Below are 55591 nucleotides of genomic sequence, written 5' to 3'. Positions count from 1 at the left end.
GCTGCCATTTTACGGCCTTCATCACAGATTCCTTTGCTGGGTGACGACGGGGAAGCACCTCCGCGCAATCTTCACGGGTTGGATACTCTTGGGGCGTATCAAACTGGTTACTGAATTGTCGCGCATTCGCGTGATGCCGTGCCCCGCCGCGCATCCGGCCACCCGGCCGGGATGCGACGCCTAGCCCGGAGTTTCCTCAATGGATCTCACTCGCCGTTCTCTTCTGGCCGGTGCGGTTGTCTCGGCCACTCTTGGACTGAGCAGCCTGCCGGTCCTGGCGCAGAGCCAGAATCCGCAGCCCTTTTCCCAGACCGAGCTCGTCAGCTCCGGTCATCAGTTCTTTGGCAATGTCTCGCGCGGACTTGCGCTGACGATCGAGGAGGCGGTCCGGCGCTGGGGCGAACCCAATGGCTATGTTCTCGGCCAGGAGGCGTCCGGTGCCTTCGTCGGTGGCCTCCGCTTCGGCGAAGGCACGCTGTTCACGCGTAATGCCGGCGATCGGAAAGTGTTCTGGCAGGGCCCGTCCGTCGGCTTCGACTTCGGCGGAGAAGGCGCTCGCACCATGATGCTGGTCTACAACCTGCCGGTCGTCGATGCGCTCTACCAGCGTTTCGTCGGCATTGACGGCTCGGTCTACTTTGTCGGCGGCTTCGGCTTCACTGCAATGGCAGCCGAGGGCGTGACGCTGGTGCCGATCCGGACCGGCGTCGGCTGGCGGCTCGGCGTCAATCTCGGCTATCTCAAGTTCACGCCGCAGGCGACCTGGAACCCGTTCTGACCGGGAGGGCTCGTTTTGCTGGCCATGGCGCTGTTGTCATGGCAGGGTTTCGTTCTTGGAATCGTTCCTGATCGGAGCCCGGTGAATTGATCGAAGCCGTCATGCTCGTCACGCTCGGCTTCCTGACAGCCATTCTGCTGGCGCTGGCGGCATTGCCGGCGCTTGCCCGACGGGCCGACCGCCTGGCTCGCAAGCGGGCAGAGGCGGCGTTCCCGCTCTCGCTGGCGGAGATCGCAGCCGATCGAGACCATCTGCGGGCGGAACTGGCGATGCAGGCGCGGGCTCTCGAGCAACGGGCGGAAAGCGGGTTCGCTGCAAGGGCTGGGGCAATGGAAGAGCTCGGCCGCCGCGACATGGCGATCGGGCGGCTCGAACGGGAGCTCGGTGCCCGCGAAGAACGCATCAGCGGGCTCGAGGGCGATCTGGCGGCCACGCGCACCGATCTCTCCGAAACCCGCGACGCGCTGGCCAGGGAAATCGCAGCGGCGGCGCTGGCCAGTGGTACGATCGAACAGCGGATCCATGATCTAGGTGCATTGGAGCACAGCCTGAACGAGGCCAGGCTTGCGTTACGTGGCACTGGCTCCGATCTCGATGCACGCACCGGAGAGCTGGCAGAATTGCGCGCGACGCTCGAGCAGACCCAGGCACTGCTTGCGGAGCGTGAGGCCGAGCTCGCGCAATCCCGCCAGGAAGGCGATGCTCATCGCGTTGCGCAGGTCGAAGGCCGCACGCGCATCATGGTGATCGAGGGAGAGCGCGGCGAGCTCGCAGCCCAATTGGCGGCGAGCCGGCGCGCCGTCGATCAGGCGACGGCCGCGCTCAAGGCGATGACGACCGATCGGGATAGCGAAAGACTGCGCGCCGACGCCCTGGCCGCACGCGCGGTACAAGCAGAGGCAGGCCTTGCGGCGGCGGATTCCGGAGCAGTTGAGGTGGCTGCGGAGGCTGGTCGTCTCGCGGCGCTCGCCCGCAAGGTCGAGGAGGAGCGCGACCAGCAGGTGCGGATGAAGCAGGAACTCGAAGCGGAGTTGGCGCAGGAGAAATCCATGAACGCGTCCAGAAAACAGCGGGCCGCCGAAGAGGTCGCGCAGGCCCAGAACGAGTTGCGGGCTCGGGATGCCCGGTTTGAAACCGAGCATGCGGAAGCGCAGACCCTGCACGGGGCACTGGCTCAGGTGCGAGCCGAGCTTGCGCGCACCAAGCAGGAACTGTCCCAGTTGCGACGCGAGGCGAAGCCCGTCAATGATCCGGCTGCGCGGAGCGACAATGCCGCCCTGCGGCAGGAGATCGTGCGGATCGCCGATCAGCTCCTGGCGCCGCCGACGAGCCGGGAAGCGGCGGAATAGCGCGCAATCCCGCGGAAAACCGTTTCCACCTTGGGCGCTTGATGCTTTAGGAAGGCGCGCAGGCTTTTCGCCGCGTCCAACAGCTCTGGCCTGAGACGGTGCCGTGACGGATAAGACACTCGATATTCTCTGCATCGGCGAGCCGCTGGGCGAGTTCAATGCGACCCGCGGCGAGGCCGGTTCGTTCCGCTTCGGACATGGCGGGGACACCTCGAATTGCGCGATCGCCGCGGCGCGGCAGGGTGCCAGCGTCGCCTATGCCGGCGCTTTGGGGGATGACAGCGCAGGCCGCTCCTTCCGTGAGCTCTGGGCCAGGGAAAACGTCGATGACAGCCATGTCACGACCCATCCGACCGCGCCGACCGGGCTCTATTTCGTCGATCACGGACCGAACGGGCACGTGTTCTCGTATCTGCGTGCGGGGTCGGCCGCGAGCCTCTGCGGACCGCGCGACCTGCCGCTCGACTTGGTTCGGTCGGCCAAGGTGGTGCAGGCATCGGGGATCAGCCAGGCGATTTCGGCAAGTGCCTGCGATGCGGTATTCGAGGCCTTTGCCGCGGCTCGTGCGAGCGGCGTCACCACGGCCTACGATACCAACCTGAGGCTGAAGCTCTGGCCGCTGACCCGGGCGCGAGCGATCATCCATGCGGCCTGCGCCATGGCCGATATCGTGCTGCCAGGCTTTGACGACGCGACCCAGTTGACCGGCCTGAGCGAGCCGGATGCGATCGCGGATTTCTATCTCGGCCTTGGCGCAAGGATTGTCGCGCTCACGCTGGGCCACGAGGGCTCGCTGGTTGCGACGCCGGAGCGGCGTCAGCGCTTCGTGCCGATCAAGGTCGACGCCATCGATGCGACCGGAGCCGGCGACTGCTATGACGGGGCCTTCCTCGCAGAATATGTGCGCACGGGCGATCCCTTTGTCGCTGCCGCCTACGCCAATGTCGCGGCGGCACTTTCCACGCTGGGTTATGGCGCAGTCGCGCCGCTGCCAAGGCGCGCCGATGTCGAGGCGCGGATGGCCGTTGAGGCAAGGGCTTGATTGAGATGAACGTTCCGATCCTGAGCCAGGCCGGCGATCTGCTCGCCGGCTATGACGTGCTCATCAGCGATGTCTGGGGCGTCGTGCATGACGGTGTCTGGGCCCTCGAACCCGCTTGCGATGCGTTGATCAAGTTCCGGCAGCGTGGCGGGGCAGTCGTGCTGCTCTCGAATGCGCCCGGTCCCTCGGAGCAGATTGCCGGCGTTCTCGACGACAAGCGCGTTCCGCGCGAGGCCTGGGATCGGCTGGTGACCTCCGGCGATGTGACCAAGGCGCTCATCGCAGCGAGCCCGACGCGGCAAATCTATCATATCGGCTGGCAGGCGGACCGGGCCGTGTTTGCGGGCCTCGATGTCAGTCTCGTCGACGAAGCGCAGGCGGAGCTCGTCGTTGCGACGGAGCTGAACGACTATCGGCGCGAGACACCAGAGGATTACCGTCCGCTGCTGACGCGCTTGGCGGCGCGCAAGCTTCCCTTCATTTGCGGCAATCCCGATCTCGTCGTGCATGTCGGCGAGGATCTGCTGCCCTGCGCCGGAGCGCTTGCGACGATTTACGAGGAACTTGGCGGTTCGGTCGCCTGGGCCGGCAAGCCGCATCGTCCGGCCTATGACCTGGCGCTTGCTGCGGCCCGGGAGGCTCGGGGCGGCCGAGCGATCGAAACCGACAAGGTTCTGGTGATCGGCGATGCGGTGCGGACCGATCTCGCTGGGGCTCGCATGATGGGCTTCGACAGCCTCTTCGTCGCCGGCGGCATCCATCGCGAAGAGACGATCCTGGATGGAGAGGTCGACCCGGCCGGTGTCACCCGCGTCCTGGCCGGGCAACCGGCCATGCCTGTCGCGGCCATGGCCGCGCTCGCCTGAGCGCGCTTCAGACCGGAGGCGCCCGCTGCGCCTTCAGCCAGGCTCCGATATCGGCGTAGAGCCCCTCGAAGGGGCGGAAGACGAAGCGGATCTTCGATCGGCCTGGCGGCACAGCGACCGCCCGGAACAGGACATTGGCGCGAAGCAACTGAGCTGGCTTGCCATCGACTTCGACCTGCCACCAGTGATGCCAGACATCATTGAGCACGACATAGCCGCCGCGCGGTGAATCCGCCTCGAGAGCGACTTCGGTGGTGCCGTAATCGACGATGCGGACCGAGCCGGGCTGAACCGGCCCGGCGGGCACGGGCGGCGGGGCCCTCTCCAGCAGGACCGTGGTTCTCGGGTCGAAACCTGCCGGCCATTGGCCGCTTGCCAGGATCGCGCCGAAATCGGCCCGCTCGGCCTTCTCGACAAGCAGCACGCGCGGCAAGGCGCGCGGGTTCTCGTAGACATAGGCATCACGCGTCCTGGCGATCTGAACGAGGTCGCCAGGCTTCAGGGTCTTGTCGATCTGTTCGACGGGGACGCCGGTCGCGATGAAACGCAGGCCGAGCATGTCGGCGAGCAGTGAGCGGTAACCCGGCATCAGCGGCGAGAACGTGCGTTGGTCCGGCAAGGCGACATGGTCGCCCGCGCCCGTGGCCTTGCTGTAGAGACCGAGCCTGAGGGGATTGTAGCCGAGCGTATTGTCGAGTTGATGGACGAGACTGGCGTTGGGCCAGTGGAAATCGATGCCCGCGAGCTCGATGCGGTCGCGGCGGTCCGGCGCGGCGGTGCGGGCCGTCTCACGCTTGAGCAGAGCAATCGTCTCGTTCGTGCTGTCGGCGCGCAGGACGTCATAATTCTGCGAGGGTAGGGCGGTGGATTCGCTCGGACCGTTGTTGACGGAGAGATCCACCGTCAGCGTCGCCGCCAGCAAGGCAGCGGCCGCCAGCGTTGCCCCTCTCAGCGCGAGCCCGCGTGCTGCAACCAACGCGCCCGTGCTCAAGAGGGCGCAGAGCAGCGCCGTGACGAGCGGGATCGTCGCGACACCGACACGTCCGACGGTCCAGGCGAGCCAGAGGGCAAGCCCAAGGGCGCCGGCCAGGAGCGCGGCCTCGACGAGCACCTGCCAGAGCCGCGTCCGTGGCGCCGTGTCGGTCATGACGAGATGGGTCAGATAGCCGCCGAGGATCGCAAGCAGCGCCCCCAGGATGAAGAGCGCGTCGGCAGGCCGCCGGTAGAAGCTCACGCCGGGCAGCGCCTCGAAGATCAGCCGGAAACCGGGTGTGTAGCGACCGAGTGCGTAGACCAGCACCAGCAGCGTTGCGATGGCGAGCGCGATGATCTCACGCCGCAGCAGCGCGCCACGCACCAGTCCGACGGTCAGGATCAGCAGCATCGGCAGGAAGCCGAGATAGAGCTCGCCCATGTTGCGGGCGAGATAGAGATCGAGCGGTCCGAACCGCTGTTCCCAGGCAGGACTCGGCGGCCCCCAGAAGTTCTCGAGCGGCCCTGCCGCGCCATAAAGATTGGCGATCAGCCCGGTGAGCAGGGATGCAGGGTGCAACGAACCCTTTCCGGCACCGATGAGATCGATGGCGGGACGGTTCGATTCCTGGGCCAGGAAGGCGGTGAGCAGGATCGGAACGGTCGCGACGAGGATGGCGCCGAGCGACCCGGCGAGGAGCGGGAGGATGCTTGCGCGCAAGGCCCGCAGCGGTCTGTCGGCCATGGCAATGGCGGCGATCACCAGCCCGGCCAGGACATAGACGCCGAGCAATGCGACCTGATCGCGGCCAAGCACCATGAAGCCGGCCACGATGCCCGCTGCCAAGCCGTAGATCAGCGAGCTGCGTTCAAGCGCACGCGACAGCAGCAATAGCGTTATGGCGAAGTAGCCGAGACTGAGCACCTGCCCGATATGTTGGATGCGCCAGGCTGCCGAGGCGCCGAAGGCGAAGGCGAGAGCTGCAACGACGGCACCGGCCGGATGCCAGTTGCGATCTCGAAACAGCAGCACAACCGCGAGGGCGCCCGCCAGCAAGGTGCCGAGCACTGCGCCGTCGCTCCAGCGAAAGCTCGGGGCCGGATTGAAGATCGCGATCAGCGCGAAGGGGGGTGAAAAGATCAGGGATTGCGGGTCGGCGACCTGCGGCGATCCGGCAAAGACATAGGGCGTCCAAAACGGAGAAAGGCCGCGGTTCAGCGCCGTCGCCAGGAATTGCAGCTGTGGGTGAAAATGCGCTTTTGCATCCCAGGGAATGGTGACGATTCCCGAAAGCCAGGGCCAGGACAGAGCCAGCCAGGCGCAGAATACGATGCAGAACACGCTGGCCAGCGGCCAGCGTGTCGAGGGAACCGGAGGGGGGGCGGTGCCGGGCTCGGACATCAGTGAGCTCTGCCCGAAGCTGCAGCCTCGATCAATCCGTCGGGGCGGCGCGAGCCATCAACGCGTCCATGTCGATGAAGTGACCGGCACGGTCCCGCTTGGAGGCGAGATAGCGGACGTTGTGGACGTTCGGCCGGCCGAGCACGCGCTGGGTTGCGGCGACCTCGAGGCCTGCAGCCTTGATCGCGCCGATCTTGAGCGGGTTGTTGGTCAAGGCGGTGACGCTCGTCACGCCAAGCTGCTTCAGCATCGTGGCGGCAAAATCGAAATGGCGCTGGTCGAGGTCGAAGCCGAGCACCTCGTCTGCGTCATAGGTATCCCAGCCCTGACTCTGCAGGCGGTAGGCGCGCATCTTGTTGGAGATGCCGTTGCCGCGGCCTTCCTGGTCCAGATAGAGCAGAATGCCACCCTCGTTCTCTGCCATCCACTGCACGGTCTCGCGCAGCTGGTCGCCGCAGTCGCATTTCAGCGAACCGAAGAGATCACCCGTCAGGCAAGCTGAATGCAGGCGCACGGGCACGGCCGTGTCGAGATTCGGCTTGCCGACGATGATCGCAACCTGATCGCGCAGGCCCTCGCCGCCGCGGAAGACGACGAACTCGGTCTCCGGCGCACCTTCCAGCGGCACCGGCGCCCGCCCAACGATCGCCAGCGATGCGACCTGTTCGCCCCGGTAGGCGTTGATCGCTTGAATGGTGACCTCGACCAGCGGCTCTCCGGCGATCTCGTCAGCTGCGACCGGAACAAGGATCGTCGCTGGCAAAACCAGCGAAAGCCTGGCGAGCTCGATCGCGGCTTCGTCGAGCGAACCGGCTGGCGCAACGGGCGCATCGACCTTGGCGTCGATCTTCAAGGCAAGGGTTTCGATCCGGGCAAGATCGAGCGTCGGCATCGCCAGGATGCCGGTCTCGCTCCGGCCCTTGGCTCCGAGCCTGCGCAAACGCGCTGCGCTGAGAATGAGGTGCGCTCGGCCGCGGGCAAGTTCGTCTAGACGCTGAGCCAGATCAGCGTCCGCGAGCTCCGCGGACAGAGCCAGAGCCAGATTGACGCCATCGCGCAAGAGCACCGGTCGGGCGGCGCGGAATTCGGCGATCGCACGATCGACCGTCACGAGGCTGGTTTCTTGCGAGCGGCCGAAGAGCGTACGCGACCTAGACATCGGCGACTTGGGCATCGAACTGTCCGTCAGATTGCACCGGCGAGCGGCGGAGGAATGTTTATTCTACGATCAGGAAATCGCTAGGGATGCGCGACTGACCCCGGTTTCGAAACGTTCCCGGGGGCAGACGGTTCCCGTTGCCAAAACCCTCACGTCGGCTGAACTTAGCAGCCATCCAATCTGTTGCCGCCAGCTGTATAGGAAGGTGAGATTGAACGCGAGATGAATGGGCGAAGGTAGCAGCATACCCAATCACAGGAAGCCATGGGAGAGCAGGGTGATCAGTCACGACGCCAAGGCCGCCAAATCGGGCATGGGAGAGATCTACAGCCCGGTCGCGCGGGGGTTCCACTGGCTGATCGTTGCGCTCGTCCTCGTGATGATCCCGCTTGGCCTGGCGATGACCTATCGCGRCAAGACGCTGGATATCTGGGATGCACTGACCAATTCTCTCTACAGCGCGCATAAGCTGATCGGCTTCACGCTGCTCTGGCTGATGGCCGGGCGACTGGCTTATCGCCTGCTGCATGGCGCCCCGTCCGACGAGCCGACCCTGCTGTGGTGGCACAAGGCCGGTTCGCATCTGGTGCATTGGCTGCTCTACGGCCTGCTGCTCATCGTGCCGATCCTGGGCTGGATCGGTGTGTCGCTCTTTCCAGCGCTGACGATCTTCGATCTGTTCGATCTACCGGCACTCGCTGCGCCGAACGAGGATATGGCGAAGAGGGTGCTCAATATCCACGGGTGGCTGGCGCTCGGCATGGCCCTGCTGATCGCAGCGCATATCGCAGCCGTGATCTATCACCGTTTCATCCGTAAAGACGGTGTGCTGCGGCGGATGTGGCCGGGATCGCGCTAGCCGACCCGCTTCAGACGGGCCGGGCCCAGAGGTCCTGATGGCCGACGAGCCCGGACACGGTCGCGCGCTTGGCCTCCAGCCAGTCTGCGACCGTGGCGGGGTCGACATGGCCGGTTTCGGTGACCGCCTCGGCGATGCCCTTGGTCAGGGCCTCCGCCAATTCGCGCTGGCTCTCGTCGATCAACCACGGACTTTCGCCGGTGGAAACCGCGAAGCCGGATTTGCGGAAAGCCTCGGCCATCGCCTCCGTAGCATCCGGTCCAGCGGCTGGACCAAAGCCTTTGTCGCTGTGCTGATGATGGTGGAAGGCCGCCAGGACCCTGGCGTCGGCGTCATGTTTCGGCTGCCACTGCTCGCGACCGTCATAGGTCAGCACCGTGTAAAGCGGGACGTTCTGGCTCACGAGTGCGGCGACGAAGCGTTCGAGCCATCGCTTCGAGGTGAGGTCGAACAGGGCTGCGGCGGTCACCAGATCGGGCTGCCAGCCCAGGACCCATTCGAGATCCTTGTTCAGGTCCGCCTTGCGGGTATCGACGGTGATCGTCTTGCCGCCCTTGCTCAGAACGAGCTCCTCGCCCTGCTCGCGGACGTCATCGGCCCAGGCCGCGAGGCGCTCGCGAGCGACGCCAAGCAGGCGCTCATCGAAATCGACGAGCGTCCAGTGCTGCCGGGCGGGTAGCGCGGAATAGGTACCGCGTAGGTTGGAGCCTGCGCCACAGCCGAGATCGACGATGGTGAGCGATGGACGGCTGGAGAAATGGGCGCCAACGGCTGCAAGCAATTGCGGGTTGCGTGCCGAGTGATCGGCCGGCTCGCGCAGGGCCAGCCAGTCTGGAGAAAAGCCGCTCATGCAAACACCTTTCGGCAGGTCTCGGCGACGATCGTCGCGGTGTCTTGCCAGCGAGGCAATGTCTCGGCCGCGGCCCAGGAGGCATCGGCGAGGCGCTTTCTGCCAGTCGGTTGAGCCAGAAGCTCCCTCAACGCCCTGGTCAATGCGCCGGCATCGCCGGGAGCAACCTTGATGGCGGCGGCATCCGGCACTGTTTCAGCTGCTGCGCCGCCGGTGGTGCACAGGATCGGCAGGCCTCGCGCCATCGCTTCGGTCAGCACCATGCCATATCCCTCGAAGAGGGAGGGCATCACGAAAGTGTCGGCCTTGTCATAAGCCTGCGCCAGCTCGGCCTCGCCGACGGCCCCCGCCAGCGTGATCCGGTCTTGAAGCCCGGAAGACGCGATCTGTGCCTTGAGCGCGAGCGTTGTCGCGGGTGCACGGTCGGCTGCGCCGATGATCGTGAGCCGCCAGGCAAGGCCCTGCAGCGGGCGCAAGGCCTCAACCAGGATGTCGTAGCCTTTGCGCGGGACGAGGGACCCGACCGCGAGCAGTTGCAGCGGCTCGTCCGGGCGCCCGCCGGCAGCACGCGGTGCCCGATCGACGCCGGGTTCCGCCACTGCGATGCGCCCGGCGGGGACTCCGAAATCGGAGACCAGAAGGCGCTTGGTCGCCGGACTCGTGACGATGATGGCGCTCGCATGACGCAGGGCGGCGGTTTCGCGCGCAATCAGCGCTCGGGCCTGCTCCGTTTCAAGTCCGGTTTCGAAGCCGAGGGGGTGGTGCACCAGCGCGACCACGCGACCGGCCAGGCCGGCTGCGATGTTTTCCGGAAAGGCTCCATAGGCCAATCCGTCGATCAGCAGGACGTGATCGGAAGGCTGTGACAGAAACAGCCGCCGGGTCTCGTCGAGATCCTGCGGCGTCGGGTTTGGGAAGGAACCGGGGAGGGGGAGATGCCGCGCCGCGACGCCGTTCGCGCGCCATTCCCGCAGGAGGCGACGATCATAGCCGTAGCCGCCCGTAGGCAGGTCGATCTCGCCGGGGATCGCGAAGACGATCTCGCTCACGCGAGGGCGCCCTCATAGCTGGCGCGGGCGAGGTCGGTCTCATGTAAGGTGACGCGGATGCGGGACAGCCCGGCGCCGTCCTCGCCGAGGGCCCCCGACTTCGCGGCTCCAGCGATCGCGTCGAAGATGTATTTGCAGAGGAATTCGGTGGTGGTGAGCACGCCGGAAAACTGCGGCAGCGTATCGAGGTTCTGATAGTTCAACGGCTTCAGCGTCTTGTTCAGCACGTCGAGCGCGGCGCCGATATCGACCACGACATTCTGGCGCGTAAGCCGCTCGCGGAAGAAGGCGACATCGACCACGAAAGTTGCGCCGTGCATGTTCTGCGCCGGGCCGAAGAACGGATCGGGCAGCGAGTGGCCGATCATGATGCGGTCGCGGACTTCGACGGAAAACATTTGCAACTCCCTTGAGCCGGCGCGTCGGCAGGCTCCTGTCTTGGCCAACGCGCCTGTGTCAGGTCAATAGCGCAGCACTGCCGCAAGCCCGCGCCAATCTGCTGACAGCACGCCGGGAAGCTGCGCCGGAGCGTCGGCGAAGAGGATTTCCTGCGTGATCAGCCCGTCCAGACGTTCGTCGGCGAGGAGGGCCATCGCGGCCTGGGCGCGCCTGGCGTAGTCCCATCGGGAACGGCGCGAAGGTGAGACCTGCCCAACCTGCGAGGAGACGATCTGCAATCGCTTGGAATGGAAGGCGCCGCCGAGCGCGGCGGGCACAACGCCCTCGCCATACCAGCTCAGCTCGACGATGCGGGCCTCGAAACCGGCCGCTGCTATCGCCGTGGCAAGCCCTGGCGCCGAGGCGCTGGCATGGAAGACGAGATCGGCGTTCTCGGGGGTGGCGCCGGGCCGGGCGAAACCGAAGCCGAGCTGTTCCGCCAGCGTCGCGCGGCCGGGGTCGATATCGACCAGGGTCACATCGGCACCGGGCATCCGCGCCGCAATCCAGGCAACCAGCAGGCCGAGCACGCCGCCGCCGACGACGACGATGCGGTCGCCGGGACCTGATGCGGCATCCCAATGCGCGTTCAGCGCTGTTTCCATATTGGCGGCGAGCACCGCGCGGCGAGCAGGAACGGCATCGGGCACAACCGTTAGGCGTTCGCGCGGCGCCACGAAATGGCTCTGATGCGGATGGAGGCAGAACACCGTCTTGCCAATGATATCGGCCGGCCCGTCTTCAACCAGCCCGACGGCACAATAGCCATATCTGACCGGGAACGGGAACGCTCCTTCCTGGAAGGGCGCGCGCATGCGCTCGTGCTCGGACGGCGGCACGCGCCCCTCGAATACCAGGCGCTCGGTGCCACGGCTGATGCCGCTCCAGAGCGTGCGAACAAGGCAATCACCCGGTCCCACCGGGGGCACCGTAACGGTGTTCAGGGCGCATTCACGCGGCGCCACATACCAGAGGCCCATCGCCGTCGAACTTGCGCCGGCTGCGAATGCCGGCTTTAGCTCCTGCGCCATGTTGAGCAGACCCTCGCCTTGCACCATCGCATGACGGAAACCGCCATGAACCAGCGCCCCGCTCCGACCACGTTCCAGCCGGCGGCGCAAGAGGCAGGCGATGCGCTGCCGGGGCTGACCCCCGCCGGGCTGCAGACGATCGGCGTGCTGCGGGCCCGCCGACTGCTGGTTCTCGTGCTCAATCTCGTCACGCTCGCCGGCCTTCTCTTCGGGGTGTCGCGGGTGCTGGGAGCGGGCGGCTGGACGCTTGCCGATATGGTGATCTTCGTCGCCTTCCTGTTCGGCGCTCCCTGGACCGTGCTCGGCTTCTGGAATGCTGCAATCGGGCTCTGGCTGCTGCATGGGGTCGAGGACGGGCGCGAGCAGGTTGCGCCGTTCGCCGCTGACGGCGATGTCGCGACACCGTTGGCGGTTCGCACTGCAGTCTTGATGACCCTTCGCAACGAGGACCCCGCGCGGGCCTTCCGTCGCCTGCGCGTGGTCAAGCAAAGCCTTGACGCGACAGGGCAGGGCGGCTGGTACGACTATTTCGTGCTCTCCGACAGCAATGATCCTCGTGTCGCCGCTGCGGAGGAGGCGCTCGCCGAGGGGTGGGCGAGCGAGCTCGGCGAGAGCGGCCGGGTGACCTATCGCCGCCGGACCGACAATGCCGGCTTCAAGGCCGGCAATGTCCGTGAATTCTGCGAGCGCTGGGGCGATCGCTACGAGCTGATGCTGCCGCTCGACGCCGACAGCGTGATGTCGGGCGAGGCGATCGTCAGGCTGACCCGCATGATGCAGGCCCATCCGCGGCTCGGCATCCTGCAGAGCCTTGTCGTCGGCATGCCGAGCAGGTCGGCCTTCGCTCGGATCTTCCAATTCGGCATGCGTCACGGCATGCGCCCTTACACGATGGGCTCGGCCTGGTGGATCGGCGAGTGCGGGCCGTTCTGGGGGCACAACGCCATGGTGCGGATCGCGCCCTTCCGCGATGAATGCCATCTGCCCGTGCTGCCTGGCGGCCCGCCGCTGGGCGGGGCGGTGATGAGCCATGATCAGGTCGAGGCGACCCTGATGCGCCGCGCCGGCTATGAGGTGCGCGTGCTGCCGGAGGAGATGGGAAGCTGGGAGGAGAACCCCCCGACCATGCTCGAATTCGCCAAGCGCGATCTGCGCTGGTGCCTGGGCAACCTGCAATATCTCAAGCTGCTCGATCTGCCGGGCCTGAAGCCGATGAGCCGCTTCCAGCTCGTCTGGGCGATCCTGATGTTCCTCGGCCTGCCCGCCTGGACGCTGATGATCGCGTTACTGCCCTGGAAGGTGCTCGAGGATGGCAATATCGCCGGATACCCGGCGGGGCTCGCGGCTTTCCTCTACGTGATGTTCTTCACGATGTATCTCTCGCCCAAGCTGGCGGGCTTTGCCGATATCCTGCTGACCAGAGGAGGCACGAAGCGTTACGGCGGCACGGGCCGTTTCATCGCCTCGTCGCTGATCGAGATCGTCTTTGCCTTCCTGCAGGGAGCGGTCTCGACCTTCCGCACGACGCTGTTCATGATCGGCCTAGCCTTCGGGCGAGCGAAGATCGGCTGGAACGGCCAGTCGCGCGACGCACACGCGTTGTCCTTTGCGACGGCATTCGCAGGTTTGTGGCCGCATCTGCTTTTCGGGCTCTATATCTTCGTTACGCTCGCCATCTTGTCGCCAGCGGTGCTGCTCTGGTCGCTGCCGCTGACTGCCGGCTATGTGCTGGCGATTCCCTTTGCCATGCTGACCGCCGCACCGGCGCTGGGCGAATGGTTCGTCGCCCGCGGTCTCTGCGGTATCCCTGAGGATTTCGATGCTCCGGCCGAACTTGTCGCCATCCAGGCGGAGACGCACGCGTGACGGGGGTGACCTATCCCAAGGGTACGGCCAAGGCGATTGCGCGCTCGCTCAGGGTCTATCATCGTGATCGCGAACGCCACGCGGCAATGGATGCGCTCTATGCAAGTTTCCTGAAGCCCGGCGATCTCGCTTTCGATATCGGAGCCCATGTCGGCGACCGGATTTCCTCCTTCCGTCGGCTCGGTGCGCGGGTTGTTGCGCTGGAGCCGCAACCCGGCCCGGCGCGCGCCATTCGCCTCATTCACGGTCGGGATCCGAATGTCACTCTGGTACAGGCCGCCTGCGGCGACCGGGCCGGTACTGTGACGCTCAGGATCAACAGTGCGAATCCGACCGTCTCGACCGTCTCCGAGCAGTTCGTCGGTGCCGCCCGCGGCGCCGAGGGCTGGGCAGACCAGGTCTGGGATCGCCAGATCACGGTGCCTTGCACGACGCTCGATGCTCTGATCTCGCGCTATGGCGAGCCCGCCTTCATCAAGATCGATGTCGAGGGTTTCGAGGCCAATGTCCTTGCCGGGCTCTCGCGGCGGGTGCCGGTGATCTCGTTCGAGTTCACCACGATCCAGCGCGATGTCGCTGAGGGCTGCCTCGCGCTGCTCGAGACTATGGGGCCGTACCGTTTCAACGTTGCACTCGGTGAAAGCCAGTTCCTTGAACTCTCCGAGGAGGCCAGCGCCGAAGCAATGGGCGGCTACCTGCGTGATTTGCCGCATTCGGCGAACTCTGGCGATGTCTACGCTATCCTGCAGGGCTGAGCAGCGGGCATCGTCGCATTGCTCAAACTGCCGGCCCCCCGCCGGACCAGCACCGCTGCCGCAAGGAGACGAGCCGGCCCCGATGCCTGCCCTTCGTCGCCGCCAGGACGCCGAGGACGGAGTGGACCAGCCCGATGAGGAGCATCAGGGCTCCGGCCAGCAGAAGTTGTATTTGCACGCGTTCCCCGATGGCGCGAGTCAGCCGTGAACCACTGCCTGTCATCGGTTGAAACGACCGCCTGCTGAGCCTCCGTCTCTGCAGGCGCATGCTTTCATCGGCTGCCCGCACGCCCTAAGAGGGAACCAGCCAGCTTGCATTCATCAGGCCTTCGCCATGCTGGCGTCGAAAGCCGTTTTCGAAGGATGGTCATGTTCAGCCTCGCCCGCCCAATCGCTCTCTCGCTCTCTCTCCTGCTTCTCGCCGCGCCGGTGCACGCTGCGGGCGATGTCGCTGTCGAGGTGAAGAACGAGTCGGAGCCGGTGCTTTGCGCCGAGAAGGACAACGTCACGATCAAGGCGATCTCGCCTGAAGTGCGGCGGTTCCAGATCGAGGCGGCACATCCGGCCTATATCGCCGGGCTGGTCCGCGATAACTGGGACGCAGACTGGACCGCCTGCGATATGACCGGCGACCCCGTCTTCACCGCGCCGACACCGCCGCGCCGGGTCACCTTCTACGAGAGCATCGATTATTGGCTCGTCGGTTACACCTTCCCGACCTTCTGGCGGCCGTCGGACACCACTTTCAAGGTTGGAGACCGGGTCGAGAAGGGCCTGCATCTCGTGCAGCTCTGGAAGCTCGGCAAGGACAAATCCTATGAAGTCCTCGTGGTCTACCCGCAGGACGGCTACTGGCGCGCCCGGCCGATGCCGCCGCAACATCTCGGCTTCTCCTCCTACGGCTCATCCTTCCTGTTCGGACCGATCGAACAGGATGGCGCACGGCCGGTGGTGAACATCAAGGAGATCGAGTTCGACCCGAAGACGACCTCCTTCAAGATGAACTTCAAGGATGGCTCGGCTGCGACGCTCAAGCTCGACAGTGTCGACGAGAACCGCATGGTGCTGGATGCCGTGCTCGACAAGCCGGTTACCGGCGGCAAGGCCTTTGTGGCGCTGCGGTCGATGTACGTCACCGAGTTCAACAACGACGTCGCCCGCATCGCCATACGCGAGCCCGGAGCCAAGGGCTGGCGCGAGGAACTGCTGATGCCCTTCAGCGGCGGCAAGGCGAGCGATATCTGGATGGGCCGCACGACCCACTCGCGTCACAATACCTCTTCGCCGGACATGGTCTTCCGCAATTTCTCCAGGGATCCGAACCCGCCGGCGGCGCCTGCCAAGAAATAGCAGCGCTCCCGAGTTCCCTCGCGATGTCCCCGGGCCCGCTGGTCATCCGGGATGACTTCGCGACGAGGAGGCTGATCTCCCATCGGAACGCAAAGCTCCTCTGTTGCGTTCTCACATGACGCAGGGCGTGCAGCCCGATAGGTTGGCACGCGTTTCGTTTGCCTGAGGATGCCATGCCGCGTTTTGCCGCCAATCTGTCGATGATGTTCAACGAGTGGGAGTTCCTCGACCGCTTCAAGGCGGCCGCGGAGGCTGGCTTCGAGGCCGTGGAGTTCCTGTTCCCCTATGAACACCCTGTCGAGCAGGTGAGCCTTGCGCTGGCGGGGGCTGAACTCGAGCAGGCGCTGTTCAATCTGCCGCCGGGCGACTGGGCCAAGGGCGAGCGCGGCATGGCCGCCATTCCGGGCCGGGAGGCGGAGTTCCGCGCCTCCGTCGAAACCGCGTTGACCTATGCGCATGCCACCGGGGTCAAGCGCCTGCACATGATGGCGGGACATGCCGATCCCGTGGATCCGGCCGCCCAGGCGGCCTATCGTGCTTCGCTCGCCTATGCCGCTGACAAGCTCGCCGAGCATGGCATCGATCTCCTGCTCGAGCCGATCAACGGCAAGGATATGCCGGGCTATTTTCTCAATGATTTCGATGTGGCCGCGGCTTATGTCCGCGAATCCGGGCGGCCTAATGTCAGGCTGCAGTTCGATATGTATCACTGCGAGCTGATCCACGGCGACGTTTCGGGCAAGCTCAAGGCGCTCTATCCGCTGGTCGGCCACGTCCAGATCGCCAGCGCCAATGGCCGCCATGAACCGGACGCGCTTGGCCCGGATTATCCGCGTCTGTTCGCTGAACTCGACGGTCTCGGCTATACTGGCTTTGTCGGCTGCGAGTACCGGCCAAGGGCCGGGACGCTCGAGGGGTTAGGCTGGTTCTCCGACTGGAAAAAGCAGGCCTGAGCGATGCGCGCCGAGCCCTTTGCCTACCCGGTCCTCGTTGCTGATATTGGTGGGACCAATTCCCGCCTTTCGCTCGTGCAGCACGCCGGTGCACGGCCTGAGCCGCTGGCGCGTATCCAGACCGGCAGTTATCCGACACCAGATGCAGCGCTGGCCTCAGTTCTGGCATCTCTCGATCCACGCCCTCGCTCGGCGGTTCTTGCGGTAGCAGGGCCGCTCGATGGACGTACTGCCCAGCTGACCAATGCCAATTGGCATTTCGACGGGCCTGGCATGGCCGCCGAGCTTGGGCTGGTGCAGGGGCTGCTGGTGAATGATTTCGAGGCGCTCGCCGCCTCGCTCGCTGTCTTGAAGCCGCAGGACATGGTCACCTTGGTGCCGGGGCAGCCCGAGGCGGAGGGAGTGCGTCTCGTGCTCGGACCCGGGACCGGCTTTGGTGCGGCAGCTCTGGTCAGCCGGAATGGCAGGGGCGCATTGATTCCGACCGAGGCCGGGCATATCGGCGTCGGGCCCGAGGATCAGGCGGAGGAGAAGATCTGGCCGGCGCTGGCGGCCGGTCTGCCGCGCGTCACGGTCGAGGCGCTCTTGAGCGGTGATGGTCTGGTGCGCCTGCATCGCGCCATCGCCAGCGAAACAGGCATGGAGGAGGCGCGGGTCAGCGCCGCTGATGTGACGACACTGGCGCTCGACGGCAACCCTGCCGCGCTGATGGCGGTCATCCGCTTCTGGCGCTTGCTGGCGCGTGTTGCCGGCGATCTCGCCCTTATCTTCAAGGCGACCGGTGGCGTCTATATCGCCGGCGGAATCGTGCCGCGCCTCCTGCCGCTCGCGGGGAATGCCGCGCTTCATGCCATGTTCAATGGCAAGCCGCCGATGGAGGAACTTGCGGCGCGCTTCGCCCTGCACGTCATCACGGCACCGGACGCTGCCGAGCAGGGGCTTGCAGCCATTGCGGAATCTCCGGCCCGCTTTGGTCTCGACGACAAAGCCCGATTGTGGTTTCCGTGAACGGCGGGTAGCAGCTACGCTTCGCGATCAGCGCAGAGCGCCGCATTCTCTCGTCAGGGCTTTTCCGCTCCTTGTCCCAGCTCTATGGCATCCAGGTTCTGCGCGCCTTCGCGGCATTCATGGTCGCCGTGCATCACGTCCAGCCGGACGCGCTTGCTTTGGCCCAGCGCTCGGGTGCGAGTTTCACGCCCTCCCATCTCGTGCCCTGGATGGCTGGCGTCGATATCTTCTTCGTCGTCTCCGGCTTCATCATGGTGCATGCGTCCGGCGAGCTCTTTGGTCGCAAGGATGCGCCTCGCCTGTTCCTGACGCGCCGGCTTGCCCGCATCGTGCCGCTCTACTGGGCGGCGACGACGCTGTTCCTGCTGGCGGGATTGCTGCTCCCCGGTGCGCTCAATTCGGCTGCGCCCGATCTCGGGCAGATTCTGGCATCCTATCTGTTCTGGCCGGCCGTCTCATCTGCCGGTCTCGTCCAGCCCGTCTACTCGCTCGGCTGGACACTGAACTACGAGATGCTGTTCTACGTGCTGTTCGGCGCAGCGCTCCTCCTGCCGCGGGCCGCAGTCGTCCTGGTGGTGACGCTGGCGCTCGCGGTGCTGGTTGCGACCGAGGCTCTGTCTGGCCCCCTGCCATTGCCATTCGGCTTCTGGGGGCAGCCGATCGTGCTGGAATTCGCCGCCGGGATGGGGTTGGCCCTGTTGAGGCGGCAGGGCTTTCGGCTCACGGGTGGGCCGCGCTGGCTCGTTGCTGCCCTGGGCGTCGCGATCCTGCTGCTGGCAGCCTGGCTTCCCGGGGCAGACACGCCCTGGATGTCCTTCCTGCTGCGGGGTTCGGCTGCCATGCTCCTGGTCGCGGCGGCGTCATCCGGCAGCGGCAATTCGGCGCCATCGGCCCTTGTTCGCGGCCTTGCCGGTCTCGGCGATGCTTCCTACGCGCTCTATCTCGTTCACCCATTTGCGATCCGGGCGCTTCGCGAAATCTTTGCACGTGTGGCTCCGGGCTGGCCCGGCCTCTATGTCCTGACGGCACTCAGCGCCTCGGTGATCGCTTCGGTGCTGATCTATCGCTGGTTCGAGCGACCGGCGACGCGCTGGCTCAGGAAGCGGCTTGAGGCCTAATCGCGCTGCCGTTTCAGGCGCATTCCCTTCAAAGACTGGCCGACGATGCCGCCGGCCTTACGCCTCTCCTCGCGCTTGGCGACAATCGCCGTGACATCCTCCGGCTGCGGAAAATAGCCCCGCTCCATGACTTCGAGCGTGTATTCCTCATAGGTCAGGCCGAGCTCCTCGGCCCGCTCCTGACGTCGCAAAGCGATAGCGGGCGGCTTCTTCCAGGCCTTGCGCGACGCAAAGCGCCAGTCGAAATAGCGTCCGATCTCGCCCTTGCCCCATTCCGGCTGGCGCTGGGCCGTGTCTTCGAGCGGCGGGCCGCCATTGTCGCCGATCCTGGCATTGCGGGCTCTGCGGGAAGGAGGGCGGGTCACGGCAGTCTATCCATTAAGAGATACGTTTTGTACCCTATAATGGATATTGCATTGCGCAAGGGGCCGTGACGCCGTGGCGGAGTGACAGGCCGGGCGTGCCAGTCTATCCCGACCGCTCGACAATCAACGGGTATCGAATGGCTCCTCTGCTCCACCTGCGCGACGTCGCCCTGACCTTTGGCGGCCAGCCCCTGCTCGAAAGCGCGGAGATCGCAGTATCGCCGGGCGAGCGGGTCTGCCTGGTCGGCCGAAACGGCTCGGGCAAGTCGACGCTGCTCAAGATCGCGGCCGGGCTGGTCGAGCCCGACAGCGCCGAGCGCTTCCTGCAGCCGGGGGCGACTGTCCGCTACCTGCCGCAGGAGCCGGATTTCACCGGCTACAGGACGTCGCTTGCTTATGTCGAGGCTGGCCTCGGCCCTGGCGACGATGCCTACCGCGCCCGTTATCTCGTCGAGGAGCTGGGCCTGACCGGAGATGAGGACCCGGCCACCATGTCGGGCGGCGAGTCTCGTCGGGCGGCGCTGGCGCGTGTGTTGGCGCCGGAGCCCGACATCCTGTTGCTCGACGAACCGACCAACCATCTCGACCTGCCGGTGATCGAGTGGCTTGAACAGGAGTTGAAGTCGCTGCGCTCCGCCATGGTCCTGATCAGCCACGACCGGCGCTTTCTGACCTCGCTTTCGCGCGCGACGATCTGGCTCGATCGCGGCCAGACGCGGCGCATGGATCGTGGTTTTGGCGAATTCGAGGCCTGGCGTGACGAGGTGCTGGCGCAGGAGGAACTCGACCGGCACAAGCTCGACCGCAAGATCGCGCGCGAGGAGGACTGGCTGCGCTACGGCGTCAGCGCACGTCGCACACGCAACCAGCGCCGCCTCGGCGATCTCCATGCGCTGCGCGACCAGCGCCGCACGGCGCGCGGTGCGGTCGGTTCGGTCCGGCTCGAGGCCAGCGAGGCCCAGATGTCGGGCAAGCTGGTGATCGAGGCGATCGACGTCGCCAAGGCCTATGACGACAATGTTGTGGTCAAGAATCTCTCGCTGCGCGTGGCGCGCGGAGACCGGATCGGCATCGTCGGACCGAATGGCGCTGGCAAGACCACGTTGATCAACCTGCTGACCGGAGCGCTGCAGCCGGATTCCGGCAAGATCAAGCTCGGCGTCTCGCTCGAAATGGTGACGCTCGACCAACGCCGTGAAAGCCTCGACCCGGCGACGCCACTCGGCGATGCTCTGACTGGCGGCGGCTCCGACCAGGTCATGGTCGGCGGGCAGCCGCGCCATGTCATCAGCTACATGAAGGACTTCCTGTTCCAGCCGATCCAGCGCGGCACGCCGGTTGGAGCGCTCTCGGGGGGCGAGCGCGGGCGGCTGATGCTGGCACGGGCCCTGGCAAAGCCATCGAACCTGCTGGTCCTGGACGAGCCGACCAACGATCTCGATCTCGAAACGCTGGACCTGCTTCAGGAGTTGCTGGCGGACTACCAGGGGACGGTGTTGCTGGTCAGCCATGACCGCGACTTCATCGACCGTGTGGTTTCCGCGACGCTGATCTCGGATGGGGACGGAATCTGGACCGAGTTTGCGGGTGGCTATTCCGACATGCTTGCGCAGCGTGGCCGCGGCGTCGGCGCGAAGGCGCGTGCTGTGGCGGAGAAGGCCGTTGCTCCAGCCGCCAAGCCGGCTGCTGCCGCGACGGTGGCATCCAGCAAGCGGAAGCTCTCCTTCAACGAGAAGCACGCACTGGAGACGCTGCCGAAGCGCATCGAGGCCCTTCAGGGGGAGGCCGCCAAGCTCAACACGGCTGTCTCCGGCGATCTTTACACGCGCGATCCCAAGCTCTTTGCCAAGGCAACGGCCCGGCTGGACGAGGTCACACGCGAGATCCACCAGGCCGAAGAGCGCTGGCTGGAGCTCGAGATGCTGCGTGAGGAGATCGGCTAGACCCAGGGTCCTCCGGCCTGTCTGTCGTGCGATCGGGCCGGCCATAGGATTTCGGTATCCGGGCAATCGCAAAAACGCATTTTTGGCCGGCCGCAAATCGTCCCAATGTCATCACCTCAAAGAAGATCACGAGGAAACAGCATGAGACTGAAGGGCAAGACCGCGCTGGTTACCGGCGCTGCGCAAGGGTTCGGCTTCGGCATCGCCGAAACCTTCGTGCGTGAGGGCGCGCGGGTGGCTGTACTCGATATCAATCGCGAGAAGGCGCAGGAGGCGGCAAAGGCGATCGGCCGCAAGGCATTTGCCGTCGCGTGCGATGTCGGCAAGGGAAAGAGCGTCGATGCGGCGGTCGCGAAGGTGATCACCCGGCTCGGCAGGCTGGATATCGTCGTCAACAATGCCGGCATCAGCCACCGTAACCAGCCAATGCTTGACGTCTCGGAAGCGGAGTTCGACCGCGTCTTCGACGTCAACGTGAAGTCGATCTACCTGATGGCCAAGGCGGTCGTGCCCCATTTCCGCGAGCATGGCGGCGGGGTGATCCTCAATATCGGATCGACTGCGGGCTTGCGTCCGCGCCCCGGGCTGACCTGGTACAACGGCTCCAAGGGGGCGGCGAACCTGCTCTCGAAGTCGATGGCCGTCGAACTCGCGCCTGACCGCATCCGTGTCAATGCGATCGCGCCTGTTGCCGGCGAGACGCCCCTGCTTGCGACCTTCATGGGGGAGGACACTCCCGAGAAGCGCAAGGCTTTCACCAGCACGATTCCCTGGGGCCGTTTCTCGACGCCGCAGGACATTGCCAACGCGGCGCTCTTCCTATGCTCCGACGAGTCGGAAATGGTGACGGGCAGCGTGCTTGCGGTGGATGGTGGCCGCTGCGTTTGAGCGGTTTCCTCTGCCAGACCTCTGAAGGGCGCCGCCATGCGGCGCCCTTTGTCATTGCGCCGCGGCTCTCTCCATGGAGAGCGGGGCGTCAAACCGGCTTGGCGTGAAGCGCAATTTCCTGACGCATCCTGACGGTGCCGTCGGGCTCGAAGCCACGTTGCTCGACGCTGATCGAAGGAGCCTTGGCATCGCCCTCGATCTTGATGAGATGCCAGCTCGCCATTTCGCCATGACCGAGCGGCCCGATCGAGGCCGAGGGCACGCCGACGATGGGGATATCGTGATCCGGCCCCGGCCGCCAGGCGAGTGAGAAGCGGTGGTTATGGCCGTGCAGGACGAGGTCGGCCCCCTTGCGTCTCAGCATCGACTCGAAAGCATCAGCATCGAGCAATTCGCGGGTGCGCCGCGCGCCGCCGAGATAGGGCGGATGATGGATGAGCACGACGCGGATCAACCCGGCCGCCTTGGCCCGGTCGAGGAGAATCTCCGCCTTGGCGATCTGCTCGCGCCCGACGCGGCCCGTCGCCATCAGAGGCAATGTCGGAATGCCGGTGTTCAACCCGATGAGCGCGACCGGCCCGCGCTCGCGATACCAGGGATACCCGATCGTGCCATCATCGCTGCTGGACCATGGGCCCAGCAGGGTCGCGAGTGGCTTTAGCGAGGAACGGGCATAGGCATCGTGATTGCCCGGCACGAAGCTGACATCGGTGCGCGCACCCAGCGTGTCGAGAAAGGTGACCGCGGTCTTGAATTCGTTGGGAAGGCCGATATGGGCGACATCGCCGGTGCAGGCGACATGATCCGGCGCCTGCGCGCGGATATCCGCGACGATCAGCGCCAGGATTTCCATGTCATGGGCGTGCCGGCGCTTGCGGCGCCAGTTGACATAGCCGGTCGCGCGCTTGCCGAGCAGCTGATGCAGTGAAAACTCGGCAAGCGGGCCGAGATGCGGGTCGGACAGGTGCGCGATCTTGAACACGCCCTGCGCTTGCCCTCAGAGCATGGCAGCCGTCAAGCGCATCCGCGCGTCGGCTCGCCTCAATCCGTTCCCGAACGCGATCAGGTTCGAGCCCAAGGACTCAGTTGAACGAGTCGGTGAGTTCCGAAACGATGCGCGGGTCGGTGAGGGTGAGGGCGGGCTTCCAGACGAAAGCGCGCTTGGCCCGGAGGCGAGCGGTGATGAAAGCGAGAAGCATTGTGGTAACCCCAGCGGTGATGGCGGTGGTTTCTACCTGCTTTGCGGCGCGTTTGTGACGTAACGGCAGTACAAACGGTGGTCTGTTATGCGTTATTTGCATAGGCAAATACGCGGTAGATGAGAGGAGCGCGAGGCGTGTCGCATGGGCCCGACCCCAAAACTGGCGGCGGAACAGGGCATGCCCGCGAGCCGCGCCCCATCTCGAGGCCCGTTCGCCGGCTGCTGCATCTGTATTTCTGGCTGACACGCGGCATGACGCTGGGCGTGCGCGCGGCAGTGCTCAGGGATGAGCGCGAGGTCCTGCTGGTGCGCCATACCTACACGCCGGGGTGGCATCTGCCGGGCGGCGGGGTGGAGACCGGCGAGACTTTGCGAGACGCGCTCGACAAGGAACTGCGTGAAGAGACGCTCGTCAGGCTGACCGGGCCGCCGCAACTTCATGGCGTCTTCTTCAACCGAACGGTGTCGCGCCGCGATCATGTCGCGATCTTCGTGGTACGGGAGTTTGTTGTGGACGGTATCAGGCAACCGGATCGCGAAATTGCCGAGGCCCGTTTCTTTCCGCTCGACGCGTTGCCGGACACCACCACAGCGGGAACCCGCCGCAGGCTCGACGAGATATTCGGCAGGCGTCAGCTTACTGCCGATTGGTGAGATCGGTTTCTGCGGGAGAGTGTGCGTGCTTAGGCTCGCCTCTCGCCAACCATGATCTCAACGCAAACAGTCCACGGCGTCGCCGATCCTCTCATCCGCCAGCGCTTCGCCCTGCCATCAGCGCTCGCGAAGCGAGACACGAAACAGCTCGTCATTTCCAACATGGACGCCCGCCCGTGCCTCTGCTACAGGCGATTCATGGCTGACCGGCAAGACCTCTCCATCCTGCGACGACCGGCGCGCTGAGCGCGCCCTTCCGCTCGGCTGCTTCACGGCGCCTGAGCTTCTTGCCCCGCTGCCCGTTCGCAGGTTTGCCGACGCCATGACTTCGCTTCCCCTGACCATTCGCCACGAACTCCCCGCCGATCATGCTGCCATCGAGCGCCTGCACGAGCGCGCCTTCGGTCCCGGCCGTTTTGCCCGCACGGCATTTCGCCTGCGCGAGGGCGTGCCGCAGGACCCGGCGCTATCCTTCGCCTCGCATGTCGGAACCTTCCTGGTCGGTTCGGTGCGGGTGACCCGCGTCTCGGCGGGTGGGCAGCCGGCGCTGATGCTGGGGCCGCTTACCGTGGATCCTGCCTTCGAGGGACGCGGTATCGGCGCTGCCCTGATGAACGCTTCGATCGAAGCCTCGCGGGCGGCCGGACACGACCTCATCATGCTGGTGGGGGATGCACCCTATTATGCCCGCTTCGGTTTCAAGCCGATCCCCCCGGGCCAGCTGACCTTGCCGGGACCGGCCAATCCCGCCCGCTTCCTCGCTCTCGAACTGGTCGAGGGCGTGCTGGCCAGGCGCAGCGGGGCGGTCATGGCGTTGCGTCCGGGCTCCGCCTGAAGCGCCGGCCGGTCTCGCCGAGCCAGCCGGCCACCAGAGCGCCAAACAGCAGCGCGAGGCCGATCAGCCCGATGAACACAGGCGAAATCGAAACGCCGCGCACGATGCCGGAATCGCTGATGCGCAGGCCGATCCAGTCCGCACCAGCGAACTGACTGCCCGAACGGACCGGAACGATGCGCGGCACGGACACGCTCGAGCCGCTGTCCTGGCCGATCCGGCGGGAGGAGCCGCCCGTCGCCTCGGCAAGCTGCTGAAGCTTCGCCGGGTCGCTGACGACCTCCATGAGTTCGCGCGGGTTCTCCGGGCCGACACTGGCAAAGGCCGTCAGATTATCCCCTGAGATGCGGTGCAGGCCGAATTCGGTGGTCGGGACGCGGGCGCTGAAGATGCCGGGCCGTCCGGCTTCCAGCTGAACCGTGCGCGACGTGCCATTGGGGTCGGTGACGACAATCGGGGAGGGGGCGTCGCCGAGCGTCTGGCGCTCGATCTCGATGGTGCGGCCGCGGGCGGTTGCGCGGAGCGCCTCTTCCTCGAGTTCGGGTTCCTTCATCAGCCAGTGGCCGAGGCGGCGCAGCAGGTCGAGATGCGGGCCGCCATCGCGGAAGCCTCGAGCCCAGAGCCAGGCATGATCGGAGAGGAAGAGCGCAACGCGCCCCTTCTGCTCACGGCTGAGCATGAGCAACGGTCTGTCACCCGGCCCGGTCATGATGGTCGAGCCTGTGCGGGCGCGGGCGCCGACCATGCGCAGCCACTCGCCCCAGCGCGGCGGCTCGACCTCCGAACCGGGGAGGTCGCGGGTGACCGGGTGGCGGCGGCCGGGTTCGCTGACGCGGGCGCGATAGGCCTCGTCGATGACGGTGCCATCGGGCAGGGCGGGCAGGATCTGTCCGAGCGGGGTCCGTGCCAGCGACTGCGAGCCGGAATACTCCGGACCGGCTGCGACCAGCAGGGCGCCACCCTCGCGCACATAGCGGACGATGTTGTCGAAGTAGAGCAGCGGCAGGATCGACTGGTTGGCGTAGCGGTCGAAGATGATCAGGTCGAATTCCTTGATCTTGACCTGGAACAGCTCGCGCGTTGGAAAGGCGATCAGCGAAAGCTCGTTGATCGGCGTGCCGTCCTGCTTCTCCGGCGGGCGTAGGATCGTGAAATGGACGAGGTCGACATTGGCGTCGGCCTTGAGCAGGTTGCGCCAGGTCCGTTCGCCGGGATGCGGCTCTCCGGAGACCAGCAGCACGCGCAGCTTGTCGCGCACGCCCTCGATCGTGATGACGGCGCGATTATTGGCAAGCGTGAGCTCGTTATCGAGCGGCGCCGCCTCGATCTCGACGACATTGGGCCCGCCGCGGTCGATCCGAACCGGCACCTGCACGATCTGACCCGAGGTGACCTCGCGGCGAGCGACGATCTCGCCGTCGCGGCGGATCGTCAGCCCGGCGCGGCCGGGGCCGCCCTTGTCGACGACGCGCAGGCGAATGACCTGATCCTTGCCGACGATGCCGAAGCGCGGCGCATCGACAAGTACGATCCGGCGGTCGATCTCGGCGTTTCGGCCGGTCGTGAGAATGTGCAGCGGTGCCTTGAGACCCAGGGCCTCGGCATTGGGAGGAGCGTCATGAGCGAGGCCGTCGGTGATGACGATGGCGCCGGCGACGCGCTCCGATGGGACATCCGCGATGCTTGCGGCCAACGCCTCGAAGAGACGGGTCCCGTCTCCCGAGCCCTGCATGTCGGTGACGTCGACGATGCGTGGCTCGACGCCCGGAACGCCGCGCAATTGCCGTTCGACATCGGCCAGGGTGGCTTCGGTCTGCGCGGTCCGGTCGGCGAGGCGGTTCGAGCCGGAGCGATCGACCACCACCGAGACGACGTCCTTGACCGGTTCTCTGTCCTCGAAGACGAGTGACGGGTCGGCCAGCGTGAGCGTCAGCACGATCAGCGCGAGCGCGCGCAGGATGGCGCTGCGGCCGGCGAGGACGAGCGCGGCGCCGGCAGCGAGAGCAGCCAGCAACGCGAGCCCGATCAGCAGTGGCAGAGGCACGAGCGGGGCGAAGGAGAGGCTCCACATGGTCTATTGCCCCAGACGCTCGAGCAGGGCCGGCACATGGACCTGGTCGGCCTTGTAGTTGCCGGTGAGCGCGTACATCACGAGATTGACGCCGGCGCGGAGCGCCATTTCGCGCTGGCGGGGATCGGAGCCGGACACCGGTACCAGCCCTTCGCCGCGGCGATTTACGGCCCAGGCTGAGGCAAGATCGTTCGAGGTGATGACGATCGGCGAGACGCTGTCGCCGGCCCGCGCCGGCCGACGCCCGTCTTCGCCGGCGGGCGGCAGGATCTCGACCCAGGTCGTGCCGGTGTCATAGCGACCGACGAAACCGTCGAGGATGTAGAAGGTCTTGGTCAGCACGTGGTCGCGCGGGATCGGTTCGAGCTCGGGAATGTCCAGCGTCTGCAGCATCCGCTTGAGCTGATCGCCCTCGGGCGTGCTGCCCCCATCCGGGCGGGCGCTCATGGCATCGCGCGTATCGAAGATCACGAGCCCGCCGCCCTTCATATAGGCTTCGAGCTTGCGCAGGGTTTCGGGCGCCGGAATCGGGCGCCCGGCGACCACCGGCCAGTAGAGAATCGGAAAGAAGGCGAGCTCGTCGCGGGCTGGGTCGAGGCCGACCGCTTCGCCGGGTTCGAGTGCGGTGCGTGCGCCGAGCACGATATTGAGGCCTGCAAGCCCCGCCTTCGACATGTCATCGACCGCCTTGTCACCGGTCAGGACATAGGCGAGGCGGGTGACGGCACCTGCGGCGAAAAGTTCGCGCGGGATCGGCGGGCGGGTGTCCTCCGGTGCCGCCGGGACAGGTTGGGCGAGGGCCGGCGCGGCCGAAAGGGCGGCGGCCAGCGCCAACCCAAGCAGGACCGCGGCGGCAGCAGCCTTGCCAGCGCGCGTCACGCGCAGTCGACCGCCGAGCCAGAGCGTCGCCAGCGTGTCGAGGATCAGCAGCAGCAGCGCGATGACCAGGAGCTGGGGCCGGATGTCCTGCGCGACCGGCTTGTCGATCGGCAGGATCGGCGCGCCGAGCGAGGCCAGATCGAGCGCGTGCAGCGTGTCGGCGGGAGCCAAGGCATTGACCGCGAGCGAACCGTCGGCCGGGCCGTAGATGCCGGGGGGGTGGGCCAGGGTGGCACGTCCGGTGAAGGTCCGCGGTACCGGTTGAGCCGTAGCCGGTGGTGCTCGGAAGGAGCCCTTGCCGTCCAGCACGCGGGTCGGCGAGAGCGTCTCGACCTTGGCATCCTCGGCCTGGGCCTCGGCCGGGCCTGTTCCGGCCAGCGCCACCACCTTGCGCAGCATCTCGACGAAGAGGCCCGACAGCGGCAGGTTCGACCAGGTGGTGTCGGCGGTGACATGCATCATGGCGATCACGCCATCGCCGCGGCGTTCGCCGGTGACCACAGGCGTGCCGTCTTCGAGCGCAGCCCAGGTCTTGCGTGCAAGATCCGCATCGGGCTCGGCCAGAATCTGGCGATTGACGCGGACGTCGTCGCTGATCTGCGTGCCGAAGAACGGGCTCTCCCGGGTGAAGGGGGCGAGCTTGCGCGGAGTGTCCCATGAGAGGCCGCCGCCGAGCGTGCGCCCGCCGCGGCGCAGCCGCACGGGGGTCAGCTCGTCGGAGGCGGTGGCGAGGCGCACGCCGGCAAAGCGCAAGAGGACACCGCCTCGCTCGACGAAACTGCTGATCTTCGTCGCCGTCTCCGGGTCGAGGGCGCCGATATCCGCGAGAACGAGGACCGAGAGGTTTTGCGCGAGCAACTCGCCGACGGGGTCGTTCGAGCCGGGGCGCGGTTCGCGGATCTCTGCGAAGGGTGAGAGGGCGCGCGAGACGTAATAGGTTGGCGACAGCAAGGGCTGCGCCGTATCGGTGGTCGTTCCGGACACGATACCGACGCGGCGCCGTTTGGCGCGGTCGTCGAGCAGCGCCACTGCACCCGCACTTGGTTCGCCCACGACCTCAAGCCGCGAAACGGCATTGCGCACCTCGATCGGAAGGGTGAGTCGGGCCACCGTCTGCGTTTCCGTTGGGCCAAAGCCGAATGGAGCATCCCCCAGTGGCAGACCCTTCAGATCGAGTGCGCGAACCTGGCCGCTCGCGGGGGCGCTGGTGGCTGGCCGCAGCACCTTGACCGTCAGCGCGCCGGAGAGGTTCTCTGCGGCCGTCAGCGCGAGCTGGTCGGCGGGGGTGGCGTGGATGGAAAGTCGACGTGCATCGGCTTCCTGCTTCAGGCGCGCCAGGAAGGCGCCTTCGTCGGTCAGGCCGAGCCCGTCGGAGACCCAGACGATTTCGGCGTCAGGCGTGGCGCGGAGAAAAACCTCGATCCGGGGCAATTGGGTGGTGCGGTCGGGCGCGTGCGGCTGCAAGGCCAATGCACGCAGCTTGTCGAGCGCCGCGCGCGGTTCCGACAGCGTGACCTCGCCCGGCGTTTCCGCGAGCCCGACGATCGCCACCGCACGTCCCTCGCGGCCTGCAGCATTGACCCGCGACTCCGCCAGCGCCACACGCTCGGGCCAATCGGTCGCCGCGCCGAAGCCGTTGTCGATCAGGAGCAGCACGGGCCCGCGCGTGGGCGCCGTTGCGACCGGTGGGTTCCAGACCGGGCCGGCAACGGCGATGATGGCGAGTGCCGCAATGGCCATCCGCAATGCCAACAACCACCAGGGTGTATGCGCCGGCATTTCACGCTTGGCGATCAGGTCGGCCATGATCTTGAGCGGTGGAAAATCGATGCGGCGCGGGCGTGGCGGCGTCACTCGCAGGATCAGCCAAAGCGCTGGCAGCAGCGCAAGCGCGGTCAGCGCGAGCGGGGCGGAGAAGGCGATGGGCAGCTGCGTCAGCATTGTTGGCGCCCTCCTAGCGGCCCTGGCCGCCGCGCGAGGCGGCGATCAGGCTCGCAATCCGGAGTACGCCTTCGCTGGCGGGCCGGTCGGTCCGATGCAGGGTCAGCGTCCAGCCCGCCTTGCGGCAAGCCTCCCGAATGATATCGCGATGGGCTTCGAGGCGCCGGCGATATTCCTCTCCCCAGGCCCCGGCATCGCCGACGCGCAGAGTGAGGCCGTCTTCGAGGTCGAAGAGCTCGGCCTGGCCGCTGAAGGGGAACGTTTCTTCGATCGGATCCGCGATCAGCAGGATATGGCCGCGCGCGCCGCTGCTCGCCATGGTCGCGATGCGTTTGGCCAGGGACTGCGCCGGCGAAAGTCCGTCGGTGATGATGATGGCGTCGGCCAGGCGTGGAAGCGGCGCGTCCGGCGGCAGATCGGCGGTCTCGCCCTTGCGGTCGATCACGAGCGCTTGTGCCAAGGTCTCGACGATACGTCGCGAGGCGAGCGCCCGCGTCAGGCCGAGATGCCCGACCCGCTCGCCGCCTTCGACCAGGGTTTCGGCCAGGGCGAAGCCGGCCACAAGCGCGCGGTCGACCTTGGAGGCCATGGCGAGCGACGAGGAAAAGCCCATCGAGGCCGAGCGGTCGATCCAGAGCCAGATCGCATGCGAGGCCTCCCATTCGCGCTCGCGGACGAAGAGATGGCCGTCGCGCGCCGAGCGGCGCCAGTCGATGCGTGACGCGGCCTCACCGGTCACCAGAGGGCGGTACTGCCAGAATGTCTCGCCGGGGCCGGCGCGCCTGCGGCCGTGGATGCCATGCACGCTGGCTGAGACGCGCCGGGCCTCGAGGATCAGGCGCGGCAGGCGCGCCGCGAGATCGAGGGAAGCCTTCAGGACCGGCGGGGCCGGCTGGCGTTCGGATGGGCCGAGGACGCGCGTGCGCAGCATCACTGAAGTCCCTATCCCAATCGTTCCACGAGCCTCGCGATGACGCTCTCGACCGTCTCGCCATCGGCGCGTGCAGCGAAGGTGAGCGCAATACGGTGCTTGAGCACGGGGGTGGCGAGCGCGACGACGTCATCCACGGACGGTGCGAGCCGGCCTTCGACGAGCGCGCGGGCGCGGGCGGCAAGCGTCAGGGCCTGGCTGGCGCGCGGGCCGGGGCCCCAGGCAAGCTTGCTGGTCAGCGCCGGATCGCCATCGCCGGGGCGAGCCGAGCGCACCAGATCGAGAATCGCATCGACGACGTTCTCGCCGACCGGCAGGCGACGCACGAGGCGCTGCGTCGACATCAGCGTCTCTGCCGTCATCGCCTGGACCGGCTTGTGCTCGGTGGCACCGGTGGTCTCGAGCAAGATGCGCCGCTCGGCCTCGCGGTCGGGGTAGCCGACGTCGATCTCGAGCAGGAAGCGGTCGAGCTGGGCTTCCGGCAGCGGATAGGTGCCTTCCTGCTCGATCGGGTTCTGGGTTGCCAGCACGTGGAACGGCGCAGGCAGGTCGTAGCGTTCACCGGCGACGGTGACGTGATGTTCCTGCATGGCCTGCAGCAGCGCCGACTGCGTCCGCGGGCTGGCGCGGTTGATCTCGTCGGCCATCAGCAGCTGGGCAAAGACCGGCCCCTTGATGAAGCGGAAATGGCGCTTGCCGTCGGCGCTCTCGTCGAGCACCTCGGAGCCGAGAATGTCGGAGGGCATCAGGTCCGGCGTGAATTGCACGCGTCTCGCGCTCAGGCCGAGAACCGTTCCCATCGCCTCGACCAGCTTGGTCTTGGCAAGGCCGGGCACGCCGACGAGCAGACCGTGGCCACCAGCGAGCAAGGTGATCAGCGAGAGGTCGACCACCTCCTGCTGCCCGAAGATGACCTGGCCGATCTCGCGGCGGGCGGCGCCGATGGCGCCGAGCGCAGCTTCAGCCGCTTCGACGATCCCGGTATCGAGATTGACGGGTTGACCGGCCTCGCTCTTGCCGTCCGTCGCACGGACTTGCGCCACCATGTCGATCTCCTTCACCCTCGTCATCGCGCCTTGCGCTGCTTCACGCCCCGCAAGCTTCCCGAACCGATGACTGTGGACGGGCTATCCAACCGGCTCAAGGGGCTACAGGCTCTGGTGCACAGAACTCGGCTTCACGATTATGTAGAGTTCAAGGCGAAACGGGTCATGCAACCAATATGCCGCGGGCGGCGATTTCAGGTAGTTCGATGAACCATTCAACGCAGGCGATGGAGCGATTGCTGGTCGCGCTGAAGGACAGTCGCACGCGAGCCTTGCCGCCCGTCGAACGCTGGAATCCACCCTATTGCGGCGATATCGACATGCGGATTGCGGGGGATGGCACGTGGTTTTATCTCGGAACTCCCATCGGCAGGCCGTCGCTGGTCAAGCTCTTCTCCTCCGTCCTGCGTCGCGACGGCCGCGATTATTTCCTGGTGACACCGGTCGAAAAGGTCGGGATCAAGGTCGACGACGCGCCGTTCCAGGCGGTCGAGATGACGGTCGAGGGGACAGGCGACGAGCGCGCCATCGCGTTCCGGACACTGGTTGACGATATCGTGAGCGTGGGCCCGGAGCATGCGATCCGCTTCGTCCGGGACACGCATGACGGGCTCAAGCCCTATGTCCATATTCGCCGGGATCTCTGGGCGAGGGTTACGCGGGCCCTGACCTATGACCTTCTGGCCCTTGGCGAGATCAGGCCGGTCGATGGCGTCGGCATGTTCGGGCTGGCCGTCGCCGGTGCATTCTATCCGGCCGTGCCATCCAGCGAAATCGAAGGACTCTGATGCAGGCTCTGAAGCTGACGGCGGCAGAGATCGTCGCCCTTGCCGGGGCGCGGCTGCGCCACGAACCGCCGGACCTCGGCGACCTGATCAGCAGGCCGCGCGGCGACCATGATCTCCAGCCGGAAGCGATCGAGCCGCCGGACGAGGCGGCCGCGATCCAGGCCGCGGTGCTGATCCCGATCGTGCTGCGCGAGGACGGGCCGACCGTATTGCTGACCCGGCGCGCAGCGGCGTTGCGCAGCCATTCCGCCCAGGTCGCCTTTCCCGGCGGACGCGTCGATGCCGTCGATGGCTCGCCGGTGGTCACGGCGCTGCGCGAGACGGAGGAGGAGATCGGTCTCGCCCGCGAACATGTGCGCGTCGTCGGCTTTCTCGACGCCTATCTCACCGGCACCGGCTACAGGGTCGTGCCTGTCGTGGGGCTGATCGCGCCGCCATTCGCGCTGACGATCAATCCGCACGAGGTCGACGAGGCCTTTGAGACGCCGCTCGCCTTCCTGATGGATCCCGCCAATCATCGCCGCGAAGGTCGGGAATGGAAGGGGCGCTATCGTACCTACTATGCGATGCCCTTCGGAGATCACTATATCTGGGGTGCAACCGCCGGCATGATCCGTAACCTTTACGAGCGACTCTCCGGCTAGTCTGATTGGATGGCGCGCCCATGCTGCGTTCGGTGACAGAAGAGGTTCTGCTCTTCGTCCTGCCCTTTTGTATCTTCGCAAGCTATCTGATCGTCAGGCGGCGGAACCCCTTCGACGTCGAACACTGGGACGGGCACGTGTTCTGGCTGTCGGTCGTGGGGCTCGTGATCTCGATCGGCTTCGTCGCCTATACCGGTTGGATCGCTCCGCGCAGCCAGGGCGCTTATGTGCCGCCTCATATGGAGAACGGGCAGCTCGTCCCTGGCCAGTTCAGATGAACGAAGCGCAGCGAGCTCGGGTCGAGCGCTTTCTTCAGCGGCCGGGGGTGACGGAGGTGCTGGCTGCGTTCAATGGCGGGGGCGAGGACACGCGCGTCATTGGCGGGGCTGTCCGCGACCTGCTGCTGGGAGAGCCGGTCGGCGATGTCGATCTGGCGACGACGGCATTACCGGAGGAGACGATCCGGCGCGCAGCGGCGGCGGGTTTCAAATCGGTTCCCACGGGAATCGAGCATGGCACGGTGACCATCGTCGCCCATGGCGTTCCCTTCGAGACCACGACGCTGCGTCGCGATGTCGAGACCGATGGTCGCCGCGCGAAGGTGGTCTTTGGGCGCGATTTCGCAGAGGACGCGATCAGGCGGGATTTTACGGTCAACGCGCTTGGGCTCGGGCGCGACGGCACCGTTCACGACTATTGCGACGGACTTGTCGACCTTGCGGCGCGTCGTATCCGCTTCATCGGCGATGCGAACCTGCGCATCCGCGAGGACTATCTGCGCATCCTGCGCTTCTTCCGGTTTCACGCGCGCTATGGCGAAGGAGCACTGGACGCGACGGGACTGGCGGCCTGCACGGCCGGCCGGGCCGGGCTCGACGGGCTTTCGCGTGAGCGGGTGCGCGCCGAGTTGCTGAAGCTGCTCGTTGCGCCGCGCGCGGCCGACGCATTGTCGGCGATGATGGGAGCGGGGCTTCTTGTACCGGTGATCGGCGGCGTGCCCCGGCTTTCGCGCTTCGCGGCGATTGCGGCAGGCGAGCCCGCGGGAACAGTCTATCCGGCTTTCCGGCTCGCAGCGCTGGCGGTTGGCGTGCGCGAGGATGCGCTGCGCCTGCGGGACGGGTTGCGGCTGTCGAACGAACAATTCGACAGGATCGAGCGTATCGCGCTCGCCCTTGAGGGGCTCTCGGGGCGTGCGACGGATTGTTCGATCGCCCTGCTGCGGCACCTGGCGCATCGCGTCGGCGCGGATGCGGTCGCCGGCGGCCTCGTTCTGCTCACGGCCAACGAGAGTTCTCCGGGGCGCTCCAAGGTGCAGGCTGCAATTGCCGAACTCGGGCAAACGCCGCCCTTCCTCCTCAGTGGTCGCGATGTGCTCAAACGCGGTGTCGCCGCCGGTCCGGATGTCGGGCGCGTGCTCGATCAGGCAAGGCGCGACTGGATCGAAGCGGGATGTCCCGGCGAGCGGACCCAGCAGTTTGCCTTTGTCGAAAGCGCAATCGCGCAACGCGAGCGCTGAGAGCGCTCAGGGCCAGCGTACGGTCGGCGGCAGCGAGGAGAGGATCGATGCGACATTGCCGCCGGTCTTGAGGCCGAAGATCGTGCCCCGGTCATGGAGCAGGTTGAACTCGACATAGCGACCGCGCCGGACCTGCTGTTCGTAACGCTCGGCCTCGGTCCAGGGCGTGCCGATATTGGCCCGCATGATCCGCGGATAGATGTCGAGGAAAGCTTTGCCGACCGCCTGGGTGAAGGCGAGATCGGCCTCAGGCTCTCCGGACCAGACATAGTCGTAGAAGATGCCGCCGATGCCGCGTGGCTCACCGCGGTGCTTCAGGAAGAAATACTCGTCGCACCATTGCTTGAAGCGGGGGTAGTCGGCGACTGGGGCGAAGCTTTCGCAGGGCGCGCGCATCGCGGCGTGGAAGGCGACGGCGTCGGCGTCCTCCTGCGTGCGCCGGCTGTCCAGCACGGGGGTCAGATCGGCTCCACCACCGAACCACGGCTTCGTCGTCACCACGAAGCGGGTGTTCATATGCACCGTCGGTGCGTGCGGATTCCAGGGATGGGCGATCAGCGAGATGCCCGTGGCATGGAAGCGCGGATCCTCGGCCGCGCCCGGGATCTGTCCCGCAAATTCGGACTGGAAGGTGCCGTAGACGGTCGAGACGTGGACGCCGACCTTCTCGAAGACGCGGCCCTGCATCATCGACATGACGCCGCCACCGCCTTCGGCGCCATCGTGGTTGCGACGCTGCCAGGGCGTCCGCTCGAAGCGGCCCGGAGTGCTTGCCTCGGCTGGGAAGGGGCCGGTGGCTTCATCCTCCAGCGCCTCGAAGGCCGAGCAAATCTGGTCGCGCAGGGCCTCGAACCAGGCTGTCGCGCGCGGCTTCATGGCCTCCGCGAGTGCGAGGGGAGAGGTCGTGGAGGCGGGGTCAGTCGCTCGGGTGGTCATCGATCCGTTTCCGTTCCGCTCGCCGCGAGGGTCGTCATCCGCGGTGACGAGGGATTTCGCGCCTATCTCGGATAAGCGTCCAGCTGCCGCAAGGCCTCTCCCATAACCACGGCTGCGGCAATTGCGACATTGAGCGAACGCAAACCCGGGCGCATCGGCACATGGACGCTGCCGTCGACGGTTGAGTAGAGCTCGGCGGGGACGCCCGCCGATTCGCGTCCGACGAGCACGATGTCGCCGGGAGCGAAGGCAAAATCGGTATGGGCGGTGGCCCCATCCGTCTCCGCCAGGATCAGCCGGTGGCCGCCCGCAAGCCGCCATGCATCGAAGGCCTTGAACGAATCATGCCGGGTGATCGCGGCGCGCTCGAGATAGTCCATGCCGGAACGCCGGAAATGGCGGTCCGAGACGTCGAAGGCCGCGGGTTCGATGACGTCGACCGCGATGCCGAGGCAGACGGCCATGCGAATCATCGTGCCCGAATTCTGCGGGATATCCGGCTGGTAGAGGGCGAGGCGCAACATGCGCTGCTGTCATGCGGTGACGTCATGACATGCGTCAAGCCTCTGGCCGCGACCTGACTGCTGCCCCATATGTCGCCAAGATTTCGTCGTCATGCCGGTCCATGGAGGGCGGTACGCCATGTTCGCCTCCCTGTTCCGTTTTCTCGAAAGCCGCATCGACGTCTTCGCGCCCTTTGACGAGGGCCAGACGCCGCCCAAGGGCGTGTGGCCATTCATGTGGCACCACATCAAGGGCGTGAAGGGCTGGATGGCCCTGATCATGCTCACCGGCCTCGGTTTCAGCGGCATCGAAGCGGCGATGTACCTGATGGTCGGCTGGTTCGTGGATCTGTTGGCGACCCAGTCGCCCGAGACGATCTGGCGCGATCACGGCGCGGTGCTGCTCGGCGCGGCCTTCCTGCTCGTCGTGGTCCGCCCGCTGATCTATTTCGCCAATCATGCGATCGTGGACCAGGTCGTGGTGCCGCAGATCACCAATCAGATCCGCTGGCGCAACCATGTCTATACGCTTGGCCATGCGCTCTCCTATTTCCAGAACGATTTCGCGGGACGGCTTTCGGCGCGCGTGATCCAGGCGGGGCAATCGATCCGTGGCGCGACGATCGAGGTCATCGACGATCTCTGGTACGCGCTGATCTTCGCATCGGTGGCGATCGGCTTCTTCGGCTCGACCAGCCTCTGGCTGGCACTTCCGGTCATCGTCTGGTTTGCAGCCTATGTCGTGCTGCTGATCTATTTCGTGCCGCGCGCGAAGAAGCGCTCCGAGGCGAACTCGCTGGGGCGTTCCTCGACGACCGGGCGCATCGTCGATTCCTATACCAATATCCTGACGGTCAAGCTCTTCGCCCGCGCCGATGCCGAGCGCTCTTCGGTCCGCGACTCGCTGTCGCGCTGGAACGCCTCCTTCTTGCATTTGTCGCGGCTGATCACCGGTGTCAGCGTCATCCTGCAGACCATGAACAGCCTGCTGGTCGTGACGACGGCGTGGATCTCGCTGCATCTCTGGAGCCAGGGCATCATGTCGCCCGGAGCGGTCGCGGCCGCGATCGGCCTCGTGCTGCGGCTGGTGCAGATGTCGAGCTGGCTGATCCATCTGGTGCGCGGCGTGTTCGAGAATATCGGCTCCGTGCAGGAGAGCATGGAGACGATCGCCAAGCCGCATGACCTGACCGACGTGCCGGATGCCAGGCCCTTGTCGGTCGGCGAGGGGGCGATCCGCTTCGAGCAGGTCCGCTTCAATTATGGCCGCACCGGCGGTCTGTTCGAGGGGCTCAACCTCGATATCCGACCAGGCGAGAAGATCGGCCTCGTCGGCCCGTCGGGCGCCGGGAAGTCGACGCTCGTCAACCTGCTCTTGCGACTCTATCCGCTGGAGGCCGGTCGCATCCTGATCGATGGGCAGGATATCGCCCGCGTGACGCAGGACTCGCTGCGCGCACAGATCGGCATGGTGACGCAGGATAACTCGCTGCTGCACCGCTCGATCGGTGATAATATCGGGTATGGCCGGATCGATGCGACCGAGGACGAGATCATCGAGGCGGCCAGGAGGGCATCGGCGCATGAGTTCGTCGCGACCCTCAGCGACCAGGATGGGCGCAAGGGGTTCGAATCGCGTGTCGGCGAGCGCGGCGTCAAGCTCTCGGGCGGCCAGCGCCAGCGCATCGCCATCGCCCGCGTGCTGCTCAAGGATGCGCCGATTCTGATTCTGGACGAGGCCACCTCGGCACTTGATTCAGAGGTCGAGGCGACGATCCAGGAGCAGCTCACGGCGCTCATGCAGGGCAAGACCGTGATCGCGATCGCGCACCGGCTCTCGACCATTGCGGCGCTGGATCGGCTGATCGTGCTCGACAAGGGGCGCATCGTCGATCAGGGCAGCCATGCCGAACTCGTCGCGCGTGGTGGCCTCTATGCCCGACTCTGGGCACGCCAGTCGGGTGGTTTCCTGGCCGTTGCCGACCCGGAGACAGTCTCGGCCTGAGTCCCCCTGAGGGCAGGCCGCGATGCACATTGCCGCCGCCCGGAACAGTAGACTTCGTCCAAAGTGCATGCCAAAGAGCGCGGCGGCGACGCGCCGCCGCATTGCGGCTGCGAAGGGGCGCACCTATGAGGGGCGTCAGACGATAATTTACAGCCGTTCCAGGCTGGGCGAAGAGCAGAGGAATCGATCGTGGCTCACGCGACCGAGACGACCCAAACCACCCGCCGCGACTTTCTGATGCTGGCGACCGGCGCTGCCGGTGCCGTCGGTCTCGGTGCTGTTGTTGTTCCGCTCGTGAGCCAGTTGGCTCCGGACGCGCAGACCATTGCTGCTGGTGCGCCGATGGATGTCGATCTCGGCCCGATCGCGGAAGGCCAGGCCATCAAGCTGTTCTGGCGCGGCAAGCTGATCTTCGTGCGTCACCGCACCAAGAAGGAGATCGACGAGGCGCGTGCGGTCAATGTCGCGACGCTGCCCGATCCTCAGACCGACCAGGCCCGCGTCAAGGAAGGCCACGAGCAGTTCCTCATCGTTTACGGCAATTGCACCCATCTTGGCTGCGTGCCGCTCGGCAATTCCCCCGGCGATCCGAAGGGCGACTACGACGGCTGGTTCTGCCCATGCCACGGTTCGCACTACGATTCGTCGGGCCGCATCCGCAAGGGGCCTGCGCCGCTCAACCTGCCGATCCCGCCCTATGMGTTCAACGCAGATACGAAGATCCGAATCGGCTGAGCTATGCGCTTCTCCATGATTTCCAATGATACCGAGAAAGCCTTGAGGCATTCGTCATGAGTGGTCATAGCACCTACGTTCCGAAGACCGGCTTTGAACGCTGGCTCGATGCCCGTCTGCCGATCGTTCGCCTCATGCACGATTCGGCCGTGTCCTACCCGGTTCCGCGCAACCTGAACTACCTTTGGACCTTCGGCGGCATCCTGGTGTTCATGCTCGTCGCGCAGATCGTGACGGGCGTCATCCTGGCGATGCACTACACGCCGCATGCGACCATGGCCTTCAACTCCGTCGAGCACATCATGCGCGACGTGAATTTCGGCTGGCTGCTGCGTTACCTGCACTCCAACGGCGCCTCGATGTTCTTCGTCGCCGTCTATGTCCACATCTTCCGCGGCCTCTATTACGGGTCGTACAAGGCTCCGCGCGAGGTGCTCTGGATCCTCGGCGTCGTCATCTTCCTGCTGATGATGGCCACCGCCTTCATGGGCTACGTGCTGCCCTGGGGGCAGATGTCCTTCTGGGGCGCCACCGTCATCACCAACCTGTTCTCGGCGCTGCCGGTGGTTGGCGAGACGATCGTGACCTTCCTGTGGGGCGGCTATTCCGTCGACAACCCGACGCTGAACCGCTTCTTCTCGCTRCACTATCTGCTGCCGTTCATGATCTTCGGCGTCGTGATCCTTCACATCTGGGCGCTGCACGTCGTCGGACAGAACAACCCGACCGGCGTCGAGGTGAAGAACGTCCAGAAGGACACCGTGCCGTTCACGCCCTATGCGACCATCAAAGACATCTTCGGGATGGTCTGCTTCATCTTCGTGTTCGCCTATTTCGTGTTCTATCAGCCGAACTTCATGGGCCATGCCGACAACTACATTCCGGCCAACCCGGCGGTGACGCCGACACATATCGTGCCTGAGTGGTACTTCCTGCCGTTCTACGCGATCCTGCGCGCCATTCCCGACAAGCTCGGCGGCGTTCTGGCGATGTTCGCGGCGATCGCGGTGCTGGCCTTCCTGCCCTGKCTCGACACCTCCAAGGTGAAGTCGATGAGCTACCGGCCGGTCGCCCGGGTCCTGTTCTGGGCGTTCCTCGTGGTCTGCATCGTGCTCGGCTATCTCGGCGCCATGCCTGCCGAGGAGCCCTACGTGACCTACTCGCGGATCTTCACCGCGCTGTATTTCGGCTACTTCATCTCGCTTGTGCTGGTCGGCATCTTCGAGAAGCCGGCGAAGCTGCCGAACTCGATCGCGGACTCCGTGCTGGCCAATATCAAGGGTGGCTCAGGCGCGAGCCTTGCGGCTGCCACCGCCTCCGAACCGAACGCCAAGGGCTGACGAAAGATGAGCACCACCCCGTTTCGCCTTGCCCTGGCGGGGCTCAGCTTCGGCCTTGCCCTCACTGCCAACGCGCTGACGGCTCAGGCCGCCGGCGACCGTGTGATCCCGCCGCAGCAGAAGTGGTCATTCTCGGGTCCGGTCGGCAAGTTCGACCGTGCCCAGCTCCAGCGCGGCTTCAAGGTCGTCAAGGAGGTCTGCGCCAGCTGCCACGCGATGAGCCTGATCCCGATGCGGACGCTGTCGCAGCCTGGTGGTCCGGAGTTCACGCCCGGGCAGGTCACCGCGCTGGCGGCGACCTATCAGATCAAGGACGGCCCGAACGACCAGGGCGAGATGTTCGATCGTCCCGGCCGTCCGGCGGACCGTTTCCCGTCGCCGTTCCCGAACGAGCAGGCGGCGCGGGCCGCCAATGGCGGAGCCTACCCGCCGGATCTGTCGGTCCTGGCCAAGGCCCGCACCTATGAGCGCGGTTTCCCGCAGTTCATCATCGACATCTTCTCCCAGTATCAGGAGCAGGGGCCGGACTATATCGCGGCGCTGCTGGCCGGGTACAAGGAACCGCCGCAGGGCTTCCCGCCGCTGCTGCCGGGCCAGAACTACAACACCTATATGCCGGGCCACCTCATCGCGATGCCGCAGCCGCTCCAGGACGGGCAGGTCGAGTATCCGAAGGGGCCGGATGGCAAGTCGCCAGTTCCGGAGACCGTGGCGCAGTATGGCAAGGACGTCGCGGCCTTCATGGTCTGGATGGCTGAGCCGCATCTCGAGGCGCGCAAGCGCATTGGCATGCAGGTGATGCTGTTCCTCATCTTCTTCGGCGGTCTGCTCTATTACACCAAGAAGAAGGTCTGGTCGCGCATGCCGGATGGCTCCACCGCGCACTGACCACCTCTGAGATTGGGAAAAGGCCCCGGAAACGGGGCCTTTTTCGTTTGGCCTTGCGCAGCTGCGGCTGTGCAGCCCTTTGTACGGCCGTCACAGAAGCCTGCTCCTGTCCGGCCAAACTGAAAGGAAGCGATCATGAGCGAAGCTGTGCTCGGAATCATCGGTGGGTCGGGCATCTACGACCTGCCGGGCCTGACCGATCTGCGCGAAGAGCGTGTCACGAGCCCCTGGGGCGAACCCTCGGATATCCTGCGCATCGGCCGGATCGGCCAAACCAAGATCGTCTTCCTGCCGCGCCATGGTCGCGGCCACGTCCTGCCGCCCTCCGAGATCAATTACCGCGCCAATATCGACGTGATKAAGCGAGCGGGCGTCACCGATCTCGTCTCGCTCTCAGCCTGCGGGTCCTACAAATCCGAGCTCTATCCCGGCCTGTTCGTGCTGGTCGACCAGTTCATCGACCGCACCGTGCGTCGCGCCAGCTCCTTCTTCGGCAAAGGCTGTGTCGCGCATGTCCCGATGGCGCGCCCGGTGGGTCCGCTGCTGCAGGCACGGCTCGCCGATGCCGCTACGGCCGAGGAGCTGCCCTTCGTGCGCGGCGGTACTCTGGTCACCATGGAAGGCCCGCAATTCTCGACCTATGCGGAGTCGCTGACCTATAAGGCGCTCGGCTACGACCTGATCGGCATGACAGCGATGCCCGAGGCCAAGCTCGCCCGTGAGGCCGAGATCACCTACGCGACCGTCGCGATGGTGACGGATTTCGACTGTTGGCACCCGGAGCAGTCCTCGGTGGATGTCACCTCAGTCGTGGCAGTCCTGAAGGACAATGCCGAGAAGGCGCGCCGGCTGGTTGCGCGCCTGGCCGCGGATTTCCCTGCCGAGCGCGAGCCTTGTCCGGCTGGCTCCCATCACGCGCTGGACGGCGCCATCATCACGGCGCGCGAATTTCGCGATCCGACCCTCGTGGCAAGGCTCGACGCGGTTGCGGGCCGGGTCCTCTGACTGCTGTGTGATATCGGAAGGCCGCCGGTCGAGCGCCGGCGGTTCCCTTCGCGCGGCCACGGCGCTAAGAGAGCGCGTCGCCACAGCGAGCTGTTTCCGCATGGACCGTGATACCCTCCTCGACCTGAAGAACGCGATCCGCTCGATTCCGGATCACCCCAAGCCGGGCATCATCTTCCGGGACATCACCACCCTGCTCGGCGATGCCCGGGCCTTCCGACGTGCGGTCGACGAGCTCGTCCAGCCTTTTGCCGGGTTGAAGATCGCCAAGATCGCCGGCATCGAGGCGCGCGGCTTCATCCTCGGCGGGGCGGTGGCCCATCAGCTCTCGGCCGGCTTCATCCCGGTGCGCAAGAAGGGCAAGCTGCCGCACGAGACGGTCAGCATCAGCTATTCCCTGGAATACGGCACGGGCGAGATCGAGGTCCACAAGGACGCGGTCTCACGGGGCGAGCGCGTCCTGCTGGTCGACGATCTGATCGCGACCGGGGGCACTGCGGAAGGGGCGGTCAACCTGCTGTCCTCGCTGGGCGCGGAGGTCGTGGCGGCCTGCTTCATCGTCGATCTGCCGGATCTCGGGGGGGCGGATCGGGTCCGCCGCCTCGGCGTCCCCGTGCGCACGCTCGTCTCCTTCAGCGGACACTGAGCCCATGAAGATCGGCGGCAAGGCCTACCGGACGATCTGGCTCGCGCAGGATGGCTGGCGCGTCAGCGTGATCGACCAGACCAAGCTGCCCTTCCGTTTCGAGACCGTCGCGCTTGGGAGTGCCGAGCAGGCCGCCGAGGCGATCCGCAGCATGGTTGTGCGCGGAGCACCGCTGATCGGCGCTACAGCCGCCTATGGCGTCGCCCTGGCCATGCGCGCGGACCCGTCCGACCAGGCGCTGGAGGCGGCTGTCGCGCTGCTTGGTGCGACCCGCCCGACGGCGGTGAACCTGCACTGGGCGCTGGAGCGGGTGAGCGCCAGGCTGGCAGGCCTGGGTCCAGCTTCGCGCATGGCAGCGGCCTATGACGAGGCTGCTGCGATCTGCGACGAGGATGTCGCGCTCTGCCGCGCGATCGGCGAGCACGGACTTGGCGTGATCCGCGGCCTTGCGGCGGGCAAGGCTCCGGGCGAGCGACTCAATATCCTGACCCATTGCAATGCCGGCTGGCTTGCCACGGTTGACTGGGGCACGGCGCTGGCGCCGATCTATCTGGCGCATGATGCCGGCCTGCCCATCCATGTCTGGGTCGATGAGACGCGGCCGCGCAATCAGGGCGCTGCGCTGACGGCCTATGAACTCGGCGCCCATGGCGTGCCGCATACCGTGGTCAGCGACAATGCCGGCGGGCATCTGATGCAGCGCGGGCAGGTCGACATGGTCATCGTCGGAACCGACCGGACGACCGCGACCGGAGATGTCGCCAACAAGATCGGCACGTATCTCAAGGCGCTGGCAGCGCATGACAACGGCGTGCCTTTCTATGTCGCCCTGCCGTCCCCGACGATCGACTGGCGGCTGTCGGACGGGCTCGGCGAGATCCCGATCGAGGAGCGGTCGGCACGCGAGGTCACCCATCTCGCGGGCCTGGGCGAGGATGGCGAGGTCGGCCAGTTCCGGGTGGTGGCGCCTGGCAGCCCCGCCGCCAATCCCGCCTTCGACGTCACCCCGGCGCGCCTTGTCACCGGCCTCATCACCGAACGTGGTGTGGCCCCTGCGAGCTCCGAGGGGCTTGCTGGTCTCTTTCCTGATCTGGCGCGCGGAGCTGCGACATGAGTGAAATGGCGCTTCGCGCAGAGATCGTCGCGGTCGCCCAGGCGATCGACAAGGCCGGGTTCTGCCCATCGAAATCCGGCAATGTCTCGGCCCGCTTCGAAGGTGGCTTGCTGATCACCCCGTCCGGCCTGCCCTATGCGCAGACAAGGCCGGAGGATCTGATCCATCTCTCGCAGGATGGCACCATCCTGAATGGCTCACGCAAGCCTTCGTCCGAATGGCCATTCCATGTCGAGATCTACAAGGCGCGCCCGGACGCCCAGGCGATCGTGCACACGCATTCGCCGCGCGCCACCGCGCTGTCGTCGGCAAGGCGCGGCATTCCGGCCTTCCATTACATGATTGCGCTGTGCGGTGGGGCTGATGTGCGTTGCGCTGAATACGCGACCTTCGGCACACCTGAGCTTGCCGAGAGCGCCGTGAAGGCGCTTGAGGGGCGCAAGGCGGTGCTGCTTGCCAACCACGGTGTCATCGCGCTTGGACAGACTCTCGCGGGCGCACACACGATCGTCGCCGAGGTCGAGAATCTCGCGGGGCAATATCTCGACCTGCTCGCCTCCGGCTTGGAGCCGGTCATTCTTGACGAGGTCGAGATGTCGCGCGTTTCCGCGAAGTTCGCCGGCTACGGCAAGGTCGGCTGACGACCGGAGGCGTTTTGGAGCGCAGTCCGACATGGTCGGGCTTGGCCCGGTCATGTCGCTTGGGACGCTTCAGATCGCGCCGCAGATCAGGCCGGTCTGCGCTCGATGAAGACGCAGCCCTCGAAGCTGAAGACCTCCTCTCCATGCTGGTTCACACCGGCATTGCGATGGAAGAACAGGCCCCATTGCGGGCGGCTGGCGCTGGCGCGGGTTTGAATGACAGTCGAGCTATAGGTGATCCTGTCGCCGACAAAGACCGGTCTGGACCAGCGCAGATTCTTGAAGCCGGGGGAGGGGCCGAGGCGTGGCGCCTGTCCGGGCGTGGCCGCGAGCTGGCGTTTGCGGTGAGCGACCATCGTTGCCATCCAGACCGAGGCTGTATGCCAGCCCGAGGCGGCGAGACGCCCGAAGGAACCGCTGCGCGCCGCAACATCGTCCATGTGGAAGGGCTGCGGATCGAAGGCGCGGGCGAAGGCGACGATTTCCTCAGGTGTGAAGACGAAGCTGCCGAGTTCATGGCTCTCGCCGATCTCGATTTCCTCGAAGAAGGGCGCCGGTTGCGTCTCGCCAGCGGGAATTTCGAGCAGGCTCAGCGTTCCCGGCTGCACGTAGCGGGGCGGGTGGGCCAGCCAGTCGCCCCTGGGCTGAGCAAAGCCCGAGCCCTTGCGACCGAACATGATCCAGTTGGTCTGCTCGAGGACCGGCTCGTCGCGCTGGTTCAGGAGCTCGAACCGGAACTTCACCAGGCCCATCTCGGGGCGTGAGCGCGATTCCTTGGTTTCAATCACGCTGCGCCGTGCGCTGAGGACATCCCCCGGCAGCACGGGCCGAAGCCATTTGACCTCTTCGATGCCGGGGGCCCCCATCGAGGCGGCCTCCAGGACGAAGTCCTCGGCGAGCAGCCGCATCAGCAGCGAGCAGCTATGCCAGCCGGACGCGATGAGCTGGCCAACGAAGCTCTGTCTCGCGGCCGCCGGATCGGTGTGGAAATCCTGCGCATCGTAGCGCGAGGCATAGGCGATGATGTCGTCCTGCGAGACGGCGACCCGGCCGCTCTGCTTCACCTCTCCGACGACGAAGTCCTCGAAATAGCGCATAGGTCGCTCGCGGTCCGGCTCAGTTGGCGAAGCGGAAATGCAGCACGTCGCCATCGGCGACGACATATTCCTTGCCCTCGAGCCGGAACTTGCCGGCTTCGCGCGCACCACTCTCGCCCTTGTGGGCGATGTAGTCGTCATAGGCGATGGTTTCGGCCCGGATATAGCCCTTCTCGAAATCGGTATGGATCACGCCGGCGGCGGCGGGGCCCTTGGTGCCGTTCTCGATCGTCCAGGCGCGGGCTTCCTTCGGGCCGACGGTGAAATAGGTGACGAGGTTCAGGAGCGCATAGCCGGCGCGGATGACGCGGTTGAGACCCGGCTCGGCGAGGCCGACCGCGTCGAGATAGTCCTTCTGCTCTTCGGCCGGCAGGACGGCGATCTCGCTCTCGATCTTGGCCGAGACGACGACGGCGACTGCGCCTTCCTCGGCAGCGCGGGCCTTCACCTTCTCGGAGAAGCCATTGCCCTTGTCGGCGCTGGCTTCCTCGACATTGCAGACATAGAGCACCGGCTTGGAGGAAAGCAGGCCGAGCATCTCGAAGGCCTTGCGTTCCTCGGCTGCGACCTGGACGAGGCGTGCCGGCTTGCCGTCGCGAAGCAGGACGAGGCAGCGGTTCATCAGGTCGGCCAGTTCCTTGGCCTCCTTGTCGCCCGACTTCGCCTTCTTCTCCAGCGGCTGCACGCGCTTCTCGAGGCTCTCGAGATCGGCGAGCATCAACTCGGTCTCGATGGTCTCGATATCGTCGATCGGCGAGATCTTGCCCTCGACATGGGTGATGTCCCCATCCTCGAAGCAGCGCACGACATGGGCGATGGCGTCGCATTCGCGGATATTGGCGAGGAACTGGTTGCCGAGGCCTTCGCCCTTGGAAGCACCGCGCACGAGCCCGGCGATATCGACGAAGGTCAGGCGCGTCGGGATGATCTCCTTCGAACCGGCAATGGCGGCCAGCTTTTCCAGCCGGTCATCGGGTACCGCGACGTCGCCGACATTCGGCTCGATCGTGCAGAAGGGATAGTTCGCCGCCTGTGCCGCAGCCGTCTGCGTCAGTGCGTTGAACAGGGTCGACTTGCCGACATTCGGCAGGCCGACGATACCGCATTTGAAACCCATGATGGCTGGTCCGTTGCGTCGCCGCCGCAAAGGGGCGGTCGCGAGATGATGATTGGAATGTCCAGGGCCTTATTGGGGTCCGGGCGGCAAAAGACAAGATGGCAGGGGCCAGGGACGGCTCACGCGAACGTGCATGGCGAGGCACTGCGCAGGAGCGCAGGACTTCGCGAGACGGCGACCTGTCTGCGCCGGTCCTTTCGACGGAGCTCTTTCATGCGCGCGCACTCTGCCAGTCTCCTCGCCGCAGCTCTCGTGCTGACCAGCAGTATCGTGCAGGCTCAGGCGCCGGCGACACGGGTGCGTGGCACGGTCGAGAAGCTCGAAGGCTCGGCGCTGACCGTGAAGACGCCCAGCGGCGAGGACGTCGCGGTCGCCCTGGCCCCCGGCTACTCGGTTGGCGGGGTGGTCAAAGCCAGCCCAAACGACATCAAGAAGGGCAGCTTCGTCGGCGTCGGTGCGCGGCCGCAGGCTGACGGCACGCTTCTCGCCGTCCAGGTCCTGATCTTTCCCGAGGCGATGCGCGGGACGGGCGAAGGGCACAGGGCCTGGGGCGTCTTGCCAGACAGCACCATGACCAATGCGACCGTGGCCGAGACGGTTTCGCGCGTCGATGGCGCCAATCTCGTCCTGACCTATCCCGGCGGCGAGCAAAAGGTAACGATCACGCCCGAGGCCAATATCATCATGGCCGCACCCGCTGAAGCGTCCGAGCTGTCGCCGGGCGCGCAGGTCGCGTTCACGGCGACGCGCCAGCCCGGCGGCGGTCTTCTTGCCAGCCGAGTTACGATCGCGAAACAGGGCGCCCAGTTGCCGCTCTGATCCATCGCCCGAAAAGTGGATTGCGGTTTTCGGGAAAGCCGATGCAAACACGGAAAGGCTCGTTCATCGGACCCGATACGAGATCGGGTCCGATGAACGAGCCTTTTAGTCCTCGGGTTTCTCGCCGAGGCGCTTCACCGCGGCATGGCCGCGCGCGTCCATGAAGAGATGCACCTTGTTCTGGAAGCCAGCATCATCGCCCGCGGCGAGCAGAGTGGCGTAATCGGCACAGGCCGTGCAGAGATCCTCGACCCAGGGCTGCTCAGCCTTGCCGAAATCGTTCAGCACATAGGCATGGACGAGGGCCTTGTCGCCGGGATGGCCGATTCCCATGCGGACGCGGCGGTAGTCGTTGCCGATCGCGGCCGTCATCGAACGCAGCCCGTTATGGCCGGCATTGCCGCCTCCGAGCTTCACGCGCAGCTTGGCCGGAGCGAGATCGAGTTCGTCATGGAAAGCGATCACGTCGGCGGGGGCGATCTTGAAGAAGCGAGCCGCCTCGCCGACAGCGCGGCCGGATTCGTTCATGTAGGTTTGCGGCTTGAGCAGGATGACCTTCTCGCTACCGATTGTCGCCTCGCAAGCCTCGCCCTGGAAGCGCGAGCGCCAGGGGGAGGCCTGGTATGTGCGGGCAATCGTCTCGACCGCCATGAAGCCGATATTGTGGCGGTTGCGGGCATAGCGCGCGCCGGGATTGCCGAGACCGGCAAAGATCAGCATGGCAGGTCACTCCGGCAGTCGGGAGGGGCTGGTGGTCCTGTGCCTCCCTCCAAAGCAAGACGGCCGGGAAACCCGGCCGTCCAAGTGGTCTCGCGAAGGCAGCGCCGAAGCGCGGCATCCTCAGGCCTTGGCGGCCTCGGTGCCTTCGGCTGCGCCCTCGGCAGCAGCATCCTCGATCACCGACGGCGCCAGGATCGTGACCAGCGTCAGGTTCTCGCGGGTGGTCAGGCTGACGCCTGCCGGCAGCTTGATGTCGTTGACATGGACAGACGTGCCAACGCCCAGGCCAGCAACGGAGACGTCGAGGGCCTCGGGGATGTTCTCAGGCGCGACGTCGATTTCGACGTTGTGCTCGACGATCTGCAGGGTGCCGCCGGACTTCAGGCCCGGGCAGGCCTCCTGATCGACGACGTGAACCGGAACCATGACCTTGATGGTCTGGCCGGCTGCGACGCGCAGGAAGTCGACGTGAATCGGGAAGTCCTTGACCGGGTCGAGCTGGTAGTCGCGCGGAATGACGCGCGTCTTCTTGCCGCCGACATTGATCTCGAAGATCGTGGTCAGGAAGTGGCCGCCATAGATCATCAGGCGGGTCTGGTTGGCGTTGAGCGCGATCGCCTGCGGGGCTTCGCCCGCACCATAGATCACGGCAGGAGTCTGGCCTTGACGACGAACTGCCCGGGCGGCCCCCTTGCCGACCTGGGTGCGCGCCGAAGCCTCGATTTGCTTCACGGCGGTCATGATGATGGTCCTCGTTTTCTTGATAAAGACACGGCCGCCCGATGGCGGCCGTCTTGGTCTCGCGCCCGTGCCTCCAAGGGTGTCAGTCGAGCGCGAGGAGGCTCATAGGCGAAAAAGCGGGAAAGCTCAACCCGGGGACGGGCGCTTCCGCTCAGGCGGCGACCAGTCCCAGCCGCTCGTCACGCCGGCGCAGCAGGTGCATCAGCGGCAGCGCCAGCAGCACCATCCAGGCCTTGCCGATGATCTGGCCCGACAGGAAGTCGAGGCTGCCGAAGGCGAGCCAGAGGAAGACGATGCTGTCGATGACGAGGCCGACAAGGCTGGATGCGATCACGGCCGTGACGAAGCGGCGGCGCTGCAGCGGCGTGTAGACGGCGAAGTCCGCGAGCTCCGACAGAAGGAAGGCCGCGACCGAGGCGACGACGATCGCCGGCGGAGCAAGAAAGCCGGAGATCGCGGCGCCGACGAAGATCGCGCCCAGCCCGACCTTGGCACCGAGGCGGCGCTGGACGATGTCGCGCAGCACGAGTGCGAGGCCAATCATCAGCACGCCGCTCGGCGCCTTGATGCCCGGCGCGACCGGCACGAGGCAAGGACCGTTCGGCACGCAGACCGTGCCGACATTGCCGAGCATCCAGTTCGCGGCGGGGATGGTGAGCGTGAAAAGGACGAGGGCGACCAGCCCTTCGGTCCAGCGCTGCTGATCAGGAGTCATAGGATGGTCCAGTGTCGTCCGGTGAACAGAGAAAGCCAGCATAGCCCTTCGCCCGCAGCTCGCAGGCGGGGCAGGTTCCGCAGCCATAGCCCCAGGAATGGCGTGTCGTCCGGTTGCCGAGATAGCAGCTATGGCTGTCCTCGACCACCAGATCGAGCAACGTCTCGCCGCCAAGCTCGCGGGCCAGCGCGAAGGTCTGCGCCTTGTCGCGCCACATCAGCGGCGTGTGCAGCACCAAGCGGCGATCGAGCCCGAGATTGAGAGCGACCTGCATCGCCTTGATCGTGTCATCGCGGCAATCGGGATAGCCGGAATAATCGGTCTCGCAGACGCCAAGCACGATGTGCCTGCAGTTACGGCGATAGGCCAGCGCCGCGGCGAAGGTCAGGAAAATCAGATTCCGTCCCGGCACGAAGGTCGTCGGCAACCCGGTATCGGCGAAGGCGATCTCGCTCTCTCGCGTCAGCGCCGTCTCGGAAATCGTGCCGAGCGCGGCGAGGTCGATGATGTGGTCCGGCCCGAGCCGCTCGGCATAGGCCGAGGCCAGGGTGGGCAGCTTATCGCGAATCGCGAGCCGACATTCCAGCTCGACGCGGTGGCGCTGGCCGTAATCGAAGCCGACTGTTTCGACCGAGCCGAAGCGTGCAAGGGCCCAGGCGAGCGTGACGGTCGAATCCTGCCCGCCCGAGAACAGGACGAGTGCGCGGCCTTCGCCGGTCGTGGCAGCCGTCATCATACCATCCCGTTCAGTCGAACAGGCTGGAGACGCTCGATTCGCTCGCGGTGCGCTCGATCGCCTCGCCCATCAGGTTGGCAATGGAAATGACGCGGATGTTGCGCGCCACCTTCACTGCCTCGGTCGGCATGATCGAATCGGTGATCACCAACTCCTTGAGCTTGGAATTGGCGATGCGTGCGACTGCGCCGCCCGACAGCACGCCATGGGTGATGTAGGCGTAGACTTCCCTGGCGCCTTCCGCGAGCAGCGCTTCGGCGGCGTTGCAGAGCGTTCCGCCGGAATCGACGATATCGTCAAGCAGGATGCAGGAGCGGCCCTCGACCGAGCCGATGATGTTCATCACCTCGGATTCGCCCGGCCGGTCGCGGCGCTTGTCGACGATGGCGAGCGGAGCGTCGATGCGCTTGGCCAGTGCACGGGCACGGACCACGCCACCGACGTCCGGTGAAACGACCATGGCGTTCTTGTAGTCGAGCCGTTCCTTGATATCGCGGGCCATCAATGGCGCGCCGAACAGGTTGTCGGTCGGGATGTCGAAGAAGCCCTGGATCTGTCCGGCATGGAGATCGAGCGTCAGAACGCGGTCGACGCCGGCATGGGTGATGAGATTGGCGACGAGCTTGGCCGAGATCGGCGTACGGCCCGAGGCACGGCGATCCTGCCGGGCATAACCGAAATAGGGGATCACCGCGGTGATGCGCCGTGCCGAGGAACGGCGCAGGGCATCCGTGATGATCAACAGCTCCATCAGGTGGTCATTGGTGGGGAAGGAGGTCGATTGGATGACGAAGACGTCCTGCCCGCGAACATTTTCCTGGATCTCGACGAAGACCTCCATGTCGGCGAAACGCCGGACCTGGGCCTTGGCAAGGGGGATTTCGAGGGAGGCACAAATCGCTTCGGCGAGCGGCCGGTTGGAGTTTCCGGCGACGACTTTGAACGAAGAGGGCATGCCGTGGCGCACCGTGAGGACTGGCGGGGGCGGGAGTCGTGAGACCGGCTGAATTCGCAGCGCTCATAACAGCGCCATGACAATGAGTCGACCGCTGCACTGCAAAAACAGTGCGCGAATCACGCCTCACCCCACTGCGTTCAGCGGGATGCCTCGCTCAGGAGCGCTTGCCGCTGGTCGCAGCAGCCGTCTTGGTTTTCGCCTTGTCCTTATCCTTGGCGCCGTCCGCGGCAGGTTTGTCCGGCACCGGAGCGGTCACGAGGAAACTCGCGATCGCGTCCATCGAATCCGATGCTGCCTTGGCGACGATGGTCTGGTCGATGCTCGACCAGGGATCGCCGCCGCCGCCGCGCCTGCCGAGGCTCTCGCCCTGCACGCGCTGGGCGCGCTTCTTGCTCTCGTCATAGACGTCCCAGACGAAGGCCAGCGCAGTCTGGCCGTCCTCTGTCGGCTGGGCGGTCAAATAGCCGCGAACCCGGAAGCGCGCGGGTGCGTTGCCGGCGACGATCTCCATCTTGCGTTCCGCCGCCGCCTCGCCGAGCAGGCTCGCAAAATTCGTGGTGACCTGGTCGGGCGCACCGGAGATGCTCTGGACCGAGACCGGGACGCCGGGCGCATCGACGCGCGGACGCGCGGCCGTGCTGGTGGTTTCCTGGCAGCCTGCGAGCGCAAGCGCGAGAGCTGGCCCCAGAACGGGGCCACTTAAACGACTAAACATGACGCCTCCCGCTTTTTGCGTACGGGTTTGCTGAGGATTCCCTGCGTGACTCTTGTAGGGTCAACGGATCGCGAGGTCCAGATCGGGCAAGTTCAGGTTTTCTGCGCCTTTATCGCCGACGAGATAGGTGCGGCCGAGGCACATCGCGGTCTCGCTCGCCGAATCCATCAGAATCATATGGGCGAACATCACCATGCCCGGAACGATCGGCCAGTCGCTGCTCTCGTAGAACATCGGCCAGTCCATCCAGCTCGGCGTGAACTTTGCGCCAAGCGAGTACCCGCAGGCATTGAGTCGGTGGCTGGAAAGACCGTGTTCGTCGAAGACCCGGGCATGGGCGGAGAAGACATCGCCTGCAGTCCGCCCCGGCTTCAGTTCAGCCTCGCAGGCGAGGAGCGCCGCCTTGGCGGCTTCATGATAGCTGATATGCAGCGGGCGGGGCTCCCCGACCACGACGGTTCGCATGATCGCAGCATGGTAGTGTCTGTCGACGCCCGCGAATTCGAGCGTGATCTGATCCTGCGCGTCGAGCGTCCGGCGGCCCGACTTGTAGCGGCAAAGCAGGGCGTCGCGGCCGGAGCCGATGATGAACTCGTTGGCCGGATAGTCGCCGCCACCCGCGAAGATCGCATTGTGCTGTGCGGCCAGGATCTCGCCCTCGTCGGCGCCGGCCCGGATCAGGTCGAGCGCCGCCCTGTCGGCGGCGTCCGAGAGAGCGGCCGCGCGCCGGACACAGGCAATCTCTGCCGCCGATTTCACGGCGCGCAGCCGTGTCACGATCGTCGAGCTATCGACGAGAACGCTGATATCCGTGAAGGCTGCTTCCAGCTTGCGGCCGTTTGCCGCGACAAGGCCGTAGGATTCAAACTCCACGCCGATGCGCTTGCCGGCCAGGCCGAGATCCTGTGCCAGCATGAGCAGGTCACGCGCAGGATTCGCGTCGCGGCCATCCTTCCAGATGCGGATATCGGCCAGATTCGAGGTGTGCTCGGCCTGGCGCAAATCGGCAGAGCGGGTCAGCAACGCCATGCTGCCATCGGCCTTCACCACCAGGCACTGGAAGAAGCAGAAGCCGAAGGTGTCATACCCGGTCAGCCAGAACATCGATTCCTGCTGGAACAGGAAGAGCGCATCGAGCCGATCGGCTTGCATGGCTAAGAGCAGGGCATCGCGCCGGCGTGCGAATTCGGCGGGAGAGAAGTGCAGGGCCATGGCTCGCGAATCCCCCGTGCTGACGTGGTCCTCATGTTTAGGCCGGGCTCGCTCGGGCTCAAAGGACGTGGACGATGTGCCGCTGCGATTGCGGGCGAGGCCTTCGTCGCCCATATCAGGCGTGCTATGGAGCGCCGGCATCCGGCCCTGGAGATTGATGATGGCCACGACCTCGAACCGTATACTCGACGATCTCGCTCGTCTGGTCACCGACGCCGCGGGAGCCGCCCAGGGTGTGCGCCGTGAGGTCGAGACGGTCGCCCGCACGCAGATCGACCGCCTCCTGCGCGAGATGGACGTCGTGACACGCGAGGAGTTCGAAGCCGTGCGCGAGATGGCGGTTCTGGCCCGTGAAGAGAATGACAAGCTCGCCGCACGGCTGGCTGCACTCGAGGCTGGGCGCGACAAGGGCTGAGCCGGCCCGTGTTCCGGCTGTGGACAGCAGCCGGCAGGGATTGAGCCCAACCCCCGAATCCGCCGAGCCTGCATCAGGTGTTGGGAGCGTCGTCGCGCCTGCGCTATCGTCGAAGGAGAGGTGATTCGCCGATCGTATCCACTTGGGGTGCGTTTGGCGGTCAGGAGGCCATGTAGCGGCTTCCGCAGTCTTGTTGCGTCCCGCGCTTCCCCGTCGCCGTGTTCCCGTTCTCGAACGAGCTGGACCCGCATTCCCGCGGGGAGCTGGCAGTTGGACCCTGGGCATGATGGACCTTGACCTGGACGCAGAAGCCGAACGGCCTGCCAATCCTCTCGACCTGATCGAGCGCCTCGCCGCACTCAATAACTGGACGTTCGACCGCGACAGCGATGACGAGCTCTCCGTCTCCGTCACCGGAGGCTGGTCGGACTATCATGTCGCGATCACCTGGCTCTCCGAAGTGGAGGCGCTCCACATCGCCTGTGCCTTCGATCTCAAGGTGCCGGAGCGGCGGCGCGGCGAGGTGTTGCAACTTGTCAGCCTCGTCAACGAGCAGCTCTGGCTCGGCCATTTCGACCTCTGGAGCTCGGAGAACGTGGTGATGTACCGCCACGCGCTCCTGCTTTCGGGCGGTGCGGAGCCGACCGACGAGCAGGCCGCCGCCCTGATCAAATCGGCGATCGACGCCTGCGAGCGCTATTTCCAGGCCTTCCACTTCGTGGTCTGGGCCGGCAAGAGCGCGCGTGAGGGGCTCGAGGGGGCGATGCTCGAAACCGTCGGGGAAGCCTGAGACCCTGGTTTCGTCATGCCCGGGCTTGACCCGGACATCCGTTGCCGCTTCTGGTCGTGCGATGCCCGGTTCCGGGCTGCGCAAGACGTCACATATCGTTCCTCGTGAGGCCTCCATGTCCCGTTCCTTGCCGCAAACCCTTGTCCTCATTGGTGCGGGCAAGATGGGAGGCGCCATGCTCGAGGGCTGGCTGCGCATCGGCATGGATCCGACCGGGATCACGCTGATCGACCCCAAACCCTCGGACGAGATCGCGACGCTGGCGGCCGAGAAGGGCATAGCCCTCAACCCTGAGTCGCGCGCGGTGCCGCCGACCGAGGTTCTCGTGCTCGCGACAAAGCCGCAGATGCTCGATACGGCAGCGCCCTCGGTCCAGGCGTTCATCCAGCCGCAGACCCTGCTGATTTCCATTCTGGCCGGCAAGACGCTCGGCGATCTCTCGGCGCGCCTGCCCAATGCCACGGCGATCATTCGCGCGATGCCGAACCTGCCGGCTTCCGTACAGCGCGGCGTCACTGCGGCTGCCGCCGGACGGGGCGTCAGTGCTGATCAACGGGCGATGGCGGATGCGCTGCTCGGCAGCATCGGAAAGGTCGAATGGCTCGCGACCGAAGATCTGATCGACGCGGTCACGGCCGTTTCGGGCTCCGGTCCCGCCTATGTCTTCCATCTCGTCGAGTGCCTGGCGGCGGCTGGCGTCGCAGCGGGACTTCCGGCCGAGACGGCCGAGCGCCTGGCGCGGGGCACCATCGAAGGAGCAGGGGAGATGCTCTATCAATCGCCGCTGTCGCCGGCGACCTTGCGCCAGAACGTGACCTCGCCTGCCGGAACGACGGCGGCAGCACTCGAAGTGCTGATGGCCGATAACGGACTTGCGCCGCTGATGCGCCGCGCCGTGGCTGCCGCGAAACGTCGCGCCGAAGAGCTTTCCGGCTGAACGGCCTTTCCTCGGCCGTGATCCAGACCTACCTTTCCGTCATCGCTTTGCGAATGGAGAGGTCCGATGGCCCGCAAACCTGCTTCCCCCAAAGCTGAAAAGCCTGCTGCAGGCGCGCCGCCCGCCGACTCGCGGAAGGCGGTGGTGGACGCGCTTTTCAATCTTGCGGCCGCGCGGCCGTGGGACGAGATCGAGCTTGGCGATATCGCTGGCGAGGCCGGCGTCTCGCTTGCGACATTGCGCAACCTGTTTCCGTCCA

At 65.9% G+C, this 55591-nt stretch carries 56 protein-coding genes (2 of these 56 cut by a window edge); 32 read left to right on the top strand and 24 right to left on the bottom strand.

Going from position 1 to position 55591, the window contains the following annotated elements:
• Positions 1–154, bottom strand: partial view of a YHS domain-containing (seleno)protein gene (locus AC1DGP_RS06150; RefSeq protein ID WP_476768080.1) — the beginning only. It extends 497 nt beyond the left edge of the window; only the first 154 of its 651 coding nucleotides appear in the window; its start codon is at positions 152–154; its stop codon lies beyond the left edge, outside the window.
• A 45-nt stretch (positions 155–199) separates the two neighbouring features.
• Between AC1DGP_RS06150 and AC1DGP_RS06145 the strand changes: the two genes are divergently transcribed.
• From AC1DGP_RS06145 to AC1DGP_RS06130, 4 genes are all read left to right on the top strand, one after another.
• The gene (locus AC1DGP_RS06145; protein ID WP_476831839.1) at positions 200–778 is read left to right on the top strand and encodes a DUF1134 domain-containing protein; all 579 of its coding nucleotides are present in this window, start codon (positions 200–202) and stop codon (positions 776–778) included.
• Positions 779–864: 86 nt separating this feature from the next.
• Positions 865–2127: a hypothetical protein gene (locus AC1DGP_RS06140; protein ID WP_476831838.1), complete on the top strand. Its 1263-nt coding sequence runs from the start codon at positions 865–867 to the stop codon at positions 2125–2127.
• A gap of 103 nt (positions 2128–2230) precedes the next feature.
• The gene (locus AC1DGP_RS06135; protein WP_441505150.1) at positions 2231–3169 is read left to right on the top strand and encodes a sugar kinase; all 939 of its coding nucleotides are present in this window, start codon (positions 2231–2233) and stop codon (positions 3167–3169) included.
• A gap of 5 nt (positions 3170–3174) precedes the next feature.
• Entirely contained in the window at positions 3175–4035 is an 861-nt protein-coding gene (locus AC1DGP_RS06130) for a TIGR01459 family HAD-type hydrolase (RefSeq protein WP_441505151.1), read from the top strand.
• 7 nt (positions 4036–4042) lie between these two features.
• Here the strand turns inward: AC1DGP_RS06130 and AC1DGP_RS06125 are convergent, their stop codons facing one another.
• Positions 4043–6409: a glycosyltransferase family protein gene (locus tag AC1DGP_RS06125; protein ID WP_476768077.1), complete on the bottom strand. Its 2367-nt coding sequence runs from the start codon at positions 6407–6409 to the stop codon at positions 4043–4045.
• Positions 6410–6440: 31 nt separating this feature from the next.
• Positions 6441–7568, bottom strand: a complete 1128-nt coding sequence (gene ribA, locus AC1DGP_RS06120) for a GTP cyclohydrolase II RibA (protein ID WP_441505153.1) — start codon at positions 7566–7568, stop codon at positions 6441–6443.
• A gap of 277 nt (positions 7569–7845) precedes the next feature.
• On the opposite strand from ribA, the gene AC1DGP_RS06115 reads away from it, so the two are divergent.
• Entirely contained in the window at positions 7846–8427 is a 582-nt protein-coding gene (locus tag AC1DGP_RS06115) for a cytochrome b (RefSeq protein WP_476831837.1), read from the top strand.
• Positions 8428–8437: 10 nt separating this feature from the next.
• Here the strand turns inward: AC1DGP_RS06115 and AC1DGP_RS06110 are convergent, their stop codons facing one another.
• The 4 genes from AC1DGP_RS06110 to AC1DGP_RS06095 form a co-directional block, all read right to left on the bottom strand.
• Positions 8438–9277 (bottom strand): SAM-dependent methyltransferase, encoded by an 840-nt coding sequence (locus tag AC1DGP_RS06110; protein ID WP_441505155.1) that lies wholly within the window; start codon positions 9275–9277, stop codon positions 8438–8440.
• On the bottom strand, positions 9274–10326 hold the full coding sequence (locus AC1DGP_RS06105) for a glycosyltransferase family 4 protein (RefSeq protein ID WP_441505156.1): 1053 nt from the start codon (positions 10324–10326) through the stop codon (positions 9274–9276). The genes AC1DGP_RS06110 and AC1DGP_RS06105 overlap by 4 nt, the downstream gene beginning before the upstream one ends.
• Positions 10323–10724 (bottom strand): 6-pyruvoyl trahydropterin synthase family protein, encoded by a 402-nt coding sequence (locus AC1DGP_RS06100; protein ID WP_113510869.1) that lies wholly within the window; start codon positions 10722–10724, stop codon positions 10323–10325. Before AC1DGP_RS06100 ends, AC1DGP_RS06105 begins: the two co-directional genes overlap by 4 nt.
• A 63-nt stretch (positions 10725–10787) precedes the next feature.
• Positions 10788–11795, bottom strand: a complete 1008-nt coding sequence (locus AC1DGP_RS06095) for a zinc-dependent alcohol dehydrogenase (RefSeq protein WP_476831836.1) — start codon at positions 11793–11795, stop codon at positions 10788–10790.
• A 45-nt stretch (positions 11796–11840) separates the two neighbouring features.
• Between AC1DGP_RS06095 and mdoH the strand changes: the two genes are divergently transcribed.
• The 6 genes from mdoH to AC1DGP_RS06065 all read left to right on the top strand — a co-directional run bounded on the left by mdoH (position 11841) and on the right by AC1DGP_RS06065 (position 18845).
• Complete coding sequence (gene mdoH, locus AC1DGP_RS06090) at positions 11841–13661, top strand: glucans biosynthesis glucosyltransferase MdoH (protein ID WP_441505158.1); 1821 nt, start codon at positions 11841–11843, stop codon at positions 13659–13661.
• A complete protein-coding gene (locus AC1DGP_RS06085) occupies positions 13658–14416 on the top strand; it encodes an FkbM family methyltransferase (protein ID WP_476831835.1) in 759 nt (252 codons plus the stop codon). The genes mdoH and AC1DGP_RS06085 overlap by 4 nt, the downstream gene beginning before the upstream one ends.
• Before the next feature lie 369 nt (positions 14417–14785).
• On the top strand, positions 14786–15766 hold the full coding sequence (locus AC1DGP_RS06080; RefSeq protein ID WP_441505160.1) for a hypothetical protein: 981 nt from the start codon (positions 14786–14788) through the stop codon (positions 15764–15766).
• 173 nt (positions 15767–15939) lie between these two features.
• Positions 15940–16719 carry a 2-oxo-tetronate isomerase gene (gene otnI, locus AC1DGP_RS06075; RefSeq protein WP_441505161.1) on the top strand — a complete coding sequence of 260 codons (780 nt, stop codon included), beginning with the start codon at positions 15940–15942 and terminating at the stop codon, positions 16717–16719.
• Between the two features lie 3 nt (positions 16720–16722).
• Positions 16723–17727: a glucokinase gene (locus tag AC1DGP_RS06070; RefSeq protein ID WP_441489536.1), complete on the top strand. Its 1005-nt coding sequence runs from the start codon at positions 16723–16725 to the stop codon at positions 17725–17727.
• Between the two features lie 71 nt (positions 17728–17798).
• On the top strand, positions 17799–18845 hold the full coding sequence (locus AC1DGP_RS06065) for an acyltransferase family protein (protein ID WP_441505162.1): 1047 nt from the start codon (positions 17799–17801) through the stop codon (positions 18843–18845).
• Here the strand turns inward: AC1DGP_RS06065 and AC1DGP_RS06060 are convergent.
• On the bottom strand, positions 18842–19210 hold the full coding sequence (locus AC1DGP_RS06060) for a hypothetical protein (protein ID WP_476775223.1): 369 nt from the start codon (positions 19208–19210) through the stop codon (positions 18842–18844). The genes AC1DGP_RS06065 and AC1DGP_RS06060 overlap by 4 nt on opposite strands.
• Before the next feature lie 137 nt (positions 19211–19347).
• Between AC1DGP_RS06060 and AC1DGP_RS06055 the strand changes: the two genes are divergently transcribed.
• Together AC1DGP_RS06055 and AC1DGP_RS06050 are read left to right on the top strand one after the other, a co-directional pair.
• On the top strand, positions 19348–21153 hold the full coding sequence (locus tag AC1DGP_RS06055) for an ABC-F family ATP-binding cassette domain-containing protein (protein ID WP_476831834.1): 1806 nt from the start codon (positions 19348–19350) through the stop codon (positions 21151–21153).
• 141 nt (positions 21154–21294) lie between these two features.
• Positions 21295–22041, top strand: a complete 747-nt coding sequence (locus tag AC1DGP_RS06050) for a glucose 1-dehydrogenase (RefSeq protein WP_113510863.1) — start codon at positions 21295–21297, stop codon at positions 22039–22041.
• Between the two features lie 88 nt (positions 22042–22129).
• Here the strand turns inward: AC1DGP_RS06050 and AC1DGP_RS06045 are convergent, their stop codons facing one another.
• A complete protein-coding gene (locus AC1DGP_RS06045; protein WP_441505165.1) occupies positions 22130–23023 on the bottom strand; it encodes a metallophosphoesterase family protein in 894 nt (297 codons plus the stop codon).
• Positions 23024–23494: 471 nt separating this feature from the next.
• Here AC1DGP_RS06045 and AC1DGP_RS06040 point away from each other — a divergent pair, with 471 nt between their 5' ends.
• Both AC1DGP_RS06040 and AC1DGP_RS06035 read left to right on the top strand, forming a co-directional pair.
• The gene (locus tag AC1DGP_RS06040) at positions 23495–23896 is read left to right on the top strand and encodes an NUDIX domain-containing protein (RefSeq protein WP_441489531.1); all 402 of its coding nucleotides are present in this window, start codon (positions 23495–23497) and stop codon (positions 23894–23896) included.
• Between the two features lie 322 nt (positions 23897–24218).
• Positions 24219–24731, top strand: coding sequence for a GNAT family N-acetyltransferase (locus AC1DGP_RS06035; RefSeq protein ID WP_441489530.1), 513 nt, complete (start codon positions 24219–24221; stop codon positions 24729–24731).
• Here the strand turns inward: AC1DGP_RS06035 and AC1DGP_RS06030 are convergent.
• Genes AC1DGP_RS06030 through AC1DGP_RS06015 form a run of 4 tightly spaced genes read right to left on the bottom strand, consistent with a single transcriptional unit; the run spans position 24703 to position 31599 of the window.
• Positions 24703–26802 carry a hypothetical protein gene (locus tag AC1DGP_RS06030; protein WP_441505167.1) on the bottom strand — a complete coding sequence of 700 codons (2100 nt, stop codon included), beginning with the start codon at positions 26800–26802 and terminating at the stop codon, positions 24703–24705. The two genes, AC1DGP_RS06035 and AC1DGP_RS06030, sit on opposite strands and share 29 nt — an antisense overlap.
• Before the next feature lie 3 nt (positions 26803–26805).
• Positions 26806–29622, bottom strand: a complete 2817-nt coding sequence (locus AC1DGP_RS06025; protein WP_476831833.1) for a DUF4159 domain-containing protein — start codon at positions 29620–29622, stop codon at positions 26806–26808.
• A 13-nt stretch (positions 29623–29635) separates the two neighbouring features.
• A complete protein-coding gene (locus AC1DGP_RS06020; RefSeq protein ID WP_476825584.1) occupies positions 29636–30553 on the bottom strand; it encodes a DUF58 domain-containing protein in 918 nt (305 codons plus the stop codon).
• An 11-nt stretch (positions 30554–30564) separates the two neighbouring features.
• Entirely contained in the window at positions 30565–31599 is a 1035-nt protein-coding gene (locus AC1DGP_RS06015) for an AAA family ATPase (RefSeq protein ID WP_069882560.1), read from the bottom strand.
• Between the two features lie 206 nt (positions 31600–31805).
• Between AC1DGP_RS06015 and AC1DGP_RS06010 the strand changes: the two genes are divergently transcribed.
• Genes AC1DGP_RS06010 through AC1DGP_RS05995 form a run of 4 tightly spaced genes read left to right on the top strand, consistent with a single transcriptional unit; the run spans position 31806 to position 34547 of the window.
• Positions 31806–32387, top strand: a complete 582-nt coding sequence (locus tag AC1DGP_RS06010; RefSeq protein WP_441489525.1) for a DUF1285 domain-containing protein — start codon at positions 31806–31808, stop codon at positions 32385–32387.
• Positions 32387–33031: a CoA pyrophosphatase gene (locus AC1DGP_RS06005; protein WP_441505169.1), complete on the top strand. Its 645-nt coding sequence runs from the start codon at positions 32387–32389 to the stop codon at positions 33029–33031. Before AC1DGP_RS06010 ends, AC1DGP_RS06005 begins: the two co-directional genes overlap by 1 nt.
• 20 nt (positions 33032–33051) lie before the next feature.
• A complete protein-coding gene (locus tag AC1DGP_RS06000; RefSeq protein ID WP_441489523.1) occupies positions 33052–33309 on the top strand; it encodes a DUF6111 family protein in 258 nt (85 codons plus the stop codon).
• Complete coding sequence (locus AC1DGP_RS05995; RefSeq protein ID WP_476831832.1) at positions 33306–34547, top strand: CCA tRNA nucleotidyltransferase; 1242 nt, start codon at positions 33306–33308, stop codon at positions 34545–34547. The genes AC1DGP_RS06000 and AC1DGP_RS05995 overlap by 4 nt, the downstream gene beginning before the upstream one ends.
• Before the next feature lie 6 nt (positions 34548–34553).
• On the opposite strand, the gene hemF is transcribed toward AC1DGP_RS05995, so the two are convergent.
• Both hemF and AC1DGP_RS05985 read right to left on the bottom strand, forming a co-directional pair.
• Positions 34554–35483, bottom strand: coding sequence for an oxygen-dependent coproporphyrinogen oxidase (hemF, locus tag AC1DGP_RS05990; RefSeq protein ID WP_476831831.1), 930 nt, complete (start codon positions 35481–35483; stop codon positions 34554–34556).
• 62 nt (positions 35484–35545) lie between these two features.
• A complete protein-coding gene (locus AC1DGP_RS05985; RefSeq protein ID WP_476831830.1) occupies positions 35546–36007 on the bottom strand; it encodes a tRNA (cytidine(34)-2'-O)-methyltransferase in 462 nt (153 codons plus the stop codon).
• 118 nt (positions 36008–36125) lie between these two features.
• Between AC1DGP_RS05985 and AC1DGP_RS05980 the strand changes: the two genes are divergently transcribed.
• The 8 genes from AC1DGP_RS05980 to AC1DGP_RS05945 all read left to right on the top strand — a co-directional run bounded on the left by AC1DGP_RS05980 (position 36126) and on the right by AC1DGP_RS05945 (position 44360).
• Positions 36126–37991 carry an ABC transporter ATP-binding protein gene (locus tag AC1DGP_RS05980; RefSeq protein WP_476831829.1) on the top strand — a complete coding sequence of 622 codons (1866 nt, stop codon included), beginning with the start codon at positions 36126–36128 and terminating at the stop codon, positions 37989–37991.
• Positions 37992–38180: 189 nt separating this feature from the next.
• On the top strand, positions 38181–38726 hold the full coding sequence (gene petA / locus AC1DGP_RS05975) for a ubiquinol-cytochrome c reductase iron-sulfur subunit (protein ID WP_476831828.1): 546 nt from the start codon (positions 38181–38183) through the stop codon (positions 38724–38726).
• A 56-nt stretch (positions 38727–38782) separates the two neighbouring features.
• A complete protein-coding gene (locus AC1DGP_RS05970) occupies positions 38783–40066 on the top strand; it encodes a cytochrome b (RefSeq protein WP_476831827.1) in 1284 nt (427 codons plus the stop codon).
• Positions 40067–40072: 6 nt separating this feature from the next.
• On the top strand, positions 40073–40954 hold the full coding sequence (locus AC1DGP_RS05965; protein WP_441489517.1) for a cytochrome c1: 882 nt from the start codon (positions 40073–40075) through the stop codon (positions 40952–40954).
• A 135-nt stretch (positions 40955–41089) separates the two neighbouring features.
• A complete protein-coding gene (locus AC1DGP_RS05960) occupies positions 41090–41959 on the top strand; it encodes an S-methyl-5'-thioadenosine phosphorylase (protein WP_476831826.1) in 870 nt (289 codons plus the stop codon).
• 100 nt (positions 41960–42059) lie between these two features.
• On the top strand, positions 42060–42605 hold the full coding sequence (locus AC1DGP_RS05955) for an adenine phosphoribosyltransferase (RefSeq protein ID WP_441505176.1): 546 nt from the start codon (positions 42060–42062) through the stop codon (positions 42603–42605).
• A gap of 4 nt (positions 42606–42609) precedes the next feature.
• Entirely contained in the window at positions 42610–43719 is a 1110-nt protein-coding gene (mtnA, locus tag AC1DGP_RS05950) for an S-methyl-5-thioribose-1-phosphate isomerase (RefSeq protein WP_476831825.1), read from the top strand.
• Positions 43716–44360, top strand: coding sequence for a class II aldolase/adducin family protein (locus AC1DGP_RS05945; protein WP_476831824.1), 645 nt, complete (start codon positions 43716–43718; stop codon positions 44358–44360). The genes mtnA and AC1DGP_RS05945 overlap by 4 nt, the downstream gene beginning before the upstream one ends.
• Before the next feature lie 86 nt (positions 44361–44446).
• Here the strand turns inward: AC1DGP_RS05945 and AC1DGP_RS05940 are convergent, their stop codons facing one another.
• Together AC1DGP_RS05940 and ychF are read right to left on the bottom strand one after the other, a co-directional pair.
• Positions 44447–45457, bottom strand: coding sequence for a MaoC family dehydratase (locus AC1DGP_RS05940; RefSeq protein WP_476775208.1), 1011 nt, complete (start codon positions 45455–45457; stop codon positions 44447–44449).
• A 19-nt stretch (positions 45458–45476) separates the two neighbouring features.
• Positions 45477–46574 carry a redox-regulated ATPase YchF gene (ychF, locus tag AC1DGP_RS05935; protein WP_113510844.1) on the bottom strand — a complete coding sequence of 366 codons (1098 nt, stop codon included), beginning with the start codon at positions 46572–46574 and terminating at the stop codon, positions 45477–45479.
• A 213-nt stretch (positions 46575–46787) separates the two neighbouring features.
• Between ychF and AC1DGP_RS05930 the strand changes: the two genes are divergently transcribed.
• Entirely contained in the window at positions 46788–47393 is a 606-nt protein-coding gene (locus tag AC1DGP_RS05930) for a DUF5666 domain-containing protein (RefSeq protein ID WP_476775207.1), read from the top strand.
• 105 nt (positions 47394–47498) lie between these two features.
• Here AC1DGP_RS05930 and pth read toward each other — a convergent pair whose 3' ends face one another.
• The 7 genes from pth to AC1DGP_RS05895 all read right to left on the bottom strand — a co-directional run bounded on the left by pth (position 47499) and on the right by AC1DGP_RS05895 (position 53190).
• The gene (gene pth / locus AC1DGP_RS05925) at positions 47499–48113 is read right to left on the bottom strand and encodes an aminoacyl-tRNA hydrolase (RefSeq protein ID WP_476775206.1); all 615 of its coding nucleotides are present in this window, start codon (positions 48111–48113) and stop codon (positions 47499–47501) included.
• Between the two features lie 120 nt (positions 48114–48233).
• Entirely contained in the window at positions 48234–48854 is a 621-nt protein-coding gene (locus AC1DGP_RS05920; RefSeq protein ID WP_441505181.1) for a 50S ribosomal protein L25/general stress protein Ctc, read from the bottom strand.
• A gap of 151 nt (positions 48855–49005) precedes the next feature.
• Positions 49006–49569 (bottom strand): VUT family protein, encoded by a 564-nt coding sequence (locus AC1DGP_RS05915; protein ID WP_441489508.1) that lies wholly within the window; start codon positions 49567–49569, stop codon positions 49006–49008.
• Positions 49559–50302: a 7-cyano-7-deazaguanine synthase QueC gene (gene queC, locus AC1DGP_RS05910; protein WP_441505182.1), complete on the bottom strand. Its 744-nt coding sequence runs from the start codon at positions 50300–50302 to the stop codon at positions 49559–49561. Before queC ends, AC1DGP_RS05915 begins: the two co-directional genes overlap by 11 nt.
• A 13-nt stretch (positions 50303–50315) precedes the next feature.
• Positions 50316–51260 carry a ribose-phosphate pyrophosphokinase gene (locus AC1DGP_RS05905; protein ID WP_069882563.1) on the bottom strand — a complete coding sequence of 315 codons (945 nt, stop codon included), beginning with the start codon at positions 51258–51260 and terminating at the stop codon, positions 50316–50318.
• 157 nt (positions 51261–51417) lie between these two features.
• Positions 51418–51978 (bottom strand): hypothetical protein, encoded by a 561-nt coding sequence (locus tag AC1DGP_RS05900; RefSeq protein ID WP_441505183.1) that lies wholly within the window; start codon positions 51976–51978, stop codon positions 51418–51420.
• A gap of 60 nt (positions 51979–52038) precedes the next feature.
• Positions 52039–53190: a M24 family metallopeptidase gene (locus tag AC1DGP_RS05895; RefSeq protein ID WP_476775253.1), complete on the bottom strand. Its 1152-nt coding sequence runs from the start codon at positions 53188–53190 to the stop codon at positions 52039–52041.
• 160 nt (positions 53191–53350) lie between these two features.
• On the opposite strand from AC1DGP_RS05895, the gene AC1DGP_RS05890 reads away from it, so the two are divergent.
• The 4 genes from AC1DGP_RS05890 to AC1DGP_RS05875 form a co-directional block, all read left to right on the top strand.
• The gene (locus AC1DGP_RS05890; protein ID WP_441489504.1) at positions 53351–53605 is read left to right on the top strand and encodes an accessory factor UbiK family protein; all 255 of its coding nucleotides are present in this window, start codon (positions 53351–53353) and stop codon (positions 53603–53605) included.
• Positions 53606–53888: 283 nt separating this feature from the next.
• Positions 53889–54395, top strand: a complete 507-nt coding sequence (locus tag AC1DGP_RS05885; protein WP_043232643.1) for a type III secretion system chaperone family protein — start codon at positions 53889–53891, stop codon at positions 54393–54395.
• Between the two features lie 115 nt (positions 54396–54510).
• Entirely contained in the window at positions 54511–55332 is an 822-nt protein-coding gene (gene proC, locus AC1DGP_RS05880; RefSeq protein ID WP_441505185.1) for a pyrroline-5-carboxylate reductase, read from the top strand.
• 144 nt (positions 55333–55476) lie between these two features.
• Positions 55477–55591: the start of a TetR/AcrR family transcriptional regulator gene (locus AC1DGP_RS05875; RefSeq protein ID WP_441505186.1), read on the top strand. 557 nt of this gene lie beyond the right edge of the window; the window shows 115 of its 672 coding nt (coding positions 1–115); the start codon lies at positions 55477–55479; the stop codon falls past the right edge of the window.

Source organism: Allobosea sp. 05T433, from assembly GCF_056396065.1.
Note: the sequence above shows the minus strand (reverse complement) of the source record. Positions and strands in the feature narration are given on the sequence as shown.

Bases quoted from the DNA above. Each gene is read 5' to 3' on its own strand.
- AC1DGP_RS06110 (WP_441505155.1), bottom strand. From the start codon at position 9,277: ATGAGCGGCTTTTCTCCAGACTGGCTGGCCCTGCGCGAGCCGGCCGAT.
- hemF (WP_476831831.1), bottom strand. From the start codon at position 35,483: ATGACCACCCGAGCGACTGACCCCGCCTCCACGACCTCTCCCCTCGCA.
- AC1DGP_RS06095 (WP_476831836.1), bottom strand. From the start codon at position 11,795: ATGGCGCAGGAGCTAAAGCCGGCATTCGCAGCCGGCGCAAGTTCGACG.
- AC1DGP_RS05995 (WP_476831832.1), top strand. From the start codon at position 33,306: ATGAACGAAGCGCAGCGAGCTCGGGTCGAGCGCTTTCTTCAGCGGCCG.
- AC1DGP_RS06125 (WP_476768077.1), bottom strand. From the start codon at position 6,409: ATGTCCGAGCCCGGCACCGCCCCCCCTCCGGTTCCCTCGACACGCTGG.
- AC1DGP_RS05890 (WP_441489504.1), top strand. From the start codon at position 53,351: ATGGCCACGACCTCGAACCGTATACTCGACGATCTCGCTCGTCTGGTC.
- queC (WP_441505182.1), bottom strand. From the start codon at position 50,302: ATGACGGCTGCCACGACCGGCGAAGGCCGCGCACTCGTCCTGTTCTCG.
- AC1DGP_RS05905 (WP_069882563.1), bottom strand. From the start codon at position 51,260: ATGCCCTCTTCGTTCAAAGTCGTCGCCGGAAACTCCAACCGGCCGCTC.
- AC1DGP_RS06070 (WP_441489536.1), top strand. From the start codon at position 16,723: ATGCGCGCCGAGCCCTTTGCCTACCCGGTCCTCGTTGCTGATATTGGT.
- AC1DGP_RS06055 (WP_476831834.1), top strand. From the start codon at position 19,348: ATGGCTCCTCTGCTCCACCTGCGCGACGTCGCCCTGACCTTTGGCGGC.
- AC1DGP_RS06130 (WP_441505151.1), top strand. From the start codon at position 3,175: ATGAACGTTCCGATCCTGAGCCAGGCCGGCGATCTGCTCGCCGGCTAT.
- AC1DGP_RS06000 (WP_441489523.1), top strand. From the start codon at position 33,052: ATGCTGCGTTCGGTGACAGAAGAGGTTCTGCTCTTCGTCCTGCCCTTT.
- pth (WP_476775206.1), bottom strand. From the start codon at position 48,113: ATGCTGATCTTTGCCGGTCTCGGCAATCCCGGCGCGCGCTATGCCCGC.
- AC1DGP_RS05985 (WP_476831830.1), bottom strand. From the start codon at position 36,007: ATGTTGCGCCTCGCCCTCTACCAGCCGGATATCCCGCAGAATTCGGGC.
- ribA (WP_441505153.1), bottom strand. From the start codon at position 7,568: ATGTCTAGGTCGCGTACGCTCTTCGGCCGCTCGCAAGAAACCAGCCTC.
- ychF (WP_113510844.1), bottom strand. From the start codon at position 46,574: ATGGGTTTCAAATGCGGTATCGTCGGCCTGCCGAATGTCGGCAAGTCG.
- AC1DGP_RS05915 (WP_441489508.1), bottom strand. From the start codon at position 49,569: ATGACTCCTGATCAGCAGCGCTGGACCGAAGGGCTGGTCGCCCTCGTC.
- AC1DGP_RS05945 (WP_476831824.1), top strand. From the start codon at position 43,716: ATGAGTGAAATGGCGCTTCGCGCAGAGATCGTCGCGGTCGCCCAGGCG.
- AC1DGP_RS06080 (WP_441505160.1), top strand. From the start codon at position 14,786: ATGTTCAGCCTCGCCCGCCCAATCGCTCTCTCGCTCTCTCTCCTGCTT.
- AC1DGP_RS05955 (WP_441505176.1), top strand. From the start codon at position 42,060: ATGGACCGTGATACCCTCCTCGACCTGAAGAACGCGATCCGCTCGATT.
- AC1DGP_RS06050 (WP_113510863.1), top strand. From the start codon at position 21,295: ATGAGACTGAAGGGCAAGACCGCGCTGGTTACCGGCGCTGCGCAAGGG.
- AC1DGP_RS06030 (WP_441505167.1), bottom strand. From the start codon at position 26,802: ATGTGGAGCCTCTCCTTCGCCCCGCTCGTGCCTCTGCCACTGCTGATC.
- AC1DGP_RS06010 (WP_441489525.1), top strand. From the start codon at position 31,806: ATGAACCATTCAACGCAGGCGATGGAGCGATTGCTGGTCGCGCTGAAG.
- AC1DGP_RS05930 (WP_476775207.1), top strand. From the start codon at position 46,788: ATGCGCGCGCACTCTGCCAGTCTCCTCGCCGCAGCTCTCGTGCTGACC.
- AC1DGP_RS06040 (WP_441489531.1), top strand. From the start codon at position 23,495: ATGACGCTGGGCGTGCGCGCGGCAGTGCTCAGGGATGAGCGCGAGGTC.
- AC1DGP_RS06035 (WP_441489530.1), top strand. From the start codon at position 24,219: ATGACTTCGCTTCCCCTGACCATTCGCCACGAACTCCCCGCCGATCAT.
- mtnA (WP_476831825.1), top strand. From the start codon at position 42,610: ATGAAGATCGGCGGCAAGGCCTACCGGACGATCTGGCTCGCGCAGGAT.
- AC1DGP_RS06100 (WP_113510869.1), bottom strand. From the start codon at position 10,724: ATGTTTTCCGTCGAAGTCCGCGACCGCATCATGATCGGCCACTCGCTG.
- AC1DGP_RS05885 (WP_043232643.1), top strand. From the start codon at position 53,889: ATGATGGACCTTGACCTGGACGCAGAAGCCGAACGGCCTGCCAATCCT.
- proC (WP_441505185.1), top strand. From the start codon at position 54,511: ATGTCCCGTTCCTTGCCGCAAACCCTTGTCCTCATTGGTGCGGGCAAG.
- AC1DGP_RS06015 (WP_069882560.1), bottom strand. From the start codon at position 31,599: ATGGTGGCGCAAGTCCGTGCGACGGACGGCAAGAGCGAGGCCGGTCAA.
- AC1DGP_RS05895 (WP_476775253.1), bottom strand. From the start codon at position 53,190: ATGGCCCTGCACTTCTCTCCCGCCGAATTCGCACGCCGGCGCGATGCC.
- AC1DGP_RS05900 (WP_441505183.1), bottom strand. From the start codon at position 51,978: ATGTTTAGTCGTTTAAGTGGCCCCGTTCTGGGGCCAGCTCTCGCGCTT.
- AC1DGP_RS05940 (WP_476775208.1), bottom strand. From the start codon at position 45,457: ATGCGCTATTTCGAGGACTTCGTCGTCGGAGAGGTGAAGCAGAGCGGC.
- AC1DGP_RS06020 (WP_476825584.1), bottom strand. From the start codon at position 30,553: ATGCTGCGCACGCGCGTCCTCGGCCCATCCGAACGCCAGCCGGCCCCG.
- mdoH (WP_441505158.1), top strand. From the start codon at position 11,841: ATGAACCAGCGCCCCGCTCCGACCACGTTCCAGCCGGCGGCGCAAGAG.
- otnI (WP_441505161.1), top strand. From the start codon at position 15,940: ATGCCGCGTTTTGCCGCCAATCTGTCGATGATGTTCAACGAGTGGGAG.
- AC1DGP_RS05965 (WP_441489517.1), top strand. From the start codon at position 40,073: ATGAGCACCACCCCGTTTCGCCTTGCCCTGGCGGGGCTCAGCTTCGGC.
- AC1DGP_RS05920 (WP_441505181.1), bottom strand. From the start codon at position 48,854: ATGACCGCCGTGAAGCAAATCGAGGCTTCGGCGCGCACCCAGGTCGGC.
- AC1DGP_RS06005 (WP_441505169.1), top strand. From the start codon at position 32,387: ATGCAGGCTCTGAAGCTGACGGCGGCAGAGATCGTCGCCCTTGCCGGG.
- AC1DGP_RS06145 (WP_476831839.1), top strand. From the start codon at position 200: ATGGATCTCACTCGCCGTTCTCTTCTGGCCGGTGCGGTTGTCTCGGCC.
- AC1DGP_RS05980 (WP_476831829.1), top strand. From the start codon at position 36,126: ATGTTCGCCTCCCTGTTCCGTTTTCTCGAAAGCCGCATCGACGTCTTC.
- AC1DGP_RS06025 (WP_476831833.1), bottom strand. From the start codon at position 29,622: ATGCTGACGCAGCTGCCCATCGCCTTCTCCGCCCCGCTCGCGCTGACC.